Here is a 57671-nt window from a genome sequence, read left to right on the forward strand (position 1 = left end):
CTTTTAAAATATAACGGGCCGCTGCCTTGCTCATCCGATAAGCTTTTATAGCTCGATGAGAAAAATGTTTCAGTGTCAGTATCAAACTCTTCAATTAAGGCTAAACCAGCTTGCTGAGCTAAATCGTTGAGTTTGATTAACTCTTCTTGAGCTTGTTGTTCGGAGAACACTAAAATATTGTTTTTAGCATCATCATTACTATCACAAGTAAGCACCAGTGTTGCCAATGCACTTGGATCGCTGGTGGCACAAACACTATAGGTATTATTAACCGTATTATGCGAACGAGAAATTATATACTCTGTGGTAGCTGATTCGCCTTCACCTGAGGTCAGTGCAAGTACGCGATTACCAAATAAAAACGAATAATTGCCTGTTACTGTTTCGCTACCATCCACTACTTGGCTGAATGTGCCACTAAGGTTTGCTTCATCAACGGGTGTTAATATCAACTGTGCAATACTTGCCTCACTGCCTTGTACTAATGGGTTATACAATGTTCCGCTAAAATCGGCAGTATTAAATGCTAAAGGTTGGGTGCTGTTGTATTGCTTAAAAATAAAATCAACAAAGTGCACAATCGCTTGATCAGCTGGAATTAAGGTATTATTAGCTGAGCCTGCATCATCGAGCCACGCATTAACGTTTGCCTCAAACTCATCGCTACTAAAATAGTCCGTAATCGTTTGTCCTTCGGCTAAAGTCATAACGGCTGCTTGTGCTGCTTGCTCGCTGATGGTGATGCCATTGCTAGGATCACCATCAACATCTAGTGACTGTAATAAACGCAAACTATTAATAACAGCAGGATGAAACACGGTATCTGTCGAAAATAAAGCAAGTGGAGTTAATACATTGGCGGCAGAGACCGTAGGGAAGGTAAGTGCACCAATTGAGAAATCGATAGCTTCACCTCTAAAGTAATCGAATTGTCCATTTGCGTTTGTTACACCATTGCTTATTGATGGGCTGTTGTAGGTTAAACCAGCAACAGGGCTGTCAACAAATACCCCTTGCACTGGTGGTAACGGGGCTTCTTTGACATTGATAGAACTATTTTCACCGCAGCCTGCTAAGATCGCGGTGATCAGCAAACACGATGGTATTTTTATTGTATTATTCATGCATCCCTCCAAGGATGAAAGCGCGTCATTAACGCGTTAATTGTGTGTGAAATTAACGTTTTTCATTATTAGTAGCTGTTAATAAAATTTATAATTCATACCTAACTGGAACGTACGACCATAATCTTCACGTTGATAGAGGATTTCACCACCGGATAAATCATTACCTTTGAAATAACGTAAATCTGCTTCATCGGTTAAGTTAATCGCGTCAAAATACACGCTGAGGCTTTTCGTAAAATCATATTTCACTTTCATATCAAAGGTTAAGATATCGTCTTGGTATATATCAGCCCATGACTTACAGGTATGTGGGTCTGATACAGAAGCTGATACGGGACAAGAGCCAACCTCTTCAAGGATATCTGAGCGGTAATTACTAATTAGGCGTAACGAGAAAGTCTCATCTTCCCAACCAACAGCAATGTTACCGGTGATATCTGCTTGGCCTGGTAGCTGCATTTTGTCTTGACGAATAGTGGCGTCGAGTTCGGCTTCACTTTTTACAAAGGTCATATTACTTTGCCAAAATAAGCCATTTTCGAAGAACTGATTGTAACTAAGCTCAATCCCGTAGACTGTGGCTTTATCACCATTGAGGGTGATATCAACCTGATTTAGAGCAAGATCTTGAGGAATTGCAAAATCAGATACTTGGTTTACAGGTAAAGTAAGCGGGAGCTCATCTATGCTCATTTGAATACCGGTGACATCGACGATGAAGTTATCAATATTTTTGTAAAATACTGCAGCTTCCATAAATAACTCTTTTGATGGATACCAGCCAAACGAAGCGTCAAAGTTATCCGAAGTCATTGCCACCAAATTTGGGTTACCTACTTGTAACGCATTGTCTGGCCCTAAAATATAGCCTTGTAAATCAATTGCGCTTTGTCCATCTGGTGAGTTGTAGCATTCATTAGTCGTTGGATCACATAAACTAATATCACTATCAAAACGCGCATAACCACGCGCTTGCTTAAACGAAGGGCGGGTATAACTAGTCCACAGTGATGTACGAACCAACATTTCAGGATTTGGTTCGTAGCGTATATGCATACTTGGGAAAAATTCACTGTAGGTAATGGATGCCTCAGGTAAAGGTACCGAAATATCTAAGGTGTGATCACCGCCAAAATTCCAATCATCATTTGATAATGACATATAACCGGTTGATGAAAATTCGGTATGTGCATAGCGTACACCGGTAATAACACTGACCTGCTCTGATAGCTGCAGCTCAGTCATAATATAAGCTGCGTAGGTATCTTCGTATAAGGTATAGTCTTCTTTGGTGCTGTCAATTGACACCTCGCCACCGGTGGCACTGTCGCGCGTAATTTTAGTTGAGTCAACTATGTACTCAAGGTCTTCGTTGCTAACAAAAGGATAGGTAAATAAGCCACCCTCAGGAACCGCAAAGTTATAATCAGTAACATTTGAGTTGGCGACTGTAATACAGGTTTCATCCGTTCCACAATCGAGAGGGTTTATTGCATAGCTCCAGCGATCTTTATCACGGAAGTGTTCGCGTTCGTTATAAGTGCCACCAATTTTAATGAAATTAAGGTACTCAAAATCAAAGTCTTTTTGTAAGTTTAACTTGATACTAGTGACTTCATCAGTGCGGACACTGTCTTCCATAAATAAGTTGTCGTATTCCATATTTGATAAATCGCTGATATCACCATCGGCTTCACCGGCAAAAACATCATTATCTGGATCTAACGCAAAACCACCTAGGGCAGCAGCTTCTTCAGGAGTTAGCACTTGTGCAACAATATTGTTTTTAGTTGCTTGACCGTAAACGATATTCTCACGCTCACGAAACTGAACTCGGCGATCCCCCACTGATTTATCATCTGTTTTTGAATACGCATATTCATAATCTACGCGTAAAGTGTCGGTAATATAGTTTTCACCACCGATACTGTAATTGGTTGTAGTCGTTTCACCTTCCTGAATGAAAAATTGGTTATAAATATCGATATCAGACAGGGCAAACTCTTTTGTATCAGCATTTACATAAATAATTTCATCGGCTTGGTCGCCATTATAAAAGTTATAAAACTCTCTTTGTGCAACGTCATCATCAGTGTAATTAGAGTAGTTACCTCGTATGTAATAAAAACTGTCTGCGGTTGGCTTAAACTCAAAATTTAAAGTTGCGGTGGTACGTGTTCGATCAGCAATTTCACGGCGGTTTTCGAGTTGCGCGGGGATCAATATTTCTGGTGCAACACCTAATTGCTCTTCACTGAGGCCAATGCCACCTTGTAAAAAGTTTAATTCTCGAGTGCTATGATGGCGTACCTCATCTACTTGAGTTTTCCTATCTTCATAAGAAAGTGCAAAACCAACGCCTATTTTTTCGTCTAAGAATAGCTGTGTGCCATCAAGGCTAAACTTCGGCGAGTGTTCTTCTCTGATTTCACTGTATGAATCTTGCAGCTTCATTTTTAGGGTGTTTTTACCACGGTCATATGCTGAGATAGCTTTGACGTTTACTGCGCCACCTATCGAATTTAGATTCATATCAGGGGTAAGGGTTTTAAATACTTCAATGGCTCCTAATGAATCACTAGTGATACCATCAAGGCCAATTTTACGTTCATCACCCGCACCAGATAGTTCTGCACCATTCATGCTCACCGATACGAATTTAGGACCTAACCCCCGAACTGCAATATATTTACCTTCACCTTCACTGCGCTCTAAAGTGACACCAGGAATACGGCGTAATGACTCTGCGACATTTTGATCAACAAAGTTTCCCATGTCATCCGTGGCAATCACTGAGCTAAACGCTTTAGCATCGCGCTCCATGGCACGTGCTTTTAAATCTGCTTGATAAACGCCTGTTACAGCAATGATTTCAATATCATCTTCAGCTTCTACGGTTTTTTTAGCTGCTGTTTTCTCGGCGCTTGTTGTTGGTTTGTCATTCTCTACCTTTGGCTGTGCAGGATCAGTTGTTTGCGCATAAAGTGGCATAGCTACCATTAATGCTGCTGCGATCGTGCTTAATCTCATGCTCTTCATCTTTGTTCCTTTTTCAGGCTTATAATTGTGTGTGCAAGGTATGCGATTCCCGTTGATTCAAATCCCAACTTGCCACCGGTGGCAAAATGGAATAACATGAAGTTAACACTGTATTAATGAAACTGTCAATTTACATATTGACAATTTTTTATTTTAACCAGCATTAAAAACGAAATAGCCAAGGAACATTATGCAAGTTCTGAACAATAATAATTTAAACTATCTTAATATCGTAATACTAAGCATCATTACTGTGTTGACGGTTTTTGTTTCGACTAATTTATACGCTGCACAAGTCAATACAACATTGGCTTTTCCAACGGCAAAAGGATTTGGTAAATACGCAACAGGAGGAGTTAATGGCACGCTTTATAGAGTGACTACATTGGAAGATAATTTAGATAAGCCGCAACCAGGCAGCCTTCGCTATGCAATTGTGCAAAAACATCCTCGCACTGTCGTATTTGCGGTATCAGGTGTGATCAAATTGGCAGGGGAACTTAAAATCTCACATGGTAATATCACCATCGCGGGGCAAAGTTCGCCAGGTGGGATTGCCATTGTTGGTGCACCTGTGACGGTCTCATCCGCAGATAATGTGATTATCCGCTATATGCGCTTTCGCTTAGGTACATTTGGTTATGCTGATGATTCATTAACGGTACGTAATAGTGAGAATGTCATTATTGATCATTGTTCATTGAGTTGGTCAGTGGATGAAACTGCGAGTTTCTATAATAACCGTAACTTTACATTACAAAATTCCATTATTTCACATAGTTTAAGCCATTCAATTCACCCTAAAGGCGATCATGGCTATGGTGGCATTTGGGGCGGGGCAAATGCGAGCTTTATTAATAATATAATTGCCAATCATGCCAGTAGAACGCCTAGGCTCAATGGTCATAGACTTAAATCACCGTATGCACAAGATGAAGAGTTTGTTGAGCTTATCAATAATATTATTTTTAACTGGGGACATAATAATGTTTATGGTTCAGAAAATGGTCGTTTTAACTTGATCAACAATTATTATAAACCAGGTAAAGCAAGTAAGATCATGCAGTTTGCTGATATTTGGTATTCCCCAGAGATCAAAGAAAATCAGGCATATATTATGGGAAATGTACTTGAGAATAACCCACAACTGACTGAGCATAATTATTTAGGTGTAAATTATCGCAAAGCAGTCAAAGCAAAACGCACTATCAGTGATGAAAATAGCCAGTGGTTAAGTGATAAACCAATCATTACATCACCCATGCAAACAACCATGGTTTATGTTAGTGCAAAGCAAGCATTTAGTGATGCCATTAAAGGGCAACATATAGGAGCAAGTCGTAATGCACATGGCTATTTCCATGACAGTATTGATACGCTTGTTTATCAACAGCTTACTGATAGTGTCGCGATAAAGAAAAATGGTTTGATTGATCATGAGTTTGAGCTAATTGGTAATTGGGATGCATATAAACAGGAATTTACAGGGGTTCCTGCAATCGTTGATGCTAATGAAGATGGTGTTGCGGATGATTGGTTCAAACAGCATCAGCTGCAATTAAAAAATGCTACTACAGCGCAGGTTTTGCAGCAGTACTTAAATTCGCTTAGCGACTAACAAAGAAAGCCTTGATGACTTAAAATAACCATTAACTCATCAAGGCTTTAATTTTAACAACAATAATGATCAACGAGTTTTAGCAAATTGTGCTGTTAAAAAGTCATCAATAACACTTGTTGTAGGCGTTAACCACGGCTGGAATAACCAAAATGAATGCGGCGCATCATCAAACTGGTAAACTTCACTGGGTATATGCAACTGTTGCAACTTTTGTATTGCGCTGTCTCTACCTGCACGAAAGCGTGGCACTGAGCTATTAATGAAAAGTGTTGCAGGCGCTTTTTTATCAATATAGAAAATAGGCGATGCGTCGTGCCAACGCTGTTGGATAGTTTCATACCTACCCCCCAACCACTTGCTGGCTGAAGTGACGGATTTGGCTGAGTTGTTTTCAAAAGGTAGTGCTTCTGGAGACGTGAAATCACTTAAGCCATCTATATTGATCAGCGCTTGGACATTAAATCGCTTCGAGTTAGTGTCGCTGCTATCAACAATTCCGCCGCTGTAGGCTAATAGCGCGGCTAATTGGCCACCTGCAGAGCCGCCCGATAAAGCAATCTTAGTGCTGTCTATATTATACTGAGCAGCATTATTATTGAGCCAATGAAACGCACTAACTAAATCCTCAACTGCTGCAGGATAAGGCGCTTCGTCGCTGAGGCGGTAACTGGGTGTTGCAACAACATAACCACGTTCTACCAGCGCAATTGCAAGTGCTGTCATTAATGCGGGGGTGCCTGATTGCCAGCCACCACCGTGGATCAACATAATCAAAGGCGCCGTTTGTGTTTGCTGTGTTTGCTGATAAATATCTAAAGTCTGTGCACTGGTTTTAGCTTGTTTGTAAACCAGTGCTTTATGAGCGATTACAGAGTCAGGAAGTGTCGTTGCGGGCACCTGCATGTGTGGATAGTGTTTGATTAGTTTTTTATAAGTATTTTCAACGGTGTAATCAGCTGCTATGCATGGCTGAACACAGAGCAATAATACGGCAAAAAAGTTCAACGTTTGATGTTTTAGCATATTCATTTAATCCAAAGTGTCGTAACGGGCATAGTCAAAATCGGCATAGTTGCTAGCACCAGGAGTTTGCGACAGGCTAAATAAGCCTAACTTAGCACCTACCCAGCGGCCTTTTTTAGCTTGGAAGTGTTCACCAATAATTTTAAACTCAGCGCTCGCAGCGGTTCTATAACTAAAAATGGCTGTGGCGCCTGGTTGTAGAACGACTTTTAGTTCAAGATAGGGTTGTGTCAGTGGTTGTTGCTCTACGATACTTTCTGTACAGCCTTTTCTCGCATTAAAACAGTGCACATAGACTAGCTGTTGTTCGCCAGTAGAAGATGTTTTGATACCCATCCATGCATAGTCTTCACCAAATAGAATAACTCCTGAGGAACTAGCAGAGGTTGTTTCGTTGACCTGCAATGTGGTTGTAAAAGCAAACTGTTCTGCAGGGATCTTTTGCAGTAACAAAGAAGGCGTTGACCATAAATTAGTGTTGTTCTGGGTTGTAAATGGCTGCGAGTATAAGCGTAAAAAGCCGGGGTTGTCTGTCAATGAATACCAGCTGTTACTTGGATTTGCATTCCATTGCCATAATAAACTTAGCTTAGCGCTGTTGAATTCATCATTGTTCACTATGCTGGTGGGTTGTGGGCTAATTTTGCTTCGAGGCTTGGTGTGCTGTAAAACCGGCTGCCCAGTTCCATTAGCATTTTTATCTATACCAATGATTGGCCAATCATTGTCCCAGTGCATAGGTTGTAAATGGGTGATACGGCCATACGCTTGTTTGCTTTGAAAGTGAATAAACCAGTCTTCATCAAATTGGGTGTGAACCCACGCACCTTGATGAGGACCGTTTATCACTGAATTACCTTGCGCCATAACAACCTTGGCTTCATAGGGACCGGTAATTTCTTTTGCTCTAAATACCGATTGCCAACCTAAATCTACCCCACCAGCAGGCGCAAAAATATAGTAGTAACCGTTACGCTTATAAAATTTAGGACCTTCAATGGTGCGATATCCAGGGTGATTTTTACCATCGACAATGTGTGTAAATTTGTCACTAACCCAACTTGCGTCATCTTTCATTTCACGCAGCGTCAGTACATTATTAAAGCCAGCACGACTTTTTGCCCATGCATGTATTAAGTAGGTTTTACCATTGTCGTCCCATAATGGTGCAGGGTCGATCAATCCTTTACCCGCTAAAATAAGCTGTGGGGTTGACCAAGCTCCAGCAGGATCATCTGTTGTAGTTACATAAATACCAAAATCAGGATCAGGATAAAAAATCCAAAATTTATTATCATGAAAACGGATTGTTGGCGCCCATACGCCGTTGCCATGTTGTACTTTTGCAAAGTGGGCTTGTGGCAGCTGTATTGGCAGTGCATAATTAATTAACTGCCAGTTGACTAAATCGGTAGAGTGTAAAATAGGCAAGCCAGGTGCAGAGTTGAAGCTAGATGCTGTCATGTAATAATCACCATTAACGGCAACTACATCCGGGTCGGAATAATCGGCATGCAGGATTGGGTTTTTATATTCGCCATTACCTAGATCTGCTTGCCACGGACTTTGAGAGTGTGTTGGCGATAGTAATTGCGACTCTTTTGCATAACACGGGTTGCTACTTAAGCAGACAACCAACAGCGCTAAAAAGAAATTGTATTTGTTGTTTAGCATCGGTTATTTCTCCACTTCTAAACTGGCAAGAATAAAAGGCCCAACTGCTTTAGGATCATTCGCACGTACATTTTCACTGATGTAATAAGCAAAGCTGCCATCTCTATATGGTTTTCCGCCAAGCCCAGCCACTTCACATACTTGTTGTATTGATAAGGTGTTATCTGCCTCACGTTTAATAAAGTTGCTAACTACAGCATTAAAGGTGGTTTTTGCAATTGCTTGGTAGCTATCAGGCAAGTAACCTTGATTAGCACCTCTTGCAATTGCATAGCTGAGCATCGCGCTGCCAGAGGATTCTAAATAATTACCGCGTAATTCACCTTTATCTGTAACTTGATACCATACAGCGGAGTCAGAACGCAGCTTTAACATGTTATCTATCAATGTTTTAAAGCGCTGCGTCAGCCAGATTCTTTTTGGATAATCCTTCGGTAGTTGATCTAATACATCAACCATTGCCATGGCGTACCAACCGATAGAGCGCGACCAATGATTAGGTGATTGTCCGGTTTTTTTATCTGCCCATCGCTGTTGTTTAGATTCATCCCAGCCATGCACAGGTAGCGCGGTGTCACCGCGATAAGTATGTTGTTCAATAAATTCAAACTGTTTTATAACATCATCATACTGATCTACTGTTCCAAAGCGGCGGATATATTCGGCATAAAAGGGCGCTGCCATATATAAACCATCAAGCCACATTTGCGAGGTATAGCGTTTTTTATGCCAAAAGCCACCATCAATTGTGCGAGGTTGTAATTTGAACTGTGCATATAAAGTATCGAGGGCAAGACGATATTTACGATCTTTTGTTTCATCAAACATAAAAAACAGTAACTTGCCGGCATTGAGCATGTCGAGATTATATTTGCTCATTACGTAGGTTTTAATACTGCCATCTTCCATTACTAACGCGTCTACATATTCTTTAATGTAATTGAAATAGCGTTGTTCTGGTTGATGCTGATAGAGCTTGGCAAATGACAGTAACACTAAGCCATGGGTGTAATCCCAGCGCGGTTCAGTGCGCCAATCAATGGTGTAGGCCTGTGGATTACGGATCATCTCAGAGTTAGCCATTTGCACGGCATAGCTCAGTGAGTTGTTATTATTTTGCGCAGACACATTCATTATTGAGCAGAATAAGCAGCAGAGCAAAAATGAAAAAATATTTTTATTTACGCTGTTTTTATTGATTTTGATTATACGCATCATAAATCCTTATGAGCTTAGTGTGCTGATGTTGTTGAAGGGAAGTGAGTTTTGGCCGGTAAGCAAAATGCGATGGACTTTGCTTTCCGGCTGAATAATCTATGGCTGTTTAGTTGTTACCAGCTAGAAGCTTTGCTACTTCAAGGCTTGCTAGAATGAAGGGACCATTTCCTTTAGGATCATTTTTGCTGACCGGCTCGCTCATATAATAGTGATAACTACCATCACGACCAAAGCCAAGGCCTGCAACATAGCATTGGTTTGTCATACTTACCGTGCCATCGCTATGTACTAATGTAAATTGGTTAAGTAAACCTTGATACGCTGCAAGGGCAGTGTCTTGATAATCAGCATCGATATAGCCATTATTAAGTGCTTTGGCATAAAAGTAAGCAAACATGGCTGTTGCAGTTGATTCTTGGTAGTTACCTAAAGCCGTTGGTTTGTCTAAAACTTGCCACCATGTGCCGGTATCAGTATCTTGAACTTTGGCAATATCCGTGGCCAACTCTTTTACCATGGCGAGTAAGGTATCGCGTTGCTCTGTGTTTTTTGCTGGGATGTAATCGAGTACATCAACCACTGCCATAGCGAGCCACCCCATACCACGGCCCCAAAATTCTGCAGAAACACCCGTTTGTTTATCTGCCCATGCTTGCTGTTTAGATTCATCCCAACCGTGATAGTACAACCCTGTTTTTGGATCGCGTAGTGCTTCACGTGTGAGCTTAAATTCGTTTACAACCTCGGCGAAGGTTTCTTGTTGCTGATGGCCCGTTTCAAATAAGCTACCGTACTGGGCTAAAAACGGCATACCCATATAAACGCCATCTAGCCACACTTGATGTTGATATTTGTTTTTGTGCCAAAATGCGCCTTGTGATGTACGTGGCTGTAACTGTAATTGTGCACGTAAAGCTTTTGCGGCAGATAAATATTGTTTCTGCTGGGTATCTTGGTATAGCTGGATAAGATTACGCCCAGGCGGAATGTTATCAATGTTAAAATTGCTTTGTTTATAGGCGGTGATTTTGCCTTGTTGATCAATAAAGCTACCAGTAACTTGGGCAATCACATTCTTATAAGTTTGCTCATCAGTTGCCATCCCTAATTGGTAGTAAGCATATGGCTGTAAGCCGATAATGTCGTATTCAAACTTTGGGCTGCGCTTACGGTTCACATCCCAGCCATTGGCATGATAGCCTAGTGCTTTTCTTTTCAGCTCTGAATCGGCAAGGGCGCGGGCCCATTCAAGGGCTATTTTATCATTAAGCGGTTGCGTCGTTTTTTTTGCTGTAACTGTGGTATGCAAAGTAATGCGTGGTTTAATTGTCAATCTTTCAGCTTGTTGATCAAGGTACTCAATAAAGCTTTCTTTATCGTTGATACCACTTTCAGGTTGCCAAACAGAGGCAAAATAGTAATCAGTATGCTGTGTACTTTGTCCTTTAGGTTTGAGTACTGCAAGGTAGTTATTTTTGTCTTGGCGCACGTCAATGACATCACCTTTTTTAAAGAAAACCGCCATACCTAAAGCTGATTTATCTAAGCTTTGATTGCCCCAACTGGCGATATAGCTATAGCCATAATTACTCATAGTATCTAGATCAGCTTGAATAAACTCAGTCTCAGGGTGCTTAACAACTCCGGCAACTATATTAGGCAAATTTTTATCAGTGCTCAGTTCTACATGCGCTAAGCGCGACCCAGCATGCATACTAATATTAGCGGTCAAATTTTGGTTTTGATAACTGTTTCTCCAGCCTTGATAATCAATTTGGATACTGGCGCGTAAATCGCCATTCTCAATAATCCGTGCTGTTCGTGAACTTACATCAGCGACATGTTCCAGCTCATCATTACTACCCATTAAACCAAATCCACCAGCCCCTAAAGACTTGCCCACTTTGAGAATGTCCATTCCCCAATCTTGCTTGTCATGATAAGAGTCATATCCATCTAGTCCAACTGTATGTAGAACTGGTTTAGTGGTTAACTTACCGAAAATGTCAAAGCCATTACGCCAATCGAGGTAAAAACGGTAACCTACTTTATCTGATTCAATGCCAGGACCTTCATAACGGATCCAATTTGAATGATCTGTGTAATAATCTGGTGGCGTTAACTCATCAACATTTGTAAATTCACCGCCTACATATTCTTTTTTACCTGTACCAACTTGATGTTTTGGTGGGCGCGAGTGTGGCTGCCATTGGCCGCCCTGTTTATGGGCAAGATCAGCTTGAACACGTTTTGTTTGTGTTGTTATTGGCGGCTTACTTTGCTGTGTAATAGTGACTTCAATTGGTTTATCAGATAAGTCGACAATAAAATAAACACCATCAAGTTCACCGTCTGAGTTAATATCTACTGCTTGGCTTGGTAACACTTGCTGCGCTGTCTTTATTGTTAAAGCAGCTGCTTGGTTAAGGCCTAAATCATAATAGCTAATATAAATAGGTTCATCAGGGCGTTCAAATGAAGATGGATTAACAATGTCCACTTTAGCAACTAATGCGCTTCCAAAGGAGTTAGTTTCGCTTGCTTGTAGTGGCGTTTTAATGGCTGCTTGTTCTTGGCATGCAATCAATAATAGGCTAGAGCTCAGAACTGTTCCCATCATAAAGCGCTTTGATAACAGTGATGTTTTTAAAGTCATTGTGTGTCCTCAATGGTTGAGCCACTAAAATTAGGTGGCTCTATTATTGTTATTTATCGAGATTGTATGCTTTTTTAACTAGCCCATAGGTTAGTTGATAAGCAAGTGTCTGTGCGCTACTTTCGCTAATTTGATGATTAGCTACCAATTCAGCCAAGTAGCGACAGTCAACACGGCGTGCAACATCATGACGAGCTGGAATTGATAAAAATGCGCGGGTGTCATCATTAAAGCCAACCGTGTTATAAAAACCAGCTGTTTCAGTTGTTTGCTGTCTAAAACGAAGCATACCGGCGGGGCTGTCATGGAACCACCAAGCAGGACCTAACTTGAGGCTAGGGTAGTGACCCGCTAGTGGCGCAAGTTCTCGACTATAGGTCGTTTCATCTAATGTGAATAGGATGATTTTAAGATCCGGGTGATTTCCGTGTTTACTCAATAGTGGTTTGAGTGCATTAACGTATTCAGTTTGGCTTGGAATATCACAGCCTTTATCACGGCCAAATTGATCAAATACCGCTTGGTTATGATTACGATGCGCGCCAGGGTGAATTTGCATCACTAAACCATCTTTAATGCTCATACCGGCAAGCTCAGTGAGCATTTGGCCACGGAATAATTCTTGCTCTTGCTCTGTTGAATGGCCTGTTCGACATTTTTCAAATAATGCTTCACATTCTGCGGTAGGTAAGTCAGCAGTTAATGCAGTAGGGTGGCCATGATCGGTTGCTGTTGCACGTCCTTCAATACGAAAGTAATCACGACGTATTTGAATTGCCGCTAAATAACCTTGCCAAGTCGTTGTATCTTGGTCGGTTATCTCACCAAGTTTAATTACGTTGTCGATAAAATCTTCACGGCTAGCATCAACCACATCATCAGGTCTAAAGGTGGTGATCACACGTTTTGCTATTGCAGAGCCTGCAATTGCGCGGTGGTGCGGGAGCTGATCAAGTGCACCTTCTGTTGTGGCAATTAGTTCAATATTAAAGCGGTCCATCAGTGCATGAGGCTTGAACTCGGGTGTTGCTAACGCAGCTGTAATTTTTTGATAATAGTGCTGACCATTTTCAGAGCAAAGTTTTTCTGTAAAACCAAACACATCACTAAATACCGCATCTAACCAATAGCCACTTGGCGTTCCGGCATACAGGTGATAGTTATCAGCAAAGATTTGCCATACTTTTTCAGGATCAGCTGCTTTTGAACGAGCCATATCGCCTTGCAGCCCATGCTCAGGTACTCCTAAATCAGTCATTGGGATCCCTTGACTATAGAGCATTCTAAATACGTAGTGATCGGGTTTTATAAATAGCTCAGTAGCATTGCCAAAGTTTTCATTTTCATTAAACCAACGAGGATCTGTGTGACCGTGCGGACTAATAATCGGTAAGTCTTTAATTGATTCATATAACTTTCTAGCGATAGCAACGACGCTAGGATCGCTTGAAAATAAACGATCTGGGTGCAATTCTAAAGGTTCGATATTGCTCGGCATTGAAGATTCCTTAACTGTTCTGCTTGTTTATTGCCACCGGTGGCATGCAAAGATAAATTACACTGACAACGTATGGCAGTCAATATGTTAATTAGTTGTTGTTTAGTACCTGAAGGCAGGCTTGCGTGATTTTTTCATAGTCTTTACTTTGTACCCATTGTGATTGTGCAACCCAAGTTCCACCCACAGCCATCACATTATTAAGTGCTAAATAGTCTTTAAAGTTTTGTTCATTAATGCCACCTGTTGGGCAAAAGCGAATATCAGCAAATACGCTGCTGACTGCTTTTAAAAACTGCTCGCCACCACACAAAGAGGCAGGAAATAATTTTTGCTCAGTAAAGCCATATTCTTTAGCAAGTAAAATATCGGCGGTGTTTGAAACACCCGGCACAACGGGCACAGAAGATTGACTAAGGGCATCGAGTAATCGTGGTGATACCGCAGGAGTAACAATAAAATCACTGCCGGCGGCAAGACTTTTTGCAAGTAATGCTTGATCAGTAATCGTGCCGGCACCAACGCATAAATCGGGTAGTGCTTTTTTAATCGCGATTAATGCGTCAAGGGAAGCTGGCGTTCGCAGCACAACTTCAACTAAATGAATGCCAGCCTTGTACATGGCAGTGGCAATAGCCACACCTTCTTCACTACTGTTTGCTTGGATGATAGGCAATATAGGTTGGTTGCCTAATAATGTTGAAAACACGGTCATACAATTTTCCTATTAATACTTATTATTTTTGTAATTGAGCCATAGTTAACGGCTGTTTGTTTAAAGTGACATTGGTTAAGCTCATGTTATTCACATTAGCAACAATAGAATCATCACCCACTTGGTCAAAATGACAGTCGATAAAATGGATATCGTTCATTGGTGCGCGTGCAAAGCCATTGAGGTAAAAAGCCTTACTCAACACATTTTTACAATGTAGGTTTTCAATTTTAATATCACGAACTGTTGGGTCGAACTGTCCCGCATCGCCTTCTTCATAAAAAAAGTTGATCACAACAGCATTTTTAACCGTGCCAACTTCGATGTTACGTATGCGAATATGCTCGATCAAACCGCCACGTACTGAGTTAGTTTTGATACGAATAGCGCGCTCTAGGTGGGGGCTGTCCATGGTGCAGTTTTGCACAAAGACATTATTTACACCGCCAGATATCTCACTGCCGATCACAACACCACCATGGCCTTCTTTCATATGGCAGTTTTCAATAACAATGTTTTGCGATGCTACCCCAACACGGCGACCATCAGCATTTCGGCCCGATTTGATCGCGATACAATCATCACCGGTATCAAAGACACAGTTTTTAATGTGCACGTGGTCGCAACTTTCTGGATCACAGCCGTCTGAATTAGGACCATGGCTTGAAAAATTCACGTTATCAACCGTAACACTTTGGCATAAAACCGGGTTCACTAACCAAAAAGGTGAGTTTTTAATTGTTACGCCTTCGATTAAAATATTTTTACATTTATACGGTTGAATAAAAGGAGGGCGTAAATAGGCACCAGTACTGTATATACGTTGGCTGACAGGCACACCGGCTTCGGCATCAACCATCAACTGATCACGTGCTTCACGCTGGTGCAATACTTTACCTTGGCTATCTTTAATTAAATCCCAATGGCCTTCCTTGTGTGGTCCCTTCCAAGGCCACCAGGTTTGGTTATCGCCATTTCCTTGCAGTGTTCCTTTACCTGTGATGGCAATGTTTTCTTGTTCATAAGCATAAATCAGTGGTGAGTAGCCCATCATTTCTAAGCCTTCCCAGCGAGTAAATACCTCTGGTAAGTAATGATTAGGATCAGTGCTGAAACTTAATATTGCCTTATCAGCCAAGTGTAAATTTACGTTAGAAAGTAAATGAATGGCACCGGTCAAGTAGGTGCCATTTGGAATGTAGACCTGACCACCTCCTTGTGCGTGGCAGGCTTCAATGGCGTTTTTAATGGCCAGTGTGCAATCATGTTGGCCATTTTCTTTTGCACCAAAGTCTTTAATATTAAATTGCTTAGCAGGGAAGGTTGGGACGACAATCTTAGCTTTTATATGTTCAGCCATTTGCCAATCATCTGCGCTAATTGGTGCGTCAAAAACATTGAGCAAAGGGGCTGACTTACAGCCAACTAAGGTTGCAGTTACCAAAGTGCTAGAAGCTAATGCTTTAAGAAAATAGCGTCGTTGATTATTCATTTTTGTATCCTGCTGCTGTAATTGGAATTATTATAATAGGTTAACATTAGCAGTTATTGCCACCGGTGGCAATGGTGTTTTATTATGAACTTTAAAATAGTGTTAAGTTTATTATTTTATAAAAATTTACTTAGCAGAACATAGCAAAACGCGGTGTTACTTTGTGCAGGAAAAAATAAATGACGCTTGTGAAAAGCAAGTAAGCGAATTAAATAAGAGGGTATAGGGTTGATTACTGCAAGCTCATTAACCTCATCGTGAAGTTAATGAGCTTATTATTGAATTAATTTCTATAAAATGCCGTCATAGTGGTCAGTTTTTATTAACTTAATCACCAGAAAGTCCGGATACTTTCACATCGTATACTGCTAGGTATTTACCTGTTGTATCTGCACCAGCCGCATTGTATGGGTAAATCCGTATATACAGTTTGTTTTCAGCAAGTATTTGTATAGTGACATTATATTCAGTGAGTAACATGGTGTCTTTTGAGAACATAATAGGATCCTCATTTAATGATACAGGGTTACTAAAGTCGCTATTAAATGAGTATTGTATATCTGCTTGTACCGTAGAACCCCCGCTGGTAGTCATCCATGCCGAAATAGTATCGATAGAAAATGTTTGGGTCGCGGCAGTTAGTGAAAACTCTAGATATTTACCAGCATTTTTAGAGACTAAATCAGGACCATAAACCCTAAATCTTGCAACTCCTGTGTCTTGTTCGTTAACAGCAAATGTTTTAACTGAGCCTGTATCTAAATTCACAACACTTGCGTCTTGTGCTGTAATTGGACCATCCGTTATTGCTGCTAATGCCCCTCCTTCAGTAAACCAACGGCTATAAGTGGGGAGACCATTACCAACATCAACACCGTTACCTGAAACATTTACCGTGCCTAAATCAATACCACCAGCAAAAAAACTAATACTATCATTGAAAGATTTTTCAGAGTAAGGAGTGAACTGAACATACATTTTTTCAGTGAATGCACCATTTTCTGATCCAAGTTAAGAAAACTAGATAATAAAATTCGCGAAAAATATGGGATAAGCGGGGATGACTTGGGATTTAGCGGGATAACATTTTAAATAGTCTTTAAAATACTGAAAGTCTACTTACTCCTTTATATTATGGTTCCCATCTTCATATTTTTCTAGAGCATCAACAAAAATGTCTAGAACTTTTGGGATCGAAAGAATTTCTACATAAGGGATATAAAGGTTAGCCCTGCCACCATTTAATACACCGTGGTCATTTCTGTTTTTGAATTTTGTTCCAGTAATAAAAATTTCAATAAGAAACCCTTCAAAGATAAAGCATACTGTCATAGATAACTTTTTCCCTTCCGTCATAACACAGTATGGCGATATTATGATTTCCTTTATGCCCTCATAAGAGAAACCACCTTCAGAACTATCGATTAGTCTGGATATTTTTACAGGTATCTCATGAAAGCCAATTTTTTCATCGTTAAGCAAAACGCGTTTTAATAAATTCCAGTGCCTTTTAATAATTCTAACGTTGTCATATGGTTTCTGTGAAGATAGGGCTGATCGATAATAAATCGAAAGAAAATAAAGTAAAAGTTTGTATTGATCAACGTGTGATAAAATTAGGCAATTATCTGTTTTTGTACAATTTTTGTAGTCTCGCAAAACGTTCACAGAATACCTTTCATATTCAGTGTTTAAAAGATGCTCACAACTTTTACATAACTGTAGCTCTGCCCAACTATTACTGCTGTAACTGATTGGTCCCTCACCTGCATGGAAGGTTATTGCTTTACCAGATAGAGTTTTGAATAGCTTTTTAAATACAGCGTTGCCTATGGCATGTGATTTTTGAAGTTCCTTGTGCTTTTCACACAGTTTGCATGTTCCGTGAGTAGGCATTTATATCCTTATTTGTTGAAGTAAATAACAGAAGTAATAATAGTTACAACGACTGCAATACTGATGAATATGCGCAGTATTTCTCGTTCTTTGTTTTCAGTCTCTAGTTCAATTCTTCTTGTATCAGCTTCAATAGCTTCAGCTTTGGAAGTATACATATCAGCTTGTGCATGTAATCGAGCTACATGGTCATTAATGATCTCATCGTGAATTGCCATGAATTCTTTGGCATCATCTCTAGACATTGTTGCCTTGATTTTATCTACAGCAGCACAATGATCTTTTTCTAGCTTTTCTTGTTGCTCAGGTTCTGTTTTATTGAAGAGTTCAATGTAGTTGTATGCGAATTGTTTAACTAGCTCTGCATTCATGATGTTCCCCGTTAAATGCTGTTTATATAAATGTACCATCTGAATAAAAAAACGACAGGGAATTTTTAGTAAGTTTTTGCCATAAAAAAGCCCCTTTCGGGGCAATTGGTTGGTTAGAATAGCTCGGGTTGTATTTTCTTTTTTTCAGCGGCGGTAATAGCCCGAACAATTTGGTAGATGCGTTGTTCAGAATATCCATATTTCTTTGCAAGCTCTGTGTGGTTGTTACCTCGAAAGTCTTGGTAAATTTTGTTGTGCTTAAGTATGGCGTCAAGCCCAACACCTTTAGGGATATAAACGCTCATGCCACCGCATTGGTGGCGAAAGTCATCAACTATTAACGTAGCCAATTTAGTGGCCTGTTCTTCGTCAATTTTATTCTCTAAAAGCATACGCTCAATTGAATCTAGCAATATCAATAGAGTTTCAGCTGTTTGCGCTTTGCCACTCATAACTAGCTCCTGTACTTGGCTAGGTTCTCTTGCCACTTCTTAGTTGACTCTTGCAGTGTTTCAGGGCGTTCGACTTTCATTTCGATGGCCTGATTAGCAGAGACAACCGTTTTAGATGTTTGGCTGTTTAAGAACTTTTGTTGCTCGGTTTCTAGCACCTTTTGTAAGTAGGCGTGATCATCACCCATACGGCGATAACCGTTCCGCTCCCAGTGGTCACGAATGCTGGCAACGGTAATGGTTAGCGCTTGGGTAAATACTGCTAAATCGTGCTGTTTAGTTAGCTCTATTATGTCCTGGCTTAACTTTAATTGGCGCGCGTGTGATAGGTCTGATTTGTCCGGCGTGAACAATTGAACATAATCAGCTAGTGCCGCACTTGCTTGCCCTGGTAACGCAGTGTAAATGCACAGCAGTTCGTCAGACGCTTTGTTATGTGCAATTGCTGATATATCTAATAAACCTCGGCAATGAGGGCATTTAGCTAGTTTTTGCATTGCCAGCCTCCTTTGCTTGATCCACCGATATACCAAAGCGCTTAATAAACTCGTTGCAGTCTTCAAAGGCTTGTAAAATTGTAAGGTACCGCGCACGTTGCATATTAACGGGAATATTTAAACGGCTTGCTTGCAACTTGGTTTGAACGGCAAACATTTCTGTTGCATCGTCTAGTGATTCCATATCAAGGTCTTTGTAGTAGCGCAAAACAGCGGCAATTTTTACCGTCATCGCTTGTTTCATTAAGCGTAAATGGTAGCGCTTTAAACGCTCAATTAGCTCATTTGATATGGGGGCCATCCAGTCTAAACGTTCAATTTCTTTGCCATCGTTTAGGCTTTTTGATTGCTTTACACACCACTTTTCAAGGGCAATATAACTGCCATTTTCAAGTAGCTTATGCGCTTTCATCATGGTCCACACTTGGCCTAGCTTTTTAAGCCTGGGCTCTTTATCAAGTAAGGCTTGATCAATCTTACGCGCAACTGGCTTTTTCTTTTTAAAGCCGAGCTTTTCCATGCCTTTAATTACTTTATCGAGCTGCTTTTTATCCATCTTGGTGGTGCTGTCGATACCCGCCCAGGCTTTAAGGTTTGCACGGTAAACATCATCTTCCATATTGAGATCACGTTTAGCGATTTGGATAAGCTGAATTAACTTTTTCACGATGCAGCCCTCTTCACTAGTTCAACGTTATCTAATTTACGAGCATACATTTGCTTTCCATATTTGATTGAGCAACTACCATTTTCAGTATCAACTCGTAATACTTTGCCTTGCCTTTTTGAAATTTGGTAACCTCGGCCAGTTCTACGCACTAACACAAATTCAACCTTATCGCCTTCATTAATATTTATACTATTCATTGGTTACTCCAAAGCCGCCCGTAGGCGGCATACCGTTAAGCGGATTGTTTTACTGGTTCGTGCACAGCTAAGGTTTCCTCTTTGATAAAGGCAACCTTTGATCCTGCGTTATTGATTTTTGCTTGATTAAAGCTATTCAGCGCTTTTTTGTATGATGGCGAAGTGATCATAGGGTAATCATTTACGCGTACTTTATAAGTTATTGTCTTCATGCTGATTCCTCCACATCACTTAAGTGATCAACAGGCACATGCACCGGTTTAATAAAAAATTGCTCTTTTTGATTAAAGGTAATGCCAGCAATATTTTTAACTTGTTCACGGTGTTTAATGAGGCCTGTTTTATTCACAGATGTTTTAACGCTAAGCAAATCAGTCAGTTTTAATTGCTCTTGTAGCTTTGCTAACGCGTCGATCACATCTTGCCCGTTCTTCACTGTGACAGATAGCGGTGGTGTGCGGGTGCCAATTTCGCCTACTGTATAAATGCGCGACTTTTTACCCGCAGGCACAATGTCTTGCTGGTTGGCGCTAAAGAATATTTGAGCCGATTTACTCAATACCTTAATTTCGTTATTGATTGCCGTGGCTTGTTCTTTTAACGATGTCTTGGCATCTTCAATCGCCTGATTGGTTTGTGCAGTCGCTATGTCTAGCATTGTTTGCAGTTGGCCAATGCGGAATATGGTTTTTTCTAACTCGTCTGAGCTGCTTACAGACAGCATATCGTCTGATTTTACGCGGCGGTTTGTTGGTTTAGCCATGGCGTTTATCCTTCATATTGTGGATTTGAGTTTCAAGTTTGTGGGTTGCGTCTTGCAGTTGCGCTAAAGTACTTAGTGCATCGTCTTTACGTCCCGCTAAAATTTCGCCATTAACCAGCTCAGTTAATTGTGCAATGGTATAAATTGATGGCGCGGTATTTTGGGTTAATCGGGTAGTGCTAATTTGGGCTGTTGCACTGTTCATGGTTTGTTCCTTACGCTGCTTTTTCTTGTAACCAAGCACGGGCAGCGGTGATCACATCGGCTGCGTTATCGCCAACAAATGGCAAGCCAATGTCAGCTATTACCGCTTGTGCTTTTGGGGTTAGGTTTTCGATAGTAATGCGCGTCGTTATCTCAAATTGCAGTAAGTACTTAGCGCGTTCTTTTTCTGTTTTTAACTGGCTCAAAAGTGCCTTGTCAAAATCAGTAATTGATAAAAAGGCCATGTTAGGCTCCTGGGTTATGTTGAAGTTTGGTTTGCTCTTGGCCATGCACAGGGCGATGCAAAGACTCTTTTTTACCTGCCTTAATACCGTCAAGAATTGCGCGGTTGGTGTTCGCTTTTTTGCCTCGCTTTAACGGTGAGCTGCTGCTCAGGTCGGGGAACTCTTGCGCCATGTAGCGTTCAATAATGCTGGTTTCTTTTTCGCTAAGGGCGAACTCTTCAACCGTGCGAGCAATACCAAACACCCAGCCCTCAGCAAAGCGATCGCCACGGGCTACTTTAGTTGCACGCTTGCACTGCTTAGGTTGCTGCTTTACATACTCTTGGCGAGTTTGTTTTAGCTTGCTCCAGAGCACTTCGTAGCAATATTTAGCAAGTTCTGGTTGTGGGTTAATACCAATAAAGGCGACTTCTGAATTACTAAACAAACTGGACGACATCACAAAGCGCACACCAAATACCCGTTTGATCAAATGCAATAAAGCTGCGTGATAACTCACTACTTTTTTGCAATCCGTTTCAACACGTTCATGCTGTACATAGCTAAAATCAATGTCGCTTTCGCTTACCTTATGTTTGCGCATTAGGTTTTGCGCTTGGCGCATCGCAGCAGCTGCTTCGTGTTCGTTGGTTGCCTGCTTGGCAAGCGCTAAACACTGACGAATTTTTTTAAGAATGCGGGCATCCATAACTAAACCCTCACGTATTCTTCGGCAAGTTCTGCCGTAATGCGGTCTTCGCCTAGGTCGGCTGCTTCGTTCATCAGGTTTTTCATCAGCGTGTTTACGTTGAGTGGGTAACTCATATCAACGGTTTCATCAGGGCGGCCAGTAGTGCGGCCAAACTTGCGAATACCACGCAGCGCTTGCTGCATTTTTTCAATCGCGGCGGGTTCAATCACTTTCTCAGGTACCAAGTTGGCGGCTTTGAGTTTGTGATCAATGTATTCTTTAAGCTCAGTACCAAGCGGCGGCACATTTAGCTTATTTACGCGGTATGCAAATTCGCGCACGTTCATTGAGCTTAAAACTTTGTCCAACTCGGTTTGGCCAATAATGCAAATACCAATTAACTTAGTGAACCCTTCGCTTAGCTCCCACAGCACCTTTAATTGCTTTATGGTTTCTTCGTCTAGGCGGTGGCCTTCGTCAATGAGTAAAATATGGCGGTTGCCAGCGTTACAGCTGCGGGTAAGTTCATCGCGTATAATCGAATCACGGTCTTCACTGCTGCGTGGTAGCTTTGTAATGTTTAATTCGCGGCAGATTGCCTCACTAATTGAGCTTGAACCAATCTTCTTTTTATCAATCCGTGCAGGGCGTATAACCCGAATGTTAGGGTGCTTAGCGCGTATTTCTTCCATGGTAAAGTTCATCATTACAGTTTTACCGCTGCCGCACTCACCGACCAATGCCATTAAGGTACCTACTTTTGCGCAGTTGATAATTGACTCAACCACATAGCGCTGCTGAGCGCCTAAATACACATGGTCAATGCTGTAAATTTCGTTATCCCATGGGTCGTTAAAAATTTTAAAATGTTGTCTTGCTCTTGGTGTAAGCATTTGTGCCTCCGGTAATTCAATGACTATGTGCCCGTTAATTGAGTCTTCGTGACCAATGATCAGGCGCTTGGTTTTATGTGCATGTTTCCACTGGCTGCCTGTGGTCACCGCGTTGTTATGTGGATCATCCAAAAATATTTGGTAAACGTTGCTCTCAACAATTAAGCCGTTTTCAATTGCGAACTTTTCTAAGCCTGCTTTAAGTGCTTCACGCGGTAGCGTGCGCTTTGGCCAGTCAGACTTAGTGACTATTTTGTTAAGCGTGGCCTCGCTGGTTTTAACGTTGGCATTTAGGTTTAACCACTGGGCTAACTGCTTATAAGTAATGCCACGGTTAGCCATCATGCGGCCTAGCTTTATCTTCCAGGTCTTTCGGCTTAACTTCTTTTTATGCTCGTTGGGTTCGCTCATGCCACCTTCCTGTATTGCGTTGGATAGGCGGCTAGCACGCGGTTAAAAAACTCATCGCGTTCTTGCTCGTCATTAAAAATGTACTGGCCTTTTTCGTCGGCTAGTTCCGTCCAGCGTTTTGAATCAACCAACTTCACATGCACCATATACACGGTGCGAGTACGGCCAGACACAACGTTAAACGGTGCATGTTCGGCTTTGCGTAGTTGGTGCTTTTTACTGTTTCCCATGGTGGTATCTCCTAACGGGTAAAATTAACCACGTTTAAGTGGTTTGGTTTGTCAAAGGTTGCTAGCTCGTCAAGTAAGCTAGGTAATTGGCTTGCATCGATACTGCGATCAGCAAGGTAGATTTTTTCTTCAGGGGTAATAGGTGTGCCGCGCTTTGCCACAATGGCTTTACGCAGTGCAACGCCGGCTAAAGTGTGTGTTGGTTGCTGTAATCCGGTATCAACTTGCTCACCACGAACACGCATAAAGTCAGGTGTTTGCAGCTCGTTTAAGTGGCTGTGTGCATCTAGCGCACCACCAAACGGCACTGCTTTTTTACCGCGCTTAGCTTTTACAATTTCTTCATCGCTCATGCCTGGATAAGCACCACGCTCGGCTTGCTTACGGGCAATATCTAACGAGGTATCTTTAGGGGCTTTCATTTGTTGGCCAATCACTGCGCCGTTTACATCAAAGCCTGCTTCGTCGGTTTCAATGGGGGCCACGGTATGTATTTGCTGCTCGCCTTGGTGCTTGCAGTACACCAGTACTTCGCCACGTTCTGATAACGCCATAGGCAGCACTAACACTTTTAAGCCTTTGTAAATGCCAACAAGGCCATCAAGCGCATACTTTTGGCTGCGTTTAACGCCCGGGTGAACAAACGTGATCGACAGGTCAGGCCTAACCATGCGGGTTTCTTCTTTATGGGTAAGTAACCAGCGGCAAATATCTTCGCTTGGTAGGTCGCGTACTTTGCCGTGCGCCATGCGTTTCATCCAAAACTCATAACGGCCTTTACCGTGGCGGCTATGTTTGGCTGAGTAATGCGGTATTTGATCTGCGTTGTAGGCGTTCTGCCATGCAATAGCATGCTCGTTTAGCTCTGCAACGCTGTTTACTGGCTCAAACATCAAACGCGACTCAAACAGTTTTTCAACTAAGTTGTTGGCGTTTTCTACTTGGCCTTTAGCGCGTGCGCGGCCCACTTCGTGATCAATCACATCAACGCTTAATGCATCCAGGGCGCGAAGAACTGCCCCCGCTGTATTGGCTGAACCTTTATCCATTACTAAAATGTCAGGCAGGCCACGTACTGGGCACTTTTCATCGTTGTGCAAACCCCAGCACCACAGCAAAAAGTCATACAGGTTTGCCATGGTTTCACCAGCGCTTTCGTAATAGCGCACACGTACTGCACCGGAATAGTGATCAGTTAATACATAGCGCCATACGCGCAGGTTTTTTATCTTCTCTAGGTTTTCAGGCTTGTTTTTGTAAAACTCGTCATCGCTCATAAAGCGTTGCACACGGCCTTTTTTACCGCCTGGCGGGTAGTAAATTAAGCACAAGCTTGGGTCAACCTGATGCACATGGTTAGGGTAAAGGCTACGCAGCTGCACATGTGCAGTACTTTGGGTAAGCATTTTTGCGGTAGCGTTTTGCTCACGTAGTAAACGCCTAACCGTGCTGTTACTTTTAAACTCACAGCCATTGGCCGCTAATATGCTTACGGCATTAGGCGTTTCAACAATTTGCTTACCGTTTTTACGATTACCCACAGCCAGCATGGCTTTGAGTTTATCTAGGCTTTCAGGGTCTTGGCTGCTGTTACCTTTGTCAGCACGCGGTTTACGGCCACTGCTGTAACCGAGTTTGGCTAACTCACGGTAAAAGGCATCTTTACTTAGCCCTAGGCGCTGTTTAGCTTCAGCTAAAATAGTGCCTTTTTCGCCATGTTTGGCGTTTTCAATGCGCTGTTTAAAACCAAGTAAAATTTCGTCAGCCATGATGCTTACTCCTCGTTGCTCATGGCGCTGTCGTTAAGCTCTTGCAGTACATCAAGGCTGGGGCGCATTTTTGGTAAGTAACCCTCAAGTATGTTTGAGGTTTCAAGCCAGGCTTGGGCAAAGTCTTCCGCAAGGGTTTTAAAGCTATGTAGTAAGCCTGCTGCTAAGTACTCGGTTACTTGGGGTGATAAGTTGTCGTCATCTAAAAAATGCTCGCGCAGTGCTATTAAACGGCTTAGCGATTCAACGGCATTGCTTTCGTACTTGGTGGCTTCAAATAATAGGTGCTTGGTTTGGTCTACCCAGGCGTCAGCTTTAAACTTGGTGCTTTCAAGCTCCGTTTGGTAGTCCATGGCTTTCATTTGGTATTCGTCACGCATACGAACAGCTACTTGGCGTTGGTCGTCAATCTCTTTCGCTTTTTTCTTTTCAGTATCAAGCTCTTTTTTGTGCTGAGCTTTTAGGTCAGCGATAAGGTCTCTAATAGCCTCTTTATCACCTACCTCAACTGCTTCTGACTCAATAATCAATGCTTGTTCTTCTTCTGGAAGTTGGCGTAAAGCCCGCATTTCACGATTACCAATGCCTATTTGCTTTGATGTCTCGTAAAAGCTTTCTCCAAAAGCCGCTAAGTAGTCTTCAGCTTCTTTTAGTGAGCGATAAGAGCGGTTTAGAAATTCACTGCAAAACTCGTCAATTGTTGCGACTGTCGCAGTTTTTCCGTCTTTTTTGTAAGTTAACCCTTTGTATTCCTTAGATTCCCTTATTCTCTTAAATATCGTAATCTCTGCGACGGTCGCATAATTTTTAATGTGAGCGAATGCTTGCAGGCGGCCTAATTCCATTAGTACGTCTTGTTTTGACGTTAAAATATCTTGCGCGTCTACAATGGCTTTTTGCTCATCATTTGAAAGAGTTGTAATTTCTTTAGTCATAATTAATGCACCTTGTTCGATTGGTGATGTGTGTACTGTTCGTAATCGCGGTAAATTGCTTTTATTTCTAAAAGCGCGATGGCGTGGTTTAGCCCTTGCTGCTCGTCAATGGCATCAATAACCGTGCTTGTTACTTCGGATAATTCGTTTAGGGCTGCTTTTTTTTCTGCTACGCCAAGAGAATTAAAATGATTTAAAAAGCTAATCACTGAACTAAGCGCTAAATGACTTAATTCATGATCCAACAGTGGTTTTGTAGAACTCATGCTATTGCTCCATAATTTCTGCGGTCTTGTTCTAGTTGCTGGCTGCGCTGGGTAATCGCCAGCTGTGCGCTGTTGGCTAAGGTGATTAGGGCTGGTCCTAAGCGCACTTTGTTTTGATCCCACGGGCAATGCTCGGCAAAGCCTGCTTGGATCAGGTTTTTAATAACTGCCGTTGCCTGTGATTGGGTGATGTTTAAACGCTTGGCTAATTCGCCAGGGCGTAGGCCATCGGCTTCATAACCGCTGAGCGCTTTAATGGCGCTTAGGCCGCGCTGCATGGTGCTTGAGATATATTGATCGCTCATGCTGAAACCTGCTTGCTTTGGTAGAACTCGTGCAGTTCTCTAACGCAGCTAGGGCATGCGGCCTCTATTTCAATGTGGCTGGTAGTAACTTGTCGCCAGCCCATATAACTGGCTGCATCAATAAATGCTTCGACTGGTATGGTGCCGTGCTCTACACGTTTGCAGCAGTTGCACTGTAGAGTGATTTTTGGTGATTCAACCTTGAGCTGCGCTATAGTGATTTTTTGAGTTAGTAATTTCATGCTTTGTATTCCTTGTTAGCCATTGCTTTAAGCTGCGCCATAGTCATCAAAAACACCGTTTTAGTGCTACTTGGGCGAAATTTAGACGGTTCTTGGTCTTTGATAGGGGCAGTGTTCATGGCTTTTGCTCTTGGTTAGTTAACCGCTGAAGGGTGATCAGCTTTGGCTTGGGTAAGGAGTGATTGGGCTTTGTTTTGTAGCTCTTGGGCTTCAAGTTGAAAACGCGCTGCTTGCTCTAACATTTGGCCGCGTTCGTCAAAGCAGCGGTGTAAAATTGGCTTTAATAATTCGTTTACTATATTGATACTGCCCACCGCCCAACAAAAAGCGGCTAAGTACTCCATTGGCATTGATTGGTCTGAGCTTGGCGCTAACCATTTATTAAGCTTGCCTGCGTTAATAACTGCATCGCCTGCGAGTGCATCGTTCATGCGATCAGCTATACGGGGGCGTGAATAGCCAGAGTCGTGAATGGCTTTGTTAAGTGCTGCTAGGTATAAATAACGTACATCACAATTTGGGGCTTCTTCGGCGTTTAATATGCTGTTGTTGTTCATCTTTGTATTTCCTCTGTGTTTTAAAAATAAAGTAATTTTGGTGGTAGAAATTACCTAAACCTTTCCCTGTTCTTTTTTAGCTGGCGACCGATAATGAGTTATGTGCAGGAGGGATGGGCTGTCCTTTCCGTAACGCGGTAACGATCTGATTGGTCCTTTGGGTACGATCCTTAGGACCTCTTTTATTAGGAGAGAAATACGGTTCTACATCACCAAATACTTCTTCCAGTGGAAGACCAAGGCACTGACAAATTGCCACTGCAACGGGTTTTGAATAGGTTTCTCGTCTTGAAACTCTAGATATGTGACTAGAGGTAACTTTCAGCGCAGCAGCAATATCCGAAAAGTTGATGTCCTTTTGCTTCAATGCATCTCTGATTTGTTCATGACTGATAGCTTTTTTAACCATAATTATGTAACCTTTTATAGTTGGTGAAAAAAATATTGTTCGTAATTAGTGTGCAATCTAATTTAACCGAACAATAAAATGATTGTCAATAAAACATTTTAAAAATTGTTATTACTAAAAAATGGTTGACTAAACATTATGGTGTTCGATAAGGTAGATTTAATTGATACCGAAGCCGTTATTGAAAGGCTAAAAAGAAAGATAGGAACAACTAGCAATCGACAATTGTCGGTTGAGTTAGGTATGTCTATAAACGCAATTGCGCAGAGTAAAGCAAAAAACACTCTGCCTTATGGCAATATCGTTGAGTATTACGTAGCTAAAGGTTATGACTTGAATGAAATTTTTACTGGTAAAGGCTCGGGATCAATTACCCAAAAAGCCGCAGCCCCATCAAGTGATGCAGCGCTAAGAGCATTAGAAATGGTCGAGCGTATACTTGAAAAGGAGCTGTATAGTAAAGACTTGCCAGCGGATAGATTATTAATAGTGGCTAACAAATTAAGGCCCGTATTAGTAAATGCCTGCTTTGAAAATGATTTTTGCGAACCGATTGTTGAAATGATGGCAAAGGGGGCGCTAACGTTGGCATAAATGGAGTTATACCGAATGTTTAAAAGTATTGTACTTTCAGCCCTAGCATGTGCAGCATTTGCTGTGTCGTTTTCGTCTGATGCGCTTGAGCCATTAACTGATCGAGCGCGTGTATCATCTATGCAAGCCCAGCTACTGTTACCTGACAGCAGTAGCTTAAGTGTCGATATGAACTTTGATTGTGGCTCGGCTTTTGAGTCAACGGGAATGATTATTACCAGTGAACGCGGCGCGCAGTTATTAGCGGCCGCTTATACGCATTTATACGGGCAGGAAGCTGGCGAGTTTGTAATGACGCAGTGGAACACTAAAAAACACGTAGACGACCCACGCAAACCGACCTTTCTTATTGTAAAACCCCCACAAAATATTAATTGGCAAGCGCCAAAATTAGCGAGTAACAGCCTTGTTAAGGCACGCTCGCTGCAAGTACAAAGCGCTGAAACGAGTGACGCAACACCCGAATACCAAGCAATGCTTGAGTCGTTTTGTGGTACGCGTAACCACGTACAGTACTGATAGTAAGCTCTTATAATAATAAATGGCGCAGCCAATAGCTGCGCCGACCAAGGAAAGAGGGCATTTATCATGTCTGTTAAAACACGTTTATATAGTGGGCTGTTTTTTATTGTGTATTGCTTATTTTCAACAGGGGTAAGCGCACACGATACACCCAAAAATATGACCCAAGTGGTGCAAGGTAAAAATGGTTTTATGTACTTTGCCAGCCACGAAGGGCTTTATAAATACGATGGCTATCACTTTGCATTGGTGGAGTCTTTGCCTGGTGAATGGGTTTACTCATTAACCAGCAATGCCGATAAAAGTACTTTGTATGCAGCGAGTAATGGCCGTATTTATGCTTATGATGTTTTAACAGGCCTTGCTGAATCGTTTGCTGATGTAAATAGCAAAGATATGGCAGTGAATGGCTCGCATGTATATGCTGCCACTGCGCAGGGCGTAGAGGTTATTAGTAAAAAGGGAACTGGCCATTTACAGGCTTTAGTGGGGCAAACCGTTTTTAAAGTGATCTCCCATGATGGGCAAGTTTATGCACTTACCAATACAGGGCTTTGGCATTTAAATTTAAACCACCAACGCCAGCTAATAAAGATGACCGTGCACAGCGGTTTAATTGCCGCCGTGAGTGATAGGCTCTACGTAGCACACGAAAATACGCTTTACAGCTTTGATTTAATTACCGAGCAAGTACAGCAAACCTCTCTTGAAACCACACCAAGCGCCATGACTATTTACAAAAACAGCTACCTTGCAATGGCTATGGCGGGTGAAGTGCGCTTGTATTCAACGCTCGATAAACAGTTTGTAGCGGGTGTTTTAAACAAAAGTAAGCTGTTTTTTAACAGTGTGTATGCTGACTCGCAATCAAACTTGTGGGCAGTTGCAGATAACGAATATGAGATCATCACTCAAGATTTAAACCAATTTAATTTGCCACTGGTGAGCCGTTACAACGTGCTTAGCAGAGATAACGATAGTTTATTGATGGGCACTGATGCAGGTGTTTACCGTTTTATACAGCGCCAGTTTGTGGCAATGGATGCTCTAAACAACTCATTAAAATACGCACAGAGTAGTGAAGTAACTACCATTGCCAGCGATAAAGTTATGTTAGTTGGCACCACGAATGGTTTGTATGTTTGGCAAAATGCGCAATTAACCAAATTGTTGGATGGCTATATTTTAGGCATAGAGAGAATTGCCGGCTGTTGGTTGATTGCTACTAGCGACCAAGGTGTGGTGGTGATTGACGATAACCTGATGGTTGAAAAAGTACTTAACGTAGAGAGCGGCCTTGCTGCAAATGAAATATTAGCGACCAATAAGTTTGAGCACTTATTGTATATAAGCACCAGTAATGGGCTTAGTGTGTATAACGTAAAAACGGGCAATATAAGCCATAGTCTTACAGCACAAATAGGCAAAGTAAGTAAGGTTACAATGCTGGGTAACAATGTGTACGTGGCTGTGTATGGCGGCGGGCTTTATAAGCAAACTAGTAACGGTTTTACGCTATTAACCAGCCCGCGCTTTATTACTGACTTAAGTGTATTTAACGCCAACCTTTATATTGCTACAACCAATGGCCTGTTTACGCTGGTGGATGATAGCGTTGTTGCAATACCGCATACCGAAAAGCAGTATTTTGGCGCTAACAGTTTAATGGCCTATAACGGCGCTATGTATGGCGTATCGAATAATGGTTTGCTGGGGCTAAGTGACACTAATTTGCAAAATGACAAACGCATTGCTGTGTCTTCTATTGATGTAAATAGTGATCGTGTAAGTATGCTTGAAAGCGTTCAACAGGCTAGTCAACTCACCCTATACTTTAGTAATTTTGATTATGCGCTTGCTCAATATTATGACTACCAGTACAGCCATAATAATGGTGACTGGATAAGCGTAAATGAACCGGTTGTACACTTTACCCAGCTAAACGAAGGTGAGCATTCAATTGTTATGCGTGGCTCATTAGATGGTAAACACTTTACACAAAGCGACCCTATTACTTGGCGGGTGACAGGGCCGTTTTATCAAAGTAGTGTGTTTATTAGTTTTTGTGGAGCTTTAATTATTACCTTGTTTGGGGTGTTGTCGTTGGTGTTTATTAAGCGACATAGACAAATGCGCGAAGTGTTTAGGCGTATGCGCGACACTAAACAGCAAACTGCATTAAGCTTGGGCTTTAGAAAATTAGTGGCAGGTTCGCACTTATGCCAAGGCGATGACTTGCAATTAAGTGATGGCCTGTTGCAGTTGGATGAAGCCAAAGATATTTTATTGCCCGTGGTATTTAGCCATGGGGCGCTGGGTAATACCTCGCTGGATGATGGGTTAAGGATGCTGTCGGCTAATACGTCGTTGCAATACAGCCAAACAGAGGTTGAATTTAATTTGGCGCTGGGCACTAAGGCGCTGCCTGAAAAGTTAAGCCAGGATATTTACGCATTTATTAACCATGCTTTTATTAATGCATTGCAGCATGCACAAGCACGATACATTGAAGTGAGCGGTAAGCGCAGCAAGAATGATTTTGTGATCACCGTGCAAGACGACGGCAAAGGCATTGCCTTTTTAGATCAGTTTATGCGCTTTGGTACAGGCCTTGAGTCGATGCACGATATAGCGCGTTCGTTAGATGGGCGCTTAACTGTTCGCAAAGGTAAAATGAATGGCACCGTGGTGCAGCTGAGGTTCTCTATTTCTGAGAAAGCTGCCACCAGAAAAGCAAAGGAGGTAGCAAAGACATTATGATAAATATAAAAAGTTATATTAATTATCCTATCGAAAAATTGTTACTTATGTTTAGGAACAACCCTGACTTAATTTTTGTAAAAAATGAATCTGTATTTAACGACTGGCCTGAGTACGTAAGTAACTATGAAAAAGTCCTTACATCGGCAAACGTCGATTTCTCAGAAATGCATGATGATGATAAATTTATGGAAACTAATAAAATAATACGTCGTCTCATTAATGATGGTTTTATAAATGAGTGGTGCCCAAAAGTATATAAAACTATAGATAACAAGAGTGGACCTAAATCTAGAAATTTATATAGTCACTTAGCTTATAATTTAACAAATAAAGGGCTTGACCTAGTTTTAAAGTTAGAAGCGCACAACGATGCTGAGCGACGACATAATGATACCCATAAACACAACACCTTAATGCGCTGGATTGCGGGGTCATCTTTTTTATTGTCATTGGTGGCTGTTAGTGTTTCTGCATATTTGGCTTACATTGCTAATCAAAATATGCAACTTAATCAGCAGCGCTTAGAAATCCAGCAACAGCAAATAAAAGCACTGAGCGATAAAGTTATAGAAGAACTCCCAGCAAAACAACTAGCAAAACCTAAACCTACAAAACCTGCTAATTAACCCCCATTTTTACTAAAACCCTTTAATTTAGCCCCCCAACAAATAGCGCCACACTGGCGCTATGAAAAAACTTATTCCAGCCGACCTTACCCCGCATTACAGCCGTGCCTTTTTATTTTGCATGGACTGGATTTATGAGGCAGAAGGAGGCGACTCTGATCATAGTGCCGACAAAGGTGGCCGTACTCGCTTTGGGATTAGCAAAGGCGCTTACCCGAGTGTGGATATACCTACTTTAACGTGGCCGCAGGCTATGCGTATTTACCACCGTGACTTTTGGCGCGGTAGTCGCGCTAAAGAACTGGCTGAGCATGGCTTACTTGAACTTGCCTTTTTACATTGTGATGGTGCCATAAACCACGGCGTGCCACTGGCCAACATGCTGTTACAGCAAGTACTGGGTGTGAAGGTAGATGGCATTTTAGGCTCGCGCACCCTTGCTGCGGCCATTAACCACAACCAAGAAGATTTACTGGTTGATTACTTTGCCCGCCGCGCCAGTAAATACAGCCGTATTGCAGTGAATGATCCTAGCCAAATAACGTTTTTATATGGCTGGCACCGCCGCCTATTTAAGCTTGAAAACCGCATTGAAAAAGCCACTGCACTGGAACCTTTTTATATTGGGGTTGCAGCATGAGGAGCATTCCACTTTATGAAAAGCGCGGTTATGACCTGCGCATTAGCACCTTTGCTAATGGCGAAAACCCCGATCCTCAAACCGTTTGCCCCACAGGCAACCCCACATTAAAGAATGCGTTTTTAAAAGGCTGGCACTCAATAACAGGTGTGCGCCTTGAAGTAGAGGCGCGTGTTTTGAATTCAAAAAATACAGTAAGGAGTTTGCCCCGTGGACGAATACGTTAAGTGGTACCCGTGGGTGCAAGGTTTTGTGCTGGTGGTTTTTTTTGTGGTGGTTTACGCACTTAAAAAATCGTTTGCCAGCAAAGACGATGTGAACAGCCAAGATAAACGACTGCAAACCGTTGAGCAAACTTATGTGACCAATAAAGATTTTATCAAAGTGAATGAAACCGTGCAGCGCATTGAAGTTGAGATAAAAGATTTACCGCAAGACGTAGGTAAATTGACCCAAGAAGTAACCAAGCTACAAAGCGAAACCAAGCACCTACATGACATTTTAAAGCGTATAGAGCACCCACTTAATTTAATTGTTGCATCAAAAATTACAGGTGATCGAAATGGCAAGTGAATTTCAGGTAGAGGTATGGCTGCTTATATGTTTGCTCATTGCGGGTGCATTGTTCTTTTTGTATGTGTTTTGGCGGCTTGGTTATGTACTGGGTATGTTTTTAGGTGCGTTTATTTTTAAACGATTTTTTAAGGATGGGGACAATGAAAGAGCTATTTGAAGCTGATCAGCGTTTAGTTATTTTGCGTGCCTTAGCTGAGGCCGCAGGCTATAGCGCTAACTGTAGCATGTTGAGTTGTGTGCTTAGCTCGTACGGGCATCAATTAAGCCGCGACAAAGTACGCGCGCACATGCGTTTTTTAGAAGACGTTAACACCATTACTATTGATGTGGTGGGTGATAAAACCTTAGTGGCTAAAATTACTGAGCAAGGGGCTGATGTAGCCGCAGGGCGTAAGTTTGTAGATGGCATTAAGCGCCCAGCACCTGGGGGCATTTAATTATGGCACGCGGCAATAAGATAGAGCGCCTGCCTGATCACTTACGTGAAAACTTACGTGAAATGCTGGCAACCAAACAACACACCTGCCAACAAATAGCCGATGCAATTAACGAAGAACTAGCGGCGCTATCTGGCGTGCAAACCGATGTTGAAAGCATTGATGACAACACGGTGTGGCGTGAAAAAAAACGTATTGAGAGCATTGCTGACGAAATACGCCGCAGCCAAGCCTATGTTGAGTCGTTATCTAAACAATGTGATTTAACCAGTATTGGTGACACTGGCCGCGTACTTATGAGCCTGCTGCAAAGTGCGGCGTTTAAAACAACCAGTAGCTTAATGGGCGGCGAAGACCCCATTGATGCTGACACACTTAACGATCTTGTATTAGCGGTTGCCCGCTTACAACGCAGTGCTAACCACAACGCCGACTTAGAAAAGCAGATAGCAGAAAAAGCCCGTAAACAGGCAATTGAAGAGGCTGCTAAAGCTGTACAAGATGGTGCCAAAGAGCGTGGCTTAACTGCGGACGAAGCGCAGTTTTGGCGTGAGAAAGTACTTGGTTTACATGCGGGTAAAGGTGAGCGCTAATGCAAAATGCTGTTACTCCATTGCCTGGTGATGTTCAACGAATTTTAACGTTTGATGAACTCCCCCCGCGTGTACGCAAAATTCCTGAAGACTTTAACCCGATTGCAGATGGTGTGCTTATGGCTCACCAACGTACTTGGCTTGAAGATAAAAGCGATTTAAAAATATGCGAAAAAGGGCGGCGTACAGGCATCACTTACGCTACAGCGCTTGATAAAACGATTGTTGCAGCAAGTAGCGGTAGTGCTGGAGGAGACAACGTTTATTACGTGGGTGACACCAAAGAGAAAGGATTAGAGTTTATTGGTTATTGTGCCCATATGGCTAAAGTGATGGCCTGCGCCATGGCTGACGGCTTTATGGGTATTGAGGTGTTTTTATTTGAAGATCAGAAGGAAGATGGCTCAAGTAAAAAAATAACAGCTTATCGCATTCGTTTTGCATCTGGCTTTCAGATTGTTGCGCTATCCAGTAATGCTGCAAATATTCGTGGCTTACAAGGGCATGTTGTGGTCGATGAGGCCGCTTTCCACCGTGATGTACAAGCGGTTATTGATGCCGGTAATGCGTTACTTATTTGGGGCGGTAATATCACTATTATCTCTACGCATAATGGTGAGGATAATCCTTTTAACCAATTGATTAAGGATAGCCGAGAGGGGATTTTTGATTACTCGATCCACAAATTCACGTTTGATGATGCGGTTGAAAATGGCTTGTTTGAACGTGTTTGCATAATGAAAGGTTGGAAGGCAACTGAAGAGAAGAAACGCCGTTGGTATAACAAAATTCGCCGCGCATACGGCAGTAATCATGATGCGATGCATGAGGAGTTAGATGCACAGCCAAGACAAGGTTCTGGCGTTGCTATTTCAGGCGTGCTGATTGAGTCGTGTATGCATACGGGGCCTGTTGTTAAGTTGGAACTGCCTAAAACATGGGTTGAAAAGCCCGTTGAAGAACGTAAAGCATGGTGTGAAAAATGGATTAAAGAGAACCTAGAGCCGCTATTTAAATTATTTGATCCTAAACATCTGCACTATTTTGGATTTGATTATGGCCGTGTGGCTGATTTGTCATCCATTGCGCCTTTGTACCTTGATGATTTATTAGTTCGTAAGTTTCCTTTTATTGTTGAAATGAGTTGCGTGCCATCTGCGCAGCAAGAACAAATACTGTGGGCGATTATTCGTGCAATGCCAAACTTTCAGCGTGGAGGGATGGATGCAACGGGTTCTGGTGAAGGTATTGCTGAGCGCACAGCTGATGAGTTTGGGCATGATCGTATTGAGCAAATTAAATTAAACGATGCTTGGTATCGACGCAATGGTGAGGAATACCAAAAAGCCTATACCGAGAAAACCATTTCAGTACCGCGCCATAAAAATGTAAAAGCTGATATTCGCTCATTAGCGAAGATTAACGGGATTATTAAGTTACCCGCTTTAAGGCAAGTTGATTTAGATAACCAGAAAATTAAACGCCATGGTGATACGGCGATATCTACCATGATTGGTTATTCGGTGTCGTTTGAAAAATATGAACCACCTGCAGGTGCTAATGTGCCGAAATCTGCAGACCAATCTAAAACACGTCCATCGCGGTTACAAGGTCGAACAAGACCTGGTGGCTTGTTTAAGCGAATTACCGGTTATTTAAAAAATTAACGCTGACGCGCTCAGCGCGATTTTAAGGCTGTGTTGGGTGCGTTGAATGGCATTGCACGCAAAAACGAATTTAAAGCCGCTTAGGCAAATGTAAAAGATTTACAAAAGGGTTGAAAAGCTATGTTTGGTTCTAAAAAACGCAAGGCAAAGCAAGAGGCAGAATTTGCGGCAAAAATTGCAGCAATTGTGACTGAAACAATTGCCACAAAAAATTCAGCAAATGAAAATACCACCACGTTTAAAGAAGCCGCAGGGGCGATGGCGGGCAGTATTGACTCAGACGATCACTTGTATTCTAAGTTGTCGGCTGATTCTAACCGCAATTTAAGTGGCCCTACGCGGGTGCGTATGAACAAAATAGCCCCGTACCTTTGGCAAAGTAATATGATTGCCAACCGCATTATTGAATTACCGCTGGCCTACCTACTGGCCGAGGGCGTTAAAATTACCAATGACGATGAAGACTACCAAGCGGTGATCGATGCGTTTTGGAATCATCCCATTAATAACATGGCCATTAAGCTTGAAAAGAAAGTGAGAGAGCTGGCGATATTTGGTGAGCAGTTTTACCCAGCGTTTGTAAACCCCTTGAGTGGTGAGGTGCAACTGAGTTATTTAGACCCCGCCCATGTTGAAGAGGTGATTTACGACCCGCGTAACCCAGAGCAGCCAGTAGGCGTTAAAACTAAACGCATGAGCAATGGCCGCCACTACTTTTATAAAGTGATCATCAATGGCAGTGAATCGGTATTTACCAAGCAAACCCAGCGGCTACGTGAAGGCTTTGCCGATGGTGATATTTTTTACTTTGCAATTAATAGCTTTTGCGCCCACGGACGGGGCAACTCCGATTTAACCGCGCAGTGCGACTTTTTAGATTTGTACGACGATTTTATTTTTGGCGAAGGCGACAGAGCCGAAAACTCCCGGGCATTTGTGTGGGACGTAACCCTAACAGGCGCTGATAAAAACAAAGTGACTGAGCGCGCCTCAGAAATTGAAAGTAACCCACCGCGCCCAGGCTCTGTAAATGTGCATAATGATTCTGAAGTGTGGAAGGCCGAGAGCCCCTCGCTTGGCACTGGTGATACCGAAGCCCTGGCAAAGTTATTTAGAAACCACATGCTAGGTGGTGCAACTATGCCGCCGAGTTGGTTTGCTGATGGTGGCGACGTTAACCGCGCCAACGGTGAAGCCATGGCGGAGCCCACCTTTAAAATACTTGCCATGCGCCAGCGTTACATAATTTATATGCTGCATGAAATAGCGACCTTTGTAATTCGCCAGTATTACAAAGCTACACTAGGCCAAGAGCCAGACCGCACGATTGAAGCCGATGTGTTTAAGTCAAAAGTGGTGATGCCAGAAATGACCGCTAAAGATATTAGCCGTTATGCGGCTGCGTTACAGCAAGTGGTGGTGGCTGTAAACCTTGCGATTACACAGGGCATTATTACTGAAGAAACAGGCTTAAGTGTGATTGCCTCAATTGCTGATCGCTTGGGTGTTGAGATAGACCCAGCCACTGAGCTTGAGAACGTAAAAACTGAAATAGCGCAAAAAGCCAAAGACCAGGCAAAGGCCGATACCTTTAATGCGTTTGATGGCGCTGACGATGATAGTGATGATGAAGCCGCTAATGCAACAGCAACCGATAAAGAGCTAACTGATGACGCCGAGTGAGCGCACAGCGGCGTTTAATAAAGCCCGTACCGCACAGCTCAAGGAGTTGCTTAAAAACAAGCAAGGGCTGTGGGATTCGTTATTACGCTTATTAGAGCTGGCGGAAGAAAACACCCAAACCATATTGCAAGGGCAACCAACCGATTGGCAGCAGTGGCATTACGGTAAATTGCAGGGGCAAATTAACCAGGTGATGCTGGAACTGGGTGAGCGCAGCGCGGCGCAAATTACGGCGTTTTCAAAAACAACGTGGGTGGCGGGCATTAACTTAATTGATGTGCCACTTAAAGCCGGTGGTGTAACGGTTAACGCCATGACGCAACTTTTACAGCACCGCCAGCTTGTGGCCATTGATAGCTTTATGGTTGATCGGATTAAAAACGTACTCAGCGGTAAAGCTGATTTTATACGCTCGCAGCTGGGGCTGGTGATGATGGGCGCGCAAGATGCCAACACCGCTAAAAAAGCCATAGCGGAGAGCTTAGGTGATAAAAAAATGTGGCGGGCTAAAACCATTGTAAACACCGAGCTTAGCCGTTTATACAATACCGCTGGGCAAATGCGTATGACCGAAATTGGTGATGCAGTACCAGGCATGGAAAAAGAATGGCGTATGGGTAGGCGTAAAGAACACCGCGCTAATCACTTGGCTGTGCGCAATACCCGCGTTGGAGCAAATGAGCCGTTTACGGTAGGCGGTATTAAAATGATGCACCCACACGACCCCAAAGCACCCGCTAAAGAAACCGTGAATTGCAGCTGCTTTACAGTGCCGGCAATGGCGCATTGGAAAGTTGATCCGAAACTTGCTGTTAAAACTTAGGAGAGAAAGATGGCTTTATTATTTTTGTATGCGTACTTACTGATTGGTTGGGGGTTTTCGCTTGCTGGTTGGTTAGTGGCCGCAGAAGAGTGTGTAAGAAAAAATGAAAGTATTCCAAGGTATTTCGTTAAAAAGGTATTTATGTGGGTTTTACTATGGCCTCTTTGCGCCTCTTATATTTACCTTGCTGAAGTAAAAAAAGTGATACCTGAAATTGATTGGATTAATTCTTCAAAAAATAGTTGAATACAAGTGTAATTATGATGGCAAGCTGGGTATTATTTTAAAGGGACTTTTACTATTTTAAAATTAAGCCATCATAAGGACACGTTTAAATGGAAAGATTGAATAACGTTTGGCAGCAAGCTTTAGATAATAAAGATTCGGCCACTGCATTACTTGCGCTAATTAATGAACACAATGATTTATTGTATTTATGGAAAGAGCCAAGCTATGAAGATGAACCGATTAACTACCATGTAAAAATAATTGAAAAGCTCGACAACCCATACAGAAATGAAGACGATGAATTGTTTGATGATTACCAACCAATTTTGATACCCGATACAAATAATGACCTTGCTTTATTAATAAAACAAAGCGGTGTTACGCCCATGAACTGGGGTAATGAACTCGCCTAATTTTCCTAAAACCCTTTAATTTAGCCCCTCCCCACATTCCCTTACATTAGAAACTCATTAGCCAAACTAACAAACTTGAGGGCGACATAATGAGTTTTCTTGCATTACTGACCAAGGGCCATGCGTTACTAGAAATAGCAACCAAAGTGCTCGACATTGTTGAAGACGTTAAAGAGATTGGCGACGACAAAAAGCCTAAAACGGATGAACGTGGTCAACCGATTATTAAAAAGCAAATCCGCAAAGTACAACCTGAAGAAGTGTTTGATTTTAAAGTTGAGCGCGAAACAGGTGTTGTAAAAGCACTTACCAAAGCTGGCCAACGTGTGGAAGGTGTACTTGCTGCTGCCGACCTTGCCGAAGCTTTACTGGTTAGTGATGGCGCTAGCGATATTGGTAAAAACTTGCTGGAGCAAGAAGCCGCTGCCGCTGATAAAGCCAAAGAATTACTTGCTAATGCAGAATTGGACGCTGCAAACAAAGCAAAAGACGCAGAGCAACAGGCGGCGGATATTATTGCTAAAGCCCACGCTGACGCTAAAGCGCTGCTTGATAAAGCTGAAAAGGATGCCAAAGCTGTTGCAGATAAAGCGCCCGCTAAACCTGCTGCAGATAAAGCGGCTAAGTAAGGGGCTAAGTTATGTTGACCTTATTACCTGCTGGCATTGGCTTTTTAGGCAACCGTGCGTTTGTTGAGGCTAAAGCATCTGACTACCGTGATGTGATGGACTTAGTGCGCCGTGAGCTTATAAAAGTGATCGTCCCTAATAGTTCGCACCGTGATAGTTGGGTAGATATTACCGCTTTTTACCCTGAACAAGTGGTGGTTAATAAAGATGGCCGTTACTGGGCATACGCTTACACAGTGAACGAAGCTAACCAGGTTACGTTTGATGCACCGGTTGAAGTGGTTAAAGAGTTTAAACCAGCGGGTGTTGTAAAGCTGACCGAAGCCTGGTTTGACGAAAGCCGTTTTATTGAAGCCAGTAACATTAAGCCAAGTAAGTTTTTAGTAACGCTTATTGAAGTTGGCAAAAGCTTAAATGGTGTGAACTACCCAGCCCACGTTCTACGTGAAGCAGCCCATTTGTTTAACGGTGCCAAGTGTATGGTTAAGTCTGATGACGACCATATTAAAGGCGGCGCTCAACACTTTAACAACTTGATTGGCCAGTTTGCTAATGCTCAGTTTGTTGAAGGAATTGGCGCAGGTAAGCAAGGTGCTCTGCAAGCTGATTTAACCGTGCTAGAAAGCTCAGGTTATGCAACTAAATTGCGCGAAGCCGTTGATAACAACATGCAAGAGCTGTTTGGTTTAAGTATTGATGTAGACGGTAAAGCCACTGGCAAAGGGGCTAACCGCACGGCTAAGCAATTCCTCAAAGTTAATTCCGTCGATTTGATCATGGTACCTGGTGCAGGTGGTCGGATCGTGTCATTTAAAGAAGCTCATAATCAAGGCAATGTCATGAATGAACAATTGTTGCGCCTAATCGAAGCGCTTAAAAAATCGAACCCCGCGTTAGCTGCATCTGTGACAGCTGACGATGATGAAACCGCCATTGTGCAATTAACCGAAGCGCTGGCAAAACATGGTGCGCCAGAGCCTAGTAACGGTGAAGGCTTAACCCTTGCTGATGTGAATAAAGTAATTGTTGCAAGCCAACGTTTAGTTGAAGCAAAGCAAAGCGCGGTGGCGTTAATTAACCAGTCGACTTTGCCAGACGCCGCCAAAACACGCTTAACCGAAAGCGTGCAAAGCAAAGACGACGTAACCACTGAAATGGTGAAAGGCTTAATTGATGCTGAAACCAGTTATTTAAAACAGTTTACTGAGTCGGGCAAAGTGAACATGCCCCACGGCGTGCAGTACTCCGATAACCCAAGTGGCATTGAAATGCTCACGGCATTATTTGACCCTGCTAACAAAGACGTTGTGAGCCTTAAAGAAGCTTACATTGACCTAACCGGTGACAAGCACTGCACAGGTAAGTTACGTGATTGTAGCCGCACCCGTATGGTCGAAGCGCTTGATAGCGATAGCCTGCCAAATGTGCTGGCTGATGTAATTAACCGCCGTGTGGTTGATGTATATGGCAGCCTTGAGAAGTACCAGCTATGGCGCAAAGTGTTCCGCATTGGCACTGCAACTGATTTTAAAGATCAGAATGTCACTGAGTGGGGTGGCTATGGCGACTTACAAGAAGTACTTGAAAGCGGTGCTTACCCAGAGCTTGCAAAACCTACCGATAGCAACGCGAAATACCGTGTGAGCAAAAAAGGCGGTATTGCAACCATCACTATGGAAATGATTAAAAATGATGACCGCAACATCATTACGCAAATTCCTAACAAGCTGGCCCGTGCTGCTGCACGAACGCTTAGTAAGTTTGCATGGGACTTTTACATTAACAACCGCAATGCACCGGATGCTAAAGCGCTGTTTCATGCTGACCACAACAACCTGTTTAGTGGTGCGCTTGACCAAACTGAGCTTATGGCCCACTGGCGCGCGATTATGAATCAGCAAGAGCTTGATACCGGTGAGATGCTAGAAATTGAGCCAGCATTTTTACTGTGCTCGCTGGGTAATGTGGATGCTGCATTTGACTTGTTCCAACGCCTGCAAAACAACGACAAAGGTTTTGCTCAGCAACTAAACCTCGAAATTCTGCGGGTTCCTGGTGCGACTGATCCGAATGATTGGGGCTTAATGACCGACCCAGGCGAGCTTGCTAACTTTGAGATGGGCTTTTTAGATGGCATGGAAAACCCTGAAATCTTTACGCAAGACATGCAGAACGTGGGCTCGGTGTTTACGAACGACCAAACCACAATGAAGATCCGCCACATTTATGGTGGCCAATGTACTGACTACCGTGGTGCGACTAAAGCGATAGTTATTTAATTTCCTTGGTGAACTGGTGATGGGATGACACGTTGCGCACGGATGCGCTTTATAAGGGTTTTTATTATGTATGCAACACGATTGCCAAGTTATGTAAAAGACGAGCAAGGCATTTTAAGCGCTGAAGAAATCAATAATGCGTATGCCGATATGCTTGCTAAGTACCAAAAAGACACGGGCAATTTAGATATTGCAATTGAACATGTTGATGCCTGTTTAAAACTGGCCGCAGCAAGTTGTATTGATATGTTAGCGACCTATTTTGCTAACAATGATAACAGCACAATTTCCAGCGATAGCGTTGACCACGGCAGCAAAGCCGATAGTTACCGACGCATTGCGAACGGCTACCGCAGCCAGTACAACGCGGTAGTGATCAATGACAATAAAAGCTCTGCGTATGGTAAGCCAGTTGCGTTACCTAAGCGCCAACGGTTGCGCTAATGACAGTACGAATTACCGCCCAGGGCTTTGATGCGTTAACTGAGCTTTGGCAACACTCCCCCGCGATTGTACAAAATGAGTTGTCGAGCGCGATGAATGAAGCCGTGGCGTATGCGCAGCACCAAATTGTAAGCCGTACACCTACGGGAGCCGGTGAAGGTGGCCACTTAGCGGCAAGTATTAACAGTGAGGTGATAATTAACCCGAGTGTGCAAATTGGCTATGTGGGTACCAGTAAACTTTACGCTGAAGCGGTAGAGCTTGGCACTAAACCACACATGCCACCCATTGAGCCGTTAGTGACCTGGGTAGAAGCCGTACTGAACCTAGAAGGCTTAGAAGCTGAAAAAGTAGCCACGTTAATAGCACTAAAAATTAAGTCTCGCGGTACTGAGGGGCAATTTATGTTTAAAGAAGGCCTAGAGGCCAGTGAACCTTATATTCAAGAGCGTTTTAACCAAGCAATGAAAACGCTGCTGAATACATTGGGAGGCGGTAATGCTTGAACAGCTTAGAGCGGCCATTGTAGCGGTGTTAAACGGTGCCAACATTGGCACGTTTTACCCTAAAGAACGTTTTAGTAAAAACATGAACACGCTAAAAGAGATGTATGGCCAAGGTGAGGGCATTGCCGGCGGTTATATACGGTTAAAGCGCCGCAAGCGCCAAAACCCGTACGCCACCCGAACCACTAAAACCTATACGTTTGATGTGGTGTTTTTACAAAGCTTTGTTGACGACGACAGCAGCCAAGTGGCCTTTGAAGATGCCATTGACGCATTAGATGACGCCTTTGCTGTTGATCCGCTGTTGAGTGATTTGGTTGACGATTTAGACGATGGCGATGACACCGGCCTTATTTTAGATGACCAAACACCGGTGATGTTTTGTGGCGTGTTATGCCACCAGGCGCGAATGCATTTAACCGTGAACGTGAGTAGTTAGGAGAACATGATGAATAAAACACCCAGCCACGGCGGCAGCTATACCAAAGATGCTGACGGTAAATTAACACTGGTTGCGCGTACACAGCCGGTTGCCACGGTTAAAAAACCAGTTACTAAACCCGTAAAAGCAAAGGGGAAAGACAATGATTAAGTGGAGCCAAACCAGCCTTTTAGCCGCAATAGAAGCGACCTATGGCACGTTGCCAGCGTTGCTAAATGCGATGCTAACTAAAGATATTGAAGTACGCCCGCTGGAAGGCGAAGAGGTTGAACGTGGTTTAAATACGCCGTATTTGGGCGCTGAAGAAACCATGTTTACCAACGAATATGCGGGAATAAGTTTTAAGGTTGAGCTTGTTGGTTCGGGCACGTTGGGCTTAGCGCCAGCGTGGGGGCCACTTATGCGCGCCTGTGGTATGGCTGAGGTAATTGTGGCTGATACCAGTGTTGAGTACACGCCTGTGTCTGACTCAGTTGAATCTGTGGCTATGCATTTTCAGCTTGGCCGTAACAAACACACGCTGTTAGGTGCGCAAGGCAGCTATACCATTGAGCTTGAAAAAGGTATTCCTTATTTGTCGTTCGACTTTAAAGGGCTTTATGTGCCACCTAGTGATAACGCATTGCCGGCCGCTGACTTTAGCGCATGGCCTAAGCCTATACCGCTCGGCGCTGGGCGTACTACTGACTTTTTACTGCATGGCTTTGAGGTTGTGCCATCAAAACTGAGTATTGATAGCGGTAACGAAGTGGAGTTTGACCCAACGCTTACCACTGCAAAAATTGAATTTTTAGACCGTGCAATGTCTGGCTCGGTCAATATTGCTGCGCCTAACATTGCTGATATCGACTTTTTTAGCCGTGCTCTTAACTCGCAAACGGGCAATTTACAAATTAAGCACGGCCCTGCAGGTGGCCACCGCGTGACTATTAGCTGCCCTAAAGTGCAAGTAAAACAACCTAAATATGTTGAGCGCACTAAAAAAGCCGAGATTGAAATGGCTTTGGCTATTTTACCAAGCGCCGGCAATGACGAATTTAGCTTGCTACTTGATTAACTTTTTTAAACCAATTTAAACACCAGGAGAAAACAATGGCTTTTTCAATCGTAACTATGCAGAACCTAGAAGTTAAGCAGCCGGTTAAATTTACTTTTGACGGTGATACTCATGAGTTTACAGGCAAGTTTAAGCTGCTTGATGACAACAGTAATGAGCAGCTTGCCAATGGCGGCGACCATGATTTTATTAAAAAGATTTTGGTGGGCTGGGGTGATGACTTTGTAGGCGAAGACGATAAGCCATTGCCATTTAATGCAGAGAACTTGGCTGCGTGTTTAAAAATAAGTTGGTGGCGCACCGCTGTGATTGACGCTTATTTTGTAGCGGTTGCCACGGCCGGAAGAAAAAACTACTAGAGGCTGCACGCTATTGGGTAGCCGATGAACACCCAGACACAACCCATTTAATAGATGTATTAACTCAGCAAAACGCACCAAAGCATGTAATTGACCAAGTTAAAGTGCTCGACCTAGACAAAGAATTTAATGTGTTTAGGTGTAATGCGCTGGCCCTTACTGCATTTTTAACGGTGTCAACACAATGGCAAGGAGACGGAAACGGCATTAGTTACAGCAATGCCGCCGTGGCATGGAAGCTGGCTGGGTTAGAGATTACGCCTGATACGTTTGCAAAGTTTCAGGTATTAGAAGTTGAAGCTATAAACGCAGCACGAGAGCAACATGAGCCGATATAATTTGAGTTTAAAAGTACTGTACGATGGCCGAGCAATCAGCCAAGGTACGCGTACTAATGCAAACGATATACGCTCTTTACAGCAGCAAGCGCAGCAGCAAGTTGCGCAAAATCGTGCGTTAGCCACCAGTAATAACAGCGTAGCGCAAAGCTATAGCGGTTTAGCGACTGCTGTTGGTGGCTTTATGGCGCTTAATTTTGCCAAGCAACAAGTGCAAAACATTGGCCAAATTCAATTACTCAATGCCCGTTTACAAGGGCTTACCTCATCAAGCCAAGAATATGCCCAAGTGCAACGTTACTTGATAGCAACAAGTAATGAGCACAATAAAGTGTATTCGAGCATGGCAGATAGCTATGCCCGTATCCTTACTTTACAAAAAGCCAATAAATTATCAGCAGAAGAAGGCCGTAAAGTACTTGAGGGCACCTCTAATGTTGCATCAAAAATCGGTGCATCAAATACACAGCTTGAACAAACCATGTACGGCTTTGCTCAGGCGATGGATTCATCAATTGTTAGAGCTGAAGAATTTAACCAGGTAGTTGATCCATTGCCTGGCTTAATTACTGAGTTGGATAAAGCAGCTGGTTTGGTATCTGGTGGTTTTAGGCAAATGGTGTTGAGTGGAAAAGTAACCAATACTTTTTTTAAAGACACCTTTATTAAAGCCCTGCAAGAATATGAAGGCGCAGCCAAAAGCATTGCTACTACAATACCTGCTGCACTTAACCGCACAGAAACCGCCTATGAGCAATTAATTAACCGTATTGAACAACCAGTGAGCTTTGCACTTGTGCCGGCGATTGATGCGGTAACGGGTGTATTAAATGAACTGACTACTAATCAAGAATTGGTTGAGGATATTACCACTGCCGCCACAGCCCTTGCCATTGTATTGGGTGGGCGTTTAGCAACGAGCCTTACTGTTAGCGCTGCAGGCTTTGCCAAAAGCACTATTGCCAAAGCACGGCTAGCCCAAGAAACCGTTAAGTTGACTGCAGCAGAGCTTGCAGCGGCACAGGCTAATTTACGCAGTGTGCAAACAACCGTTAATTTAACGGGTGCGAGTAACATTTTAGCACCCGCTAAAGCGCGGTTAACTGCGGCTACTGTTGCTCATACTGCGGCTGTTCGTGGTTCTAATGTTGCGATGCGTGCGCTCGGTGGCACCATGAGTTTGCTCGGTGGGCCAGCTGGTTTGATCATGCTTGCAGCGTGGGGTATTTATGAATTTGCGAGCAGCTCTGATGATGCCACTGAATCAGTTAACAAGCTAAAAGAAGCCAGCAAGGATTTAAACCCGTATGCAAACCTAACGGGCAAACAAGCACAGGGCTTATTGTTATTAGCGCAAGGGCGTTTACAAGGGGCCATTCAATTAGCTGATGAAGCTCGCCAGCGTTTTAATAATCCGTTTTTAAAAGGCAAGTTTGACGATGTGCAAGCAGCAGAACAGCGCGTTACTGATTTAAAAAATGAAATTGTTGCGCTGCAATCTGTAGTGGGCAAGCCTGCAGGCAAAGCGCCTGAGAAAGGCCAAGACCCAAAAGAATTAGCTAACTTTCAAAAAGCCAATGCGAATTATCAGCAACGCCTGGCATTGTTAGGTAAAAACACTGAGCTTGAAAAAGTTAACTATGAAATTGCCAGCGGCAAATACGCCAAGCTGCTTCCTGCTCAGCAGCAGGAATTACAGAATATTGCTAAGTTAATCGACCAAAAAAACAAGCAGGCAGAATCTGAAAAAGACTTTAGTCAGCTTGAAACTGATTTACTGACTGAAGAAGGGCGTATTCGTCGTTCATACACGCGCCGTATTGACATTGCTCGCACCGCGCTTGATGAGCAAGGCAAAGACAGCACCCGTTATGCTGAAATTGAGCTACAACTACGCCAACAACGTGATGCCGCACTTGATAAGTTAGCAACCGATAAAGCGGCACGCGATGCACAACGCCAAAATGAATTACGCCAACTTGAAGACCAAACCCGCCGCGACCGCTACGAAACCGAAATAGCTGAGTTACAGGGCTTTCATAGTCGTTTGGAAGCCGAAGAAGCCGCACACGAAGACCGTAAACGCCAAGTGCAACTTAGATACGCTGGCAACTATGGCCAAGTAGTACAGCAATTTGTTGATTTAGACCGTGCTAGCGGTAATGACCGCGTGGCGATTGGTTTAGATATTGGTGAGAACTTAGCGGGTCAGTACGCCACTCACAGTAAAAAAGCCTTTAAAGTGCAGCAAACACTGAGCATTGCTAAAGCATTAATGAGTACCTATACCGCAGCAGCTGCAGCACTTGAATTGGGCCCTATTGCTGGGCCAATTGCTGCAGGTGTAATAACTGGTTTGGGTATCGCTCAAGTGAAGTCTATTAAAGACCAAAAGCCACCAGGCTTCCAATATGGAGGTTACACCAATAGCAATAAACTCATTGAAATTGGTGAACGCAATACCCCTGAGCTGCTTGAGCTGGGCGGTAAAAACTATATTGCGGGCGGTAATGGTGGTCGTGTGTTTAACCCAAGCCAATTACCCACTGCTAAACAAGCACCAGGCACAGGCGGCAATACGGTTGTAAATGTCACTGTGCAACTAATAGAAGATGCCAGCCGCAGTGGCCAAGTAGAGCAAGAACGCACCAACGACAGCGAATTTGTTATTAAAGCCTTTGTGGCCGATATACGCCAAGGCGGCGATGCGGCAGGGGTGCTTAGCACAACATTTGGCTTACAGCGTACAGGAACTTAATGATGGTTAATTACCCGTTGTCGCTGCCTTTACCGCGCTTAAAAGAAGTGTCTTACAAGCGACAGTCAAACATATTACGAACAGAAATGAGCAGCGGCCGTGCCCGCCAGCGCCGCCGATTTTTAAGCGTACCGACATTTATGGAAGCCACATGGCGCTTTAAAAAAGACGAAGCCGTAGCATTTGAAGGCTTTGTTGACCACGGCGTACAGCTTACAGGCTGGTTTTTGATGGATATTTTAACGCCCAAAGGTGTTGTTAAACACCAAGTGCGGTTTGTTAAAGACCCACTAGAGAATTTTAAACCAATCAGCGCATTGGTATGGCAATACCAAGCACAGGTTGAGGTTAAAGAATATAAAGCAGCGAGTGAGGAAGAGATGGTTGCCCAGCTATTGGCACCGCTCACTTACGAGCAGTACTGTGACTCAATTCAAGAGTCGATTAATAATTATTTGGAGTAGAAACATGAGCGACTTTCTTGAATTAACAGACCAATTAAGAGCATCGGTTGAGCAACTCAACCAAGTACTGCAAGGGGATGAGAATGCCACTGTAGAGATTAACGGTGTTCAAAAGCCAAGCGTTGAGAAAAAAACAAAAGATACTGTTAATGCTCAAGTACAGCTTGTTCTTGACGCCGCTGCAGAGATAGACGGCGTAAAATATGGCAGCACTGCAGCGGGCTTGTCGGCAACATCATCAGGTCAGTTTTTCAGTGTTGTTAGTCCAGACGATGACAAATACTTAGATTTATATAAAAATGAAGCTGGTGTTGCTGTGTTAAAAAAATCTTACCCATCAGTTTATGCAATCAGTGCGCAGATGACTAAAGAGATAACAGGACAGTTAATAAATGGTTCGTTAATAAGCGCGCTTAATGGGCAGCAGCAAACGAACGAAAACTATAAAAGAACAGATTTTATCAAGACAAACCCTTTATCAACTTTTTTCTTTGAGGGTTACAATGCACTTGATACAGGGTTGGCGTTTTACGATGAAAACTATACTTTTTTATCTGGCATTAGCTCAGCTAAGAACGGATTATATATAGTGCCGGAGAACGCATTTTACTTAAGAGCATCAACAGACGTAAGGGTATCGACAGATTTAAAAATTAAAATAACACCTACAAACATTAGAAACTTAGAGTTGGAAGGGGAAAGTGTGGAGCTTTCACTAAAAAGTTTGGTTTTAAACGAAATCGATGTTTTTTTAAGCCACCCTTTATTTAATGGTTTTATTAAAGTATCTGATGGAGGAATTACACCGTCTGATGCTTATAGGGTTACACCGTTTATAAGAGTTAAAAATAATACATTAATTGATTACACAGGGAAAACGGATGGAACCGTTGCTGGTGTAGCTGTTTATGATGGAAATAAGGACTTAATAGCAACTTACGTGAGTACTGGTTCAGATGTCGCTAATTTACAAATAACAGTAAATCAATCTGACGCTGCGTACATAAGAGTTTGCTCATCTGTAAATGCAGTTAATGGCTATAAAGCATCCGTTAACTCAATAAATATTGATAGTCATACTGATAAAATAAATGAAATTACTAACACTATTGACTTAGTTAACATAGACATGGCGAAGTTACCGCTGATAGACGGCTATATAAGAGAATCTGACGGTGTTTATGTAAGTGCAACAAACTACAAATCAACACCGTTAATAGCAGTAACAAATCATACAGAACTAATTTATACCGGATTAGCGATATCACCAACGTCAGGTGTTACATTGTACGATAAAGACTTAAACGTTTTGTCTACACAAACATTTACTAATGTTGTTGACGAGAGGATAGAAATAAACAGCCCGAACGTTGCGTACGTTAGAGCCTGCTGCGCCTTAACATCTACAAACGAGTTTTCATTTAAGACGTCAAAATACAATACAAAGGGTGGTTTGACTAATATTGTAGATGAAGGTAAGACAACTGGAGCGTATTTGCACAGCGATGGTACTGTAGAAGTTGGTCCTCAGTACAGCCTGATTGACTTTATACCACTGCCTAAAGTACCTACTGCGGTTAAATACACAGGGAGAATAGTGAATCCTGTGGTGGGTATTGCTATTTATGATGAGGATTTTAATCTTTTAGAAAACCACATAACTGTCAGCGGAAATTATGCTGACCACACTGTTAGTATTTCAAATGCAGGCGCTAAATATATTCGCGCGTGTAGTTCTGTTAATTCCCCAGACCCGTTCAAAGTCGAGTTGTATGTAAATGACGATGAGAGTCTTGAGCTTTTCAGTAAAGACATTGTTGTGAGACCAGTTAGCGCAACCTCATTCTACGTTTTACAGAGGGTGGGTGGTGAATATATAGAGCATGTCTTTCAGTATGTAGACCGTCCTGAGTACACCGAAAGTGGGTGGTATTCCTCATGGGTTAGACATGCAGGTGTTGATGTTGCACAAGGTAATTTTAATTTTATTCACATGGTCAGCAGGGCAGGTGAATCAGGAAAGTATGTGGGCATTGCACATGGCTGTGAAGTTTTTAAATGGGTACATTTCTTTGTTGACGGAAAGCCTTTTGACCCCAACACAGATAAAAGAGTCATAGAGGGGGACAGGTTTCACTTTGAATTTATGGCTGATATATACGCGGCTGACGCTAGTTTAGGAGGTGGTGAATTTACTTATGCTAAAGAGCCATTGGAATTGTCATCTATACATTATATGAGATGTGAAATAACAAAGTATGGTGTTAGAAGATACAATAAACTAATTGTGAAGCGAGATAACACTGTATTCAATCAACTCATGGGAGCGATGCAACAAACTAATCAGCCACCTATGAACGGGATACTAATTTATAACGCAGATGAACCTTTTAGAGTTCATTTTCCTACATCAAATGATGTAGCTGAACCATACACGGAAACTGACCGAATTGCAGCCAGTGCCAATGCTGGTATTGATATGGTAAAGGCCACTGGTTCATACAATGGGTTCGATTACACTGTAGAAACAAAAATGTGGAATGCAGACAATTCAAAAAGGAAGGATGTAGGTCTTAGAAGCTGGACAGAAAGAATTAGCTCTAACAAAATGTATTTTATCCCTGAAATTGTCGAATATACAGAGGGTGTGATAGGTAGACCAGCTACCATATTTAATACTGATGACATCATAGAGTGTCATAGCGAAACAAAATACGGCGTAAGTAAAATATAGCCATTAAAGAGGTATTATGTCCCAAGTACTCCAACGCACCTACGCCAGCGCCCCAACAAACGATTTGCCAATCCACACATTGGAACTCCAAGCCGATTCGTTTGGGGTTATCAGACTATGCAATGGGTTTGATAATGTTAATGCTGGCATTGAGAGTGGCGAGATTGTACTTTTTGAAGCGTGCGGGATGGGGGTTTCACTCCCATCCCGCGCTGTAAAAGGCCGCCAAGATTTACAGTTCCAGCTTGATAACGTATCGGGCGAAGCACTGGAAAAAGTTGATGCAGCTAAAGATGCTGGCGATAAAATTAAAGTTATTTACCGCGTTTACACAGCAAGTGACTTAACAGAACCTGCCGAGCCACCTGTAGAAATGACGGCAGTGAGTGTTCAAGCCACTGCAATGCGGGTGAATGTAGTTGCATCATTTAATGACTTGGTTAACAGAGCATGGCCAAGAGATCGCTATACACCAGATGTCGCACCTGGTTTAAAGTACTTTAGTTAATCCTATGAAACATATTAATGATTACCTGAGTGTACCGTATGTCGATGGTGGTCGAGATATGACTGGGCTTGATTGTTGGGGCCAGCCACGTTTTGTGCTTCACAACGTATACGGAAAGCCTTTATTTAAGTCGTTTGGCCATGTTAGTCCTGATGATAAAAAAAACCTCACTAACTCATATAGACAAATAGTTGATCAATTTAAACCTTGCTCAGCTAAAGAGCAGGCTATTGCGTGTGGTTTTAGAGGGGGAAACTTAATACACATGGGGTTATGTGTATTTATTGATGGCCAACTACAAATACTGCATACATCACGCAAAAAAGGGCCATCTATTATAAAAGTATCTGATTTCTACAAGCTATTTTTTGAGGTTAAATTCTATGAGTACACAGGTTGAAATTAAGGTTTACCCAAACAAGCTTGATGATAGTTTGTATGAGCCATGCACTGGTCTAGTTGGTCAAACAGTAAACTCATGGTTAAAGGCAAACGTGCCAGCATATGCAGAGCTAGAGCAGCCTCTATTTAGTGTAAATATAAATAGCAGACATGTACTTCCTAGTGAATGGGATACGTGCACGTTCAAGCACAATGACGACATAAAATTTGTTGTTGAATCGAAAGACCCAGCAACAATTGCGTATGCGGTTATTGCTGTTATTGCCATCGGTGTTGCCATCTATGCGACTAACCAAATACCTGATAATTATAATTCGACAGTGCCTGATGGCAGCAGTATTTATGATGTTAATACACAAGGTAATAAACCAAAACTGATGGGGGTGATACCTGAAAATGCTGGCCGTCATAAAGTGTTCCCTGACTATTTAACAATGCCACGAAAAGAATACATTAATAATGAGCAGTGGCTCTATTTAATGTTGTGTGTTGGTAAAGGTAGCTATGAAATATTACCTGAAGATATTTTGATCGCTAATACACCCATCAATCGTTATGTTGGTGATGTTGATTGCCAAGTGTTTGGCCCTGGTGAAGATGTTACTGTTCATGAAGCATATAGAAATGTTTATACATCAAGCGAAGTTGGTGCAACGTCTGGCAGCACAGGTATTGAGCTTAAGGGGAGAGTAACCAGCACTGGTGGCAATAATGGTTCGTATGTATATTCTTTCCAAGGCGACAAAATTGTTGCATACAAAGTTGAGTATGAGCCAGAAATTGGCACGATTAAATATAAAGCACCGATACCATTCCAACTTGGTGAGATTATAACTATACAGTACTCACTGGACGGACAAAATGATGGCTATTTCGAGATACTAGAGTTAAATGTAAATGGCAATCAGGTCAACAAGGTTGATGGGCAGTTTCAAGATGATCCTCAGTGGACAAGTTTTTTCACTGAAAATGAATCAAATGCAACAATTTTTGTTGAATCAGGCGGTGGTGATGGTCAGTTTAATGGCCCCTTTTTTGCCTGTCCAGATGGTGAAGTGACGGATAAAATTTGGCTCGATTTTTTGTTTCCACAGGGCCTTGGTGAGCTGGACGACGATGGTAATTTTCTAAGCTGTTCTGTGACTATTCGAATTGAGTACAGAAATGCTGGTGAAGAGAACTGGACCGCTGTTGATGACAAAGTTTTCACTGACTCAACAAATGATCAATTAGGTTTTACTTTTCCAATTGAGCTGCCTCAAAAAATTAGACCTGAATTACGAGTTAAGCGGGTAACAGCAGCCAACGATGATACCCGTATATATGATGATATTTACTGGACGTCTTTAAAAACTGAGCTTGGTAGTGCAACTAGCTATGAAGGTATGACAACAATTGCAGTTAAAATTCGTGGTACCAATGCACTAGCTGGTTCTGCTGAAAACAAGTTTAATGTCATCGCGACCCGAATTTTACCAGTCTATGAAAATGGGGCTTGGAGCGCACCACGGCCTACTACCGACATTGCTCCATTCTTTACTCACGTTATTAAAAGCTCAGGCCACAGTGATAGCAAAATTGGTTTAGATGAAATCAATACATTACACCCTGTTTGGCATAATCGCGGTGATGAATTTAACGCTGTATTTGATAGTGGTAGCACTATGTTTGAAGTATTAAAGCGTGTACTGGCGGTTGGTTTTGCAGAGCCAACAATCGACTATGGCCGAATTATTCCGGTGCGTGATCAACAGCGCACTATATTCCAGCATATGTACCAGCCAGATAACTATATCGGATTTTTAGAGCGCACAATTACGCTGATAGATGACGATGAACATGACGGTGTTGAAGTTGAGTACTTCTCACCAATTACATGGAAGTCAGAAACAATCTTGTGTTTACTCCCTGGTGACTTAGGTGTTAACCCTGAGAAGGTAAGAGCGTTTGGTATTACTAGTAGGGATAAAGCATATCAATTTGGCATGCGTAAGCGCCGAGCTCGCCGCTATCGCCGTACAAGCTTTAGCTTTAAAACAGAGATGGACGCATTAAATTCGCGTTATTTAGATTACAGCGCATTAGCTGATGACATACCAGGATATGAACAGACAGGACGGGTTGAATATATAGTAGGGCGCTCGGTTTATGTTGACGCTATATTAAAGTGGCAAAGCGGACAATCACACATCTTAGCACTAAGGAAGCCTGACGGTACTTTATCTGGCCCTTACACTGCGACTATCGGTTCATCAAGCAATGAAGTTATAATTGATAGTGACATAGACTTTGCACCAGTGTTTGATGGTTCAATGGAACCACCATTATATATGTTCGGGATTACAAACAAGTGGTGTAATGCTGTACTGATAAGAGATATCAAACCATCATCAGTTGATAAAGTTAATGTCACAGCAGAACTGTACGATGATAGAGTTTATCTTGACGATAATAGTTTAGCGCCTACTTAACATAATAAGGAAATAGAATGGACGATAAAAATTTGATGATACGTGTATTAGAGTGGGCGACTAAGCAAGAACAGTTCACCTTTCAAGAGTTATGTGCAGCGTTAGACTTAAGTGAAGTTGAGCGGCATCAATTGAAGTTATTAATTCATCATAAGTCTTTGCTATTTCATAACCACGGTACCTTTTATAGCTCAGTAGATAATGCAGATATAAAGATTTTCGCAAGTGCTGAGGATCACTTTAGATATTTAGAATATGTTGAGCTTAAAGAGGCAAGGAAATCATCTAAGGATGCAAATACGAAAGCTTTGGTTGCAATAAGTATCGCAGTTGTATCAACTTTAACCTCTATTGTGATGAGCATTGCTGCAATGAAATCAGATATAAACGTGCCAGATAAAATGTACGATATATTGGATAAATCACATACAAGCATTTTGAGAGAACTGAAAGAGGTAAGAAAAGAACAATCAGCATTAACGTCAAAGCTTGAGTCAAATAACTTATGTTTGATTAACTCAGATCCAACCTATAAATGAACTAGATTTTTGTTCTAATATATTAAACACTGTTCAAAATACTGAAAGCATCAGTTTTCGCGTTTTTCGTGGATTTCAGTGTTTAATTTTCGCGACTTGCATCAATTTTCATAAGGAACGGTTAATATTGTTGTCCAGTTAGTTGAATCGGGAGCATCACTTAATAAAAATCCATCAGGTGCGGTTGCCACTAAATTACCCGTGTTAGGGCTTAAATCAAATGCTGATAACGTTAAAGTTTTCACATTAGCGACGCCAATATAACGATCGTTCCATTGCAGTGTTTCAGGACTAGAAATAAAAGAAGTCGCTTCAATAATATAATCAGCTAAGACCTCTTGCTGTTGCAAACTTTTCATGGCTTCTTTTGCTATTAAAGTCGCGAAAAGTACTTGAGGGTGAGTGCTGTCTGCTGAAATGTAGAGTGATTCAGTCGCAGCTTGCTCACCGTACTTTTCAACAATTTCCTTTGTTTGCCCGGTTAAATCAACCATAGGAACGTCTAATAATACCGCGACTTCCTTCATCGCCGCAGGGTAGTTACCGCGTGCAAAAAGCTCTCCAGTGTTAACCGTTTCAAGATTATGTAGTCCTGAGTTTCTGATACTTTCGCCGCTAAAATATTTACGCACAATAGGGCTCATTAAAATGGGCACTGCGCCTAAGTCACGTGCTTCTTTTATATATTTTTTCAGGAATTGATAATAAGAGTGTTCGGTATCAAGGCAATCCTCACCATTGCTACTGCCATTACTACAGTATGCATAAGTGCCAAACTCTTCATAAGCATCCCCTAATTTTTGATCATTATGACCAAATTGAATAATTAGGTAATCACCCGTTTTTATTGTTTCTTTAACTAAGTTCCAAAGACCATCTTCGTAATAAAAACTACGAGAACTTCTGCCACCACGGGCCCAATTTCTAACGGTTGCTTTGTCACTCACGAACATAGGAACCTGTTCACCCCAGCCGGCTTGCGGTTTACGCGATTGGTCGTACTCAGTCATAGTCGAGTCACCAATCATATGAATGGTGATATCAGCAATAGGATCAACTGGATCCTCGGGGTCAACAGGCGGCTCAGGTTCAACAGGTGGCTCAGGATCCACAGGGTCAGTAACCACAGGGTCAGTAACTACAGGGTCAGTAACTATTGGATCTACAATAGTGGAGTCATCTGATGAACCTCCGCATGCACTTAAATAGAAGCATACTAAAAGTATGGATAATTGTTTGAGAAAAATTTTCATGTTTCTAATACCTTATTATTATCAGCGCACTGTTAACTCAAATGGCTATCAAGCATATTTAGTGAGCAATATTTTCAGTTTCTTGTTCTTATCTTTCTGAGTAGGGGCAAACTGAAAGTTTTGTTAAAATCAAACCTATCAGCCTCAACTGAAAACCATCGATGATACAGGGGAGACAATTAGAGAAGGCACAACCTCGTTAAATGAGGTTGTGCTTTTATAAAGTTAGAATGTACCTCTTAAACCCACTAAGAACTGGCGACCTGATGACAGGTTTTCGTAAGGGCGTGGCGTGTAAATATCATTCCACATATCTTGTTTTTCATCTGTTAAATTAACGGCTTCAAATGAAACACTCATTTTATCTGTTAACTTGTAGCGGGCAGAGAAATTAAGCTTCGCCTTTGCATCATAACCACGCACAAAGGTTGATTCATCTTTATATTCGTCTAAATATTGTTTGTTATAGCCACTTCGGTAGTTATAAGAAAAACGAGCCGACCAATCGTCTACTTGATAGTACAAGGTGATGTTGTATGTATTCTTTGATGTTTCTTCTTCTACTAAGTTAAGTTGCGTGCCATAAAATGGGTCTTCTATATCACGTGTATAATCAATATAGGTGTAGTTAGTTTGTAAACCTAAGGCATTAAATGGTTCAGGCAAGAAGGTAAAAGGCTGTTGATAAATAAATTCTGCGCCCCACATGCCTTCAGCATCGGTATTGACAAGTTGCGATACTTGCCAAGTCACAGTGCTAGGATCTGTGTCGCCAAGGTCGATACCAAGTCTATCAAGATCGGCTTGTGATAAAACTTGCTCAGAACTTGCTTTTGTTAAACCCGAAATATTTTTATAAAACAGTGATGTTGCAAGCA

The 57671-nt window shown here is 42.3% G+C and carries 64 protein-coding genes (2 of these 64 cut by a window edge); 31 read left to right on the top strand and 33 right to left on the bottom strand.

Annotated features, from left to right (window positions below):
- Together H5180_RS04515 and H5180_RS04520 are read right to left on the bottom strand one after the other, a co-directional pair.
- Positions 1-1124, bottom strand: partial view of a pectinesterase family protein gene (locus H5180_RS04515; RefSeq protein ID WP_182757743.1) — the 5' portion only. 5047 nt of this gene lie to the left of the window's left edge; only the first 1124 of its 6171 coding nucleotides appear in the window; its start codon is at positions 1122-1124; the stop codon falls past the left edge of the window.
- Positions 1125-1202: 78 nt separating this feature from the next.
- The gene (locus H5180_RS04520) at positions 1203-4166 is read right to left on the bottom strand and encodes a TonB-dependent receptor (RefSeq protein WP_182757744.1); all 2964 of its coding nucleotides are present in this window, start codon (positions 4164-4166) and stop codon (positions 1203-1205) included.
- Between the two features lie 190 nt (positions 4167-4356).
- Between H5180_RS04520 and H5180_RS04525 the strand changes: the two genes are divergently transcribed.
- Positions 4357-5784, top strand: a complete 1428-nt coding sequence (locus H5180_RS04525) for a polysaccharide lyase family 1 protein (protein ID WP_182757745.1) — start codon at positions 4357-4359, stop codon at positions 5782-5784.
- A 69-nt stretch (positions 5785-5853) separates the two neighbouring features.
- On the opposite strand, the gene H5180_RS04530 is transcribed toward H5180_RS04525, so the two are convergent.
- The 29 genes from H5180_RS04530 to H5180_RS04665 all read right to left on the bottom strand — a co-directional run bounded on the left by H5180_RS04530 (position 5854) and on the right by H5180_RS04665 (position 28045).
- Positions 5854-6810 carry an alpha/beta hydrolase gene (locus tag H5180_RS04530; protein WP_182757746.1) on the bottom strand — a complete coding sequence of 319 codons (957 nt, stop codon included), beginning with the start codon at positions 6808-6810 and terminating at the stop codon, positions 5854-5856.
- A 6-nt stretch (positions 6811-6816) separates the two neighbouring features.
- On the bottom strand, positions 6817-8484 hold the full coding sequence (locus H5180_RS04535) for a glycoside hydrolase 43 family protein (RefSeq protein ID WP_182757747.1): 1668 nt from the start codon (positions 8482-8484) through the stop codon (positions 6817-6819).
- A 3-nt stretch (positions 8485-8487) separates the two neighbouring features.
- Positions 8488-9702, bottom strand: coding sequence for a glycoside hydrolase family 105 protein (locus H5180_RS04540; protein ID WP_259399535.1), 1215 nt, complete (start codon positions 9700-9702; stop codon positions 8488-8490).
- 106 nt (positions 9703-9808) lie between these two features.
- A complete protein-coding gene (locus H5180_RS04545; RefSeq protein WP_182757748.1) occupies positions 9809-12358 on the bottom strand; it encodes a glycoside hydrolase family 88 protein in 2550 nt (849 codons plus the stop codon).
- A 49-nt stretch (positions 12359-12407) separates the two neighbouring features.
- Positions 12408-13856 carry a glucuronate isomerase gene (uxaC, locus tag H5180_RS04550; RefSeq protein WP_182757749.1) on the bottom strand — a complete coding sequence of 483 codons (1449 nt, stop codon included), beginning with the start codon at positions 13854-13856 and terminating at the stop codon, positions 12408-12410.
- A 91-nt stretch (positions 13857-13947) separates the two neighbouring features.
- A complete protein-coding gene (gene eda, locus H5180_RS04555; protein WP_182757750.1) occupies positions 13948-14571 on the bottom strand; it encodes a bifunctional 4-hydroxy-2-oxoglutarate aldolase/2-dehydro-3-deoxy-phosphogluconate aldolase in 624 nt (207 codons plus the stop codon).
- Between the two features lie 22 nt (positions 14572-14593).
- Positions 14594-16063, bottom strand: a complete 1470-nt coding sequence (locus H5180_RS04560; protein ID WP_182757751.1) for a glycoside hydrolase family 28 protein — start codon at positions 16061-16063, stop codon at positions 14594-14596.
- Between the two features lie 327 nt (positions 16064-16390).
- Positions 16391-17041, bottom strand: a complete 651-nt coding sequence (locus H5180_RS04565; protein ID WP_182757752.1) for a hypothetical protein — start codon at positions 17039-17041, stop codon at positions 16391-16393.
- 141 nt (positions 17042-17182) lie between these two features.
- Positions 17183-17959: a hypothetical protein gene (locus H5180_RS04570; protein WP_182757753.1), complete on the bottom strand. Its 777-nt coding sequence runs from the start codon at positions 17957-17959 to the stop codon at positions 17183-17185.
- 8 nt (positions 17960-17967) lie between these two features.
- Complete coding sequence (locus tag H5180_RS04575; RefSeq protein WP_182757754.1) at positions 17968-18330, bottom strand: hypothetical protein; 363 nt, start codon at positions 18328-18330, stop codon at positions 17968-17970.
- 113 nt (positions 18331-18443) lie between these two features.
- The gene (locus tag H5180_RS04580; protein WP_182757755.1) at positions 18444-18782 is read right to left on the bottom strand and encodes a Mor transcription activator family protein; all 339 of its coding nucleotides are present in this window, start codon (positions 18780-18782) and stop codon (positions 18444-18446) included.
- Between the two features lie 2 nt (positions 18783-18784).
- Positions 18785-19279, bottom strand: a complete 495-nt coding sequence (locus H5180_RS04585; RefSeq protein ID WP_182757756.1) for a hypothetical protein — start codon at positions 19277-19279, stop codon at positions 18785-18787.
- Positions 19263-19946, bottom strand: a complete 684-nt coding sequence (locus H5180_RS04590; RefSeq protein ID WP_182757757.1) for a regulatory protein GemA — start codon at positions 19944-19946, stop codon at positions 19263-19265. The genes H5180_RS04585 and H5180_RS04590 overlap by 17 nt, the downstream gene beginning before the upstream one ends.
- A complete protein-coding gene (locus tag H5180_RS04595; protein ID WP_182757758.1) occupies positions 19943-20146 on the bottom strand; it encodes a hypothetical protein in 204 nt (67 codons plus the stop codon). Before H5180_RS04595 ends, H5180_RS04590 begins: the two co-directional genes overlap by 4 nt.
- A gap of 35 nt (positions 20147-20181) precedes the next feature.
- On the bottom strand, positions 20182-20358 hold the full coding sequence (locus tag H5180_RS04600; protein ID WP_182757759.1) for a hypothetical protein: 177 nt from the start codon (positions 20356-20358) through the stop codon (positions 20182-20184).
- On the bottom strand, positions 20355-20909 hold the full coding sequence (locus tag H5180_RS04605) for a host-nuclease inhibitor Gam family protein (RefSeq protein ID WP_182757760.1): 555 nt from the start codon (positions 20907-20909) through the stop codon (positions 20355-20357). The genes H5180_RS04600 and H5180_RS04605 overlap by 4 nt, the downstream gene beginning before the upstream one ends.
- On the bottom strand, positions 20902-21114 hold the full coding sequence (locus H5180_RS04610) for a hypothetical protein (RefSeq protein WP_145236346.1): 213 nt from the start codon (positions 21112-21114) through the stop codon (positions 20902-20904). The genes H5180_RS04605 and H5180_RS04610 overlap by 8 nt, the downstream gene beginning before the upstream one ends.
- 10 nt (positions 21115-21124) lie before the next feature.
- Positions 21125-21358: a hypothetical protein gene (locus H5180_RS04615; RefSeq protein WP_182757761.1), complete on the bottom strand. Its 234-nt coding sequence runs from the start codon at positions 21356-21358 to the stop codon at positions 21125-21127.
- 1 nt (position 21359) lies between these two features.
- A complete protein-coding gene (locus H5180_RS04620; protein WP_182757762.1) occupies positions 21360-22046 on the bottom strand; it encodes a DUF2786 domain-containing protein in 687 nt (228 codons plus the stop codon).
- Positions 22047-22048: 2 nt separating this feature from the next.
- Positions 22049-23332, bottom strand: a complete 1284-nt coding sequence (locus H5180_RS04625) for an ExeA family protein (RefSeq protein WP_182757763.1) — start codon at positions 23330-23332, stop codon at positions 22049-22051.
- Entirely contained in the window at positions 23329-23562 is a 234-nt protein-coding gene (locus H5180_RS04630) for a hypothetical protein (protein WP_182757764.1), read from the bottom strand. The genes H5180_RS04625 and H5180_RS04630 overlap by 4 nt, the downstream gene beginning before the upstream one ends.
- An 11-nt stretch (positions 23563-23573) precedes the next feature.
- Positions 23574-25331, bottom strand: a complete 1758-nt coding sequence (locus H5180_RS04635) for a hypothetical protein (RefSeq protein WP_182757765.1) — start codon at positions 25329-25331, stop codon at positions 23574-23576.
- A 5-nt stretch (positions 25332-25336) separates the two neighbouring features.
- Positions 25337-26266 carry a hypothetical protein gene (locus H5180_RS04640; RefSeq protein WP_182757766.1) on the bottom strand — a complete coding sequence of 310 codons (930 nt, stop codon included), beginning with the start codon at positions 26264-26266 and terminating at the stop codon, positions 25337-25339.
- Between the two features lie 2 nt (positions 26267-26268).
- Positions 26269-26532 (bottom strand): hypothetical protein, encoded by a 264-nt coding sequence (locus H5180_RS04645; protein ID WP_145236371.1) that lies wholly within the window; start codon positions 26530-26532, stop codon positions 26269-26271.
- On the bottom strand, positions 26529-26837 hold the full coding sequence (locus H5180_RS04650) for a MarR family transcriptional regulator (protein ID WP_182757767.1): 309 nt from the start codon (positions 26835-26837) through the stop codon (positions 26529-26531). The genes H5180_RS04645 and H5180_RS04650 overlap by 4 nt, the downstream gene beginning before the upstream one ends.
- Positions 26834-27079, bottom strand: coding sequence for a hypothetical protein (locus tag H5180_RS04655; protein ID WP_182757768.1), 246 nt, complete (start codon positions 27077-27079; stop codon positions 26834-26836). The genes H5180_RS04650 and H5180_RS04655 overlap by 4 nt, the downstream gene beginning before the upstream one ends.
- Positions 27076-27198: a hypothetical protein gene (locus tag H5180_RS23525; RefSeq protein WP_259399205.1), complete on the bottom strand. Its 123-nt coding sequence runs from the start codon at positions 27196-27198 to the stop codon at positions 27076-27078. The genes H5180_RS04655 and H5180_RS23525 overlap by 4 nt, the downstream gene beginning before the upstream one ends.
- A gap of 15 nt (positions 27199-27213) precedes the next feature.
- On the bottom strand, positions 27214-27636 hold the full coding sequence (locus H5180_RS04660; RefSeq protein ID WP_182757769.1) for a hypothetical protein: 423 nt from the start codon (positions 27634-27636) through the stop codon (positions 27214-27216).
- A 76-nt stretch (positions 27637-27712) separates the two neighbouring features.
- Positions 27713-28045, bottom strand: coding sequence for a helix-turn-helix domain-containing protein (locus tag H5180_RS04665; protein ID WP_182757770.1), 333 nt, complete (start codon positions 28043-28045; stop codon positions 27713-27715).
- Positions 28046-28183: 138 nt separating this feature from the next.
- On the opposite strand from H5180_RS04665, the gene H5180_RS04670 reads away from it, so the two are divergent.
- From H5180_RS04670 to H5180_RS04815, 30 genes are all read left to right on the top strand, one after another.
- Complete coding sequence (locus H5180_RS04670) at positions 28184-28639, top strand: helix-turn-helix domain-containing protein (protein ID WP_182757771.1); 456 nt, start codon at positions 28184-28186, stop codon at positions 28637-28639.
- Positions 28640-28654: 15 nt separating this feature from the next.
- Positions 28655-29158: a hypothetical protein gene (locus H5180_RS04675; protein ID WP_182757772.1), complete on the top strand. Its 504-nt coding sequence runs from the start codon at positions 28655-28657 to the stop codon at positions 29156-29158.
- A gap of 69 nt (positions 29159-29227) precedes the next feature.
- A complete protein-coding gene (locus H5180_RS04680; RefSeq protein WP_182757773.1) occupies positions 29228-31921 on the top strand; it encodes an ATP-binding protein in 2694 nt (897 codons plus the stop codon).
- Positions 31918-32550 carry a hypothetical protein gene (locus H5180_RS04685; protein ID WP_182757774.1) on the top strand — a complete coding sequence of 211 codons (633 nt, stop codon included), beginning with the start codon at positions 31918-31920 and terminating at the stop codon, positions 32548-32550. Before H5180_RS04680 ends, H5180_RS04685 begins: the two co-directional genes overlap by 4 nt.
- 61 nt (positions 32551-32611) lie before the next feature.
- Positions 32612-33190 carry a glycoside hydrolase family 108 protein gene (locus H5180_RS04690; RefSeq protein WP_182757775.1) on the top strand — a complete coding sequence of 193 codons (579 nt, stop codon included), beginning with the start codon at positions 32612-32614 and terminating at the stop codon, positions 33188-33190.
- 210 nt (positions 33191-33400) lie between these two features.
- Positions 33401-33763, top strand: a complete 363-nt coding sequence (locus H5180_RS04695; RefSeq protein WP_182757776.1) for a hypothetical protein — start codon at positions 33401-33403, stop codon at positions 33761-33763.
- Positions 33753-33923 (top strand): hypothetical protein, encoded by a 171-nt coding sequence (locus H5180_RS04700; RefSeq protein WP_182757777.1) that lies wholly within the window; start codon positions 33753-33755, stop codon positions 33921-33923. The genes H5180_RS04695 and H5180_RS04700 overlap by 11 nt, the downstream gene beginning before the upstream one ends.
- Positions 33907-34203, top strand: a complete 297-nt coding sequence (locus H5180_RS04705; RefSeq protein ID WP_182757778.1) for an ArsR family transcriptional regulator — start codon at positions 33907-33909, stop codon at positions 34201-34203. Before H5180_RS04700 ends, H5180_RS04705 begins: the two co-directional genes overlap by 17 nt.
- Before the next feature lie 2 nt (positions 34204-34205).
- Positions 34206-34796 (top strand): phage protein Gp27 family protein, encoded by a 591-nt coding sequence (locus H5180_RS04710; RefSeq protein ID WP_182757779.1) that lies wholly within the window; start codon positions 34206-34208, stop codon positions 34794-34796.
- On the top strand, positions 34796-36463 hold the full coding sequence (locus H5180_RS04715; protein ID WP_182757780.1) for a hypothetical protein: 1668 nt from the start codon (positions 34796-34798) through the stop codon (positions 36461-36463). The genes H5180_RS04710 and H5180_RS04715 overlap by 1 nt, the downstream gene beginning before the upstream one ends.
- Before the next feature lie 120 nt (positions 36464-36583).
- A complete protein-coding gene (locus H5180_RS04720; RefSeq protein WP_182757781.1) occupies positions 36584-38146 on the top strand; it encodes a hypothetical protein in 1563 nt (520 codons plus the stop codon).
- A complete protein-coding gene (locus tag H5180_RS04725) occupies positions 38133-38969 on the top strand; it encodes a hypothetical protein (protein ID WP_182757782.1) in 837 nt (278 codons plus the stop codon). Before H5180_RS04720 ends, H5180_RS04725 begins: the two co-directional genes overlap by 14 nt.
- A gap of 9 nt (positions 38970-38978) precedes the next feature.
- Complete coding sequence (locus H5180_RS04730) at positions 38979-39215, top strand: hypothetical protein (RefSeq protein WP_182757783.1); 237 nt, start codon at positions 38979-38981, stop codon at positions 39213-39215.
- An 89-nt stretch (positions 39216-39304) separates the two neighbouring features.
- A complete protein-coding gene (locus H5180_RS04735; RefSeq protein ID WP_182757784.1) occupies positions 39305-39610 on the top strand; it encodes a hypothetical protein in 306 nt (101 codons plus the stop codon).
- An 89-nt stretch (positions 39611-39699) separates the two neighbouring features.
- The gene (locus H5180_RS04740; protein ID WP_182757785.1) at positions 39700-40239 is read left to right on the top strand and encodes a hypothetical protein; all 540 of its coding nucleotides are present in this window, start codon (positions 39700-39702) and stop codon (positions 40237-40239) included.
- A gap of 11 nt (positions 40240-40250) precedes the next feature.
- A complete protein-coding gene (locus tag H5180_RS04745; RefSeq protein WP_182757786.1) occupies positions 40251-42518 on the top strand; it encodes a hypothetical protein in 2268 nt (755 codons plus the stop codon).
- 66 nt (positions 42519-42584) lie between these two features.
- Positions 42585-42962 carry a hypothetical protein gene (locus tag H5180_RS04750; protein WP_182757787.1) on the top strand — a complete coding sequence of 126 codons (378 nt, stop codon included), beginning with the start codon at positions 42585-42587 and terminating at the stop codon, positions 42960-42962.
- Entirely contained in the window at positions 42962-43468 is a 507-nt protein-coding gene (locus tag H5180_RS04755; protein ID WP_182757788.1) for a hypothetical protein, read from the top strand. Before H5180_RS04750 ends, H5180_RS04755 begins: the two co-directional genes overlap by 1 nt.
- Positions 43461-43907 carry a hypothetical protein gene (locus tag H5180_RS04760; protein ID WP_182757789.1) on the top strand — a complete coding sequence of 149 codons (447 nt, stop codon included), beginning with the start codon at positions 43461-43463 and terminating at the stop codon, positions 43905-43907. The genes H5180_RS04755 and H5180_RS04760 overlap by 8 nt, the downstream gene beginning before the upstream one ends.
- 6 nt (positions 43908-43913) lie before the next feature.
- On the top strand, positions 43914-44060 hold the full coding sequence (locus H5180_RS04765; RefSeq protein WP_182757790.1) for a hypothetical protein: 147 nt from the start codon (positions 43914-43916) through the stop codon (positions 44058-44060).
- Complete coding sequence (locus H5180_RS04770) at positions 44053-44967, top strand: phage tail tube protein (RefSeq protein ID WP_182757791.1); 915 nt, start codon at positions 44053-44055, stop codon at positions 44965-44967. The genes H5180_RS04765 and H5180_RS04770 overlap by 8 nt, the downstream gene beginning before the upstream one ends.
- Before the next feature lie 35 nt (positions 44968-45002).
- The gene (locus H5180_RS04775; RefSeq protein ID WP_182757792.1) at positions 45003-45326 is read left to right on the top strand and encodes a hypothetical protein; all 324 of its coding nucleotides are present in this window, start codon (positions 45003-45005) and stop codon (positions 45324-45326) included.
- 131 nt (positions 45327-45457) lie between these two features.
- A complete protein-coding gene (locus tag H5180_RS04780; RefSeq protein ID WP_145236472.1) occupies positions 45458-45664 on the top strand; it encodes a hypothetical protein in 207 nt (68 codons plus the stop codon).
- A complete protein-coding gene (locus tag H5180_RS04785; RefSeq protein ID WP_182757793.1) occupies positions 45651-48422 on the top strand; it encodes a tape measure protein in 2772 nt (923 codons plus the stop codon). Before H5180_RS04780 ends, H5180_RS04785 begins: the two co-directional genes overlap by 14 nt.
- Positions 48422-48886: a hypothetical protein gene (locus H5180_RS04790; RefSeq protein ID WP_182757794.1), complete on the top strand. Its 465-nt coding sequence runs from the start codon at positions 48422-48424 to the stop codon at positions 48884-48886. Before H5180_RS04785 ends, H5180_RS04790 begins: the two co-directional genes overlap by 1 nt.
- A gap of 4 nt (positions 48887-48890) precedes the next feature.
- Entirely contained in the window at positions 48891-51620 is a 2730-nt protein-coding gene (locus H5180_RS04795) for a hypothetical protein (RefSeq protein ID WP_182757795.1), read from the top strand.
- A gap of 16 nt (positions 51621-51636) precedes the next feature.
- Entirely contained in the window at positions 51637-52128 is a 492-nt protein-coding gene (locus H5180_RS04800; protein ID WP_182757796.1) for a DUF1833 family protein, read from the top strand.
- A gap of 4 nt (positions 52129-52132) precedes the next feature.
- Positions 52133-52528 (top strand): hypothetical protein, encoded by a 396-nt coding sequence (locus H5180_RS04805; RefSeq protein ID WP_182757797.1) that lies wholly within the window; start codon positions 52133-52135, stop codon positions 52526-52528.
- Positions 52512-55001 (top strand): host specificity factor TipJ family phage tail protein, encoded by a 2490-nt coding sequence (locus H5180_RS04810; RefSeq protein ID WP_182757798.1) that lies wholly within the window; start codon positions 52512-52514, stop codon positions 54999-55001. The genes H5180_RS04805 and H5180_RS04810 overlap by 17 nt, the downstream gene beginning before the upstream one ends.
- Before the next feature lie 17 nt (positions 55002-55018).
- Complete coding sequence (locus tag H5180_RS04815; RefSeq protein WP_182757799.1) at positions 55019-55540, top strand: hypothetical protein; 522 nt, start codon at positions 55019-55021, stop codon at positions 55538-55540.
- Positions 55541-55641: 101 nt separating this feature from the next.
- On the opposite strand, the gene H5180_RS04820 is transcribed toward H5180_RS04815, so the two are convergent.
- Both H5180_RS04820 and H5180_RS04825 read right to left on the bottom strand, forming a co-directional pair.
- Entirely contained in the window at positions 55642-56793 is a 1152-nt protein-coding gene (locus H5180_RS04820) for a rhamnogalacturonan acetylesterase (protein ID WP_182757800.1), read from the bottom strand.
- 225 nt (positions 56794-57018) lie between these two features.
- Positions 57019-57671, bottom strand: partial view of a TonB-dependent receptor gene (locus H5180_RS04825; RefSeq protein ID WP_145239072.1) — the 3' end only. The gene runs 2371 nt beyond the window's last position; only the last 653 of its 3024 coding nucleotides appear in the window; its start codon lies off the right edge, out of view — the gene reads right to left on this strand; the stop codon is at positions 57019-57021.

The organism is Pseudoalteromonas sp. SR41-4 (assembly GCF_014163985.1).
Taxonomy (GTDB): Bacteria; Pseudomonadota; Gammaproteobacteria; order Enterobacterales; family Alteromonadaceae; genus Pseudoalteromonas; species Pseudoalteromonas rhizosphaerae.

Excerpts from the sequence above, each read along its gene's own strand:
- H5180_RS04565 (WP_182757752.1), bottom strand. The coding sequence starts at position 17,041 with ATGTATGTTCAGTTCACTCCTTACTCTGAAAAATCTTTCAATGATAGT.
- eda (WP_182757750.1), bottom strand. The coding sequence starts at position 14,571 with ATGACCGTGTTTTCAACATTATTAGGCAACCAACCTATATTGCCTATC.
- H5180_RS04700 (WP_182757777.1), top strand. The coding sequence starts at position 33,753 with ATGGCAAGTGAATTTCAGGTAGAGGTATGGCTGCTTATATGTTTGCTC.
- H5180_RS04620 (WP_182757762.1), bottom strand. The coding sequence starts at position 22,046 with ATGGATGCCCGCATTCTTAAAAAAATTCGTCAGTGTTTAGCGCTTGCC.
- H5180_RS04595 (WP_182757758.1), bottom strand. The coding sequence starts at position 20,146 with ATGAATAGTATAAATATTAATGAAGGCGATAAGGTTGAATTTGTGTTA.
- H5180_RS04655 (WP_182757768.1), bottom strand. The coding sequence starts at position 27,079 with ATGAAATTACTAACTCAAAAAATCACTATAGCGCAGCTCAAGGTTGAA.
- H5180_RS04765 (WP_182757790.1), top strand. The coding sequence starts at position 43,914 with ATGATGAATAAAACACCCAGCCACGGCGGCAGCTATACCAAAGATGCT.
- H5180_RS04560 (WP_182757751.1), bottom strand. The coding sequence starts at position 16,063 with ATGAATAATCAACGACGCTATTTTCTTAAAGCATTAGCTTCTAGCACT.
- H5180_RS04685 (WP_182757774.1), top strand. The coding sequence starts at position 31,918 with ATGATAAATATAAAAAGTTATATTAATTATCCTATCGAAAAATTGTTA.
- H5180_RS04645 (WP_145236371.1), bottom strand. The coding sequence starts at position 26,532 with ATGAGTTCTACAAAACCACTGTTGGATCATGAATTAAGTCATTTAGCG.
- H5180_RS04535 (WP_182757747.1), bottom strand. The coding sequence starts at position 8,484 with ATGCTAAACAACAAATACAATTTCTTTTTAGCGCTGTTGGTTGTCTGC.
- H5180_RS04600 (WP_182757759.1), bottom strand. The coding sequence starts at position 20,358 with ATGAAGACAATAACTTATAAAGTACGCGTAAATGATTACCCTATGATC.
- H5180_RS04540 (WP_259399535.1), bottom strand. The coding sequence starts at position 9,702 with ATGATGCGTATAATCAAAATCAATAAAAACAGCGTAAATAAAAATATT.
- H5180_RS04730 (WP_182757783.1), top strand. The coding sequence starts at position 38,979 with ATGGCTTTATTATTTTTGTATGCGTACTTACTGATTGGTTGGGGGTTT.
- H5180_RS04725 (WP_182757782.1), top strand. The coding sequence starts at position 38,133 with ATGACGCCGAGTGAGCGCACAGCGGCGTTTAATAAAGCCCGTACCGCA.
- H5180_RS04570 (WP_182757753.1), bottom strand. The coding sequence starts at position 17,959 with ATGCCTACTCACGGAACATGCAAACTGTGTGAAAAGCACAAGGAACTT.
- H5180_RS04625 (WP_182757763.1), bottom strand. The coding sequence starts at position 23,332 with ATGAGCGAACCCAACGAGCATAAAAAGAAGTTAAGCCGAAAGACCTGG.
- H5180_RS04755 (WP_182757788.1), top strand. The coding sequence starts at position 42,962 with ATGACAGTACGAATTACCGCCCAGGGCTTTGATGCGTTAACTGAGCTT.
- H5180_RS04665 (WP_182757770.1), bottom strand. The coding sequence starts at position 28,045 with ATGGTTAAAAAAGCTATCAGTCATGAACAAATCAGAGATGCATTGAAG.
- H5180_RS04605 (WP_182757760.1), bottom strand. The coding sequence starts at position 20,909 with ATGGCTAAACCAACAAACCGCCGCGTAAAATCAGACGATATGCTGTCT.
- H5180_RS04750 (WP_182757787.1), top strand. The coding sequence starts at position 42,585 with ATGTATGCAACACGATTGCCAAGTTATGTAAAAGACGAGCAAGGCATT.
- H5180_RS04770 (WP_182757791.1), top strand. The coding sequence starts at position 44,053 with ATGATTAAGTGGAGCCAAACCAGCCTTTTAGCCGCAATAGAAGCGACC.
- H5180_RS04795 (WP_182757795.1), top strand. The coding sequence starts at position 48,891 with ATGAGCGACTTTCTTGAATTAACAGACCAATTAAGAGCATCGGTTGAG.
- H5180_RS04775 (WP_182757792.1), top strand. The coding sequence starts at position 45,003 with ATGGCTTTTTCAATCGTAACTATGCAGAACCTAGAAGTTAAGCAGCCG.
- H5180_RS04530 (WP_182757746.1), bottom strand. The coding sequence starts at position 6,810 with ATGCTAAAACATCAAACGTTGAACTTTTTTGCCGTATTATTGCTCTGT.
- H5180_RS04525 (WP_182757745.1), top strand. The coding sequence starts at position 4,357 with ATGCAAGTTCTGAACAATAATAATTTAAACTATCTTAATATCGTAATA.
- H5180_RS04810 (WP_182757798.1), top strand. The coding sequence starts at position 52,512 with ATGAGTACACAGGTTGAAATTAAGGTTTACCCAAACAAGCTTGATGAT.
- H5180_RS04630 (WP_182757764.1), bottom strand. The coding sequence starts at position 23,562 with ATGGGAAACAGTAAAAAGCACCAACTACGCAAAGCCGAACATGCACCG.
- H5180_RS04690 (WP_182757775.1), top strand. The coding sequence starts at position 32,612 with ATGAAAAAACTTATTCCAGCCGACCTTACCCCGCATTACAGCCGTGCC.
- H5180_RS04670 (WP_182757771.1), top strand. The coding sequence starts at position 28,184 with ATGGTGTTCGATAAGGTAGATTTAATTGATACCGAAGCCGTTATTGAA.
- H5180_RS04640 (WP_182757766.1), bottom strand. The coding sequence starts at position 26,266 with ATGACTAAAGAAATTACAACTCTTTCAAATGATGAGCAAAAAGCCATT.
- H5180_RS04720 (WP_182757781.1), top strand. The coding sequence starts at position 36,584 with ATGTTTGGTTCTAAAAAACGCAAGGCAAAGCAAGAGGCAGAATTTGCG.
- H5180_RS04545 (WP_182757748.1), bottom strand. The coding sequence starts at position 12,358 with ATGACTTTAAAAACATCACTGTTATCAAAGCGCTTTATGATGGGAACA.
- H5180_RS04660 (WP_182757769.1), bottom strand. The coding sequence starts at position 27,636 with ATGAACAACAACAGCATATTAAACGCCGAAGAAGCCCCAAATTGTGAT.
- H5180_RS04805 (WP_182757797.1), top strand. The coding sequence starts at position 52,133 with ATGAAACATATTAATGATTACCTGAGTGTACCGTATGTCGATGGTGGT.
- H5180_RS04745 (WP_182757786.1), top strand. The coding sequence starts at position 40,251 with ATGTTGACCTTATTACCTGCTGGCATTGGCTTTTTAGGCAACCGTGCG.
- H5180_RS04680 (WP_182757773.1), top strand. The coding sequence starts at position 29,228 with ATGTCTGTTAAAACACGTTTATATAGTGGGCTGTTTTTTATTGTGTAT.
- H5180_RS04715 (WP_182757780.1), top strand. The coding sequence starts at position 34,796 with ATGCAAAATGCTGTTACTCCATTGCCTGGTGATGTTCAACGAATTTTA.
- H5180_RS04710 (WP_182757779.1), top strand. The coding sequence starts at position 34,206 with ATGGCACGCGGCAATAAGATAGAGCGCCTGCCTGATCACTTACGTGAA.
- H5180_RS04705 (WP_182757778.1), top strand. The coding sequence starts at position 33,907 with ATGAAAGAGCTATTTGAAGCTGATCAGCGTTTAGTTATTTTGCGTGCC.
- H5180_RS04585 (WP_182757756.1), bottom strand. The coding sequence starts at position 19,279 with ATGCAAAAACTAGCTAAATGCCCTCATTGCCGAGGTTTATTAGATATA.
- H5180_RS04760 (WP_182757789.1), top strand. The coding sequence starts at position 43,461 with ATGCTTGAACAGCTTAGAGCGGCCATTGTAGCGGTGTTAAACGGTGCC.
- H5180_RS04820 (WP_182757800.1), bottom strand. The coding sequence starts at position 56,793 with ATGAAAATTTTTCTCAAACAATTATCCATACTTTTAGTATGCTTCTAT.
- H5180_RS04575 (WP_182757754.1), bottom strand. The coding sequence starts at position 18,330 with ATGAATGCAGAGCTAGTTAAACAATTCGCATACAACTACATTGAACTC.
- H5180_RS04815 (WP_182757799.1), top strand. The coding sequence starts at position 55,019 with ATGGACGATAAAAATTTGATGATACGTGTATTAGAGTGGGCGACTAAG.
- H5180_RS04785 (WP_182757793.1), top strand. The coding sequence starts at position 45,651 with ATGAGCCGATATAATTTGAGTTTAAAAGTACTGTACGATGGCCGAGCA.
- H5180_RS23525 (WP_259399205.1), bottom strand. The coding sequence starts at position 27,198 with ATGAACACTGCCCCTATCAAAGACCAAGAACCGTCTAAATTTCGCCCA.
- H5180_RS04675 (WP_182757772.1), top strand. The coding sequence starts at position 28,655 with ATGTTTAAAAGTATTGTACTTTCAGCCCTAGCATGTGCAGCATTTGCT.
- H5180_RS04610 (WP_145236346.1), bottom strand. The coding sequence starts at position 21,114 with ATGAACAGTGCAACAGCCCAAATTAGCACTACCCGATTAACCCAAAAT.
- uxaC (WP_182757749.1), bottom strand. The coding sequence starts at position 13,856 with ATGCCGAGCAATATCGAACCTTTAGAATTGCACCCAGATCGTTTATTT.
- H5180_RS04580 (WP_182757755.1), bottom strand. The coding sequence starts at position 18,782 with ATGAGTGGCAAAGCGCAAACAGCTGAAACTCTATTGATATTGCTAGAT.
- H5180_RS04520 (WP_182757744.1), bottom strand. The coding sequence starts at position 4,166 with ATGAAGAGCATGAGATTAAGCACGATCGCAGCAGCATTAATGGTAGCT.
- H5180_RS04615 (WP_182757761.1), bottom strand. The coding sequence starts at position 21,358 with ATGGCCTTTTTATCAATTACTGATTTTGACAAGGCACTTTTGAGCCAG.
- H5180_RS04635 (WP_182757765.1), bottom strand. The coding sequence starts at position 25,331 with ATGGCTGACGAAATTTTACTTGGTTTTAAACAGCGCATTGAAAACGCC.
- H5180_RS04735 (WP_182757784.1), top strand. The coding sequence starts at position 39,305 with ATGGAAAGATTGAATAACGTTTGGCAGCAAGCTTTAGATAATAAAGAT.
- H5180_RS04790 (WP_182757794.1), top strand. The coding sequence starts at position 48,422 with ATGATGGTTAATTACCCGTTGTCGCTGCCTTTACCGCGCTTAAAAGAA.
- H5180_RS04800 (WP_182757796.1), top strand. The coding sequence starts at position 51,637 with ATGTCCCAAGTACTCCAACGCACCTACGCCAGCGCCCCAACAAACGAT.
- H5180_RS04740 (WP_182757785.1), top strand. The coding sequence starts at position 39,700 with ATGAGTTTTCTTGCATTACTGACCAAGGGCCATGCGTTACTAGAAATA.
- H5180_RS04650 (WP_182757767.1), bottom strand. The coding sequence starts at position 26,837 with ATGAGCGATCAATATATCTCAAGCACCATGCAGCGCGGCCTAAGCGCC.